The organism is Rosenbergiella nectarea, from assembly GCF_900111105.1.
Lineage (GTDB): Bacteria > Pseudomonadota > Gammaproteobacteria > Enterobacterales > Enterobacteriaceae > Rosenbergiella > Rosenbergiella nectarea.
Genome location: NZ_FOGC01000001.1, coordinates 358,220 through 415,890, shown reverse-complemented (window position 1 = coordinate 415,890; position 57,671 = coordinate 358,220). Strand labels below are relative to the sequence as shown.

54 protein-coding genes, 1 other RNA gene and 1 pseudogene (2 of these 56 running past the window's edge) are annotated in these 57,671 nt (G+C 48.8%); 25 read left to right on the top strand and 31 right to left on the bottom strand.

Annotated features, from left to right (window positions below; all coding sequences use genetic code 11):
• Positions 1 to 662: the 3' portion of an MDR efflux pump AcrAB transcriptional activator RobA gene (gene robA, locus BMX14_RS01995; RefSeq protein WP_092671966.1), read on the top strand. Its footprint begins 205 nt before the window's first position; the window shows 662 of its 867 coding nt (coding positions 206-867); the start codon falls outside the window, past its left edge; the stop codon is at positions 660 to 662.
• 66 nt (positions 663 to 728) lie between these two features.
• On the opposite strand, the gene BMX14_RS01990 is transcribed toward robA, so the two are convergent.
• Positions 729 to 1,919, bottom strand: coding sequence for an RNA-guided endonuclease TnpB family protein (locus tag BMX14_RS01990; protein WP_092671963.1), 1,191 nt, complete (start codon positions 1,917 to 1,919; stop codon positions 729 to 731).
• Positions 1,920 to 1,976: 57 nt separating this feature from the next.
• Between BMX14_RS01990 and tnpA the strand changes: the two genes are divergently transcribed.
• Positions 1,977 to 2,387 (top strand): IS200/IS605 family transposase, encoded by a 411-nt coding sequence (gene tnpA, locus BMX14_RS01985; RefSeq protein WP_092671960.1) that lies wholly within the window; start codon positions 1,977 to 1,979, stop codon positions 2,385 to 2,387.
• 48 nt (positions 2,388 to 2,435) lie between these two features.
• Here the strand turns inward: tnpA and gpmB are convergent, their stop codons facing one another.
• Positions 2,436 to 3,080 (bottom strand): 2,3-diphosphoglycerate-dependent phosphoglycerate mutase GpmB, encoded by a 645-nt coding sequence (gene gpmB, locus BMX14_RS01980; RefSeq protein WP_092671957.1) that lies wholly within the window; start codon positions 3,078 to 3,080, stop codon positions 2,436 to 2,438.
• A 53-nt stretch (positions 3,081 to 3,133) separates the two neighbouring features.
• On the opposite strand from gpmB, the gene yjjX reads away from it, so the two are divergent.
• Positions 3,134 to 3,661, top strand: a complete 528-nt coding sequence (gene yjjX / locus BMX14_RS01975; RefSeq protein ID WP_092671954.1) for an inosine/xanthosine triphosphatase — start codon at positions 3,134 to 3,136, stop codon at positions 3,659 to 3,661.
• On the opposite strand, the gene trpR is transcribed toward yjjX, so the two are convergent.
• Together trpR and sltY are read right to left on the bottom strand one after the other, a co-directional pair.
• On the bottom strand, positions 3,606 to 3,950 hold the full coding sequence (trpR, locus tag BMX14_RS01970) for a trp operon repressor (RefSeq protein ID WP_230527240.1): 345 nt from the start codon (positions 3,948 to 3,950) through the stop codon (positions 3,606 to 3,608). The two genes, yjjX and trpR, sit on opposite strands and share 56 nt — an antisense overlap.
• Positions 3,951 to 3,990: 40 nt before the next feature.
• Positions 3,991 to 5,910, bottom strand: a complete 1,920-nt coding sequence (gene sltY / locus BMX14_RS01965) for a murein transglycosylase (protein ID WP_092671949.1) — start codon at positions 5,908 to 5,910, stop codon at positions 3,991 to 3,993.
• A 189-nt stretch (positions 5,911 to 6,099) separates the two neighbouring features.
• On the opposite strand from sltY, the gene ettA reads away from it, so the two are divergent.
• Positions 6,100 to 7,767 (top strand): energy-dependent translational throttle protein EttA, encoded by a 1,668-nt coding sequence (gene ettA / locus BMX14_RS01960; RefSeq protein ID WP_092671946.1) that lies wholly within the window; start codon positions 6,100 to 6,102, stop codon positions 7,765 to 7,767.
• 41 nt (positions 7,768 to 7,808) lie between these two features.
• Here the strand turns inward: ettA and BMX14_RS01955 are convergent, their stop codons facing one another.
• From BMX14_RS01955 to serB, 4 genes are all read right to left on the bottom strand, one after another.
• Positions 7,809 to 8,093 (bottom strand): hypothetical protein, encoded by a 285-nt coding sequence (locus BMX14_RS01955; RefSeq protein ID WP_092671943.1) that lies wholly within the window; start codon positions 8,091 to 8,093, stop codon positions 7,809 to 7,811.
• Between the two features lie 87 nt (positions 8,094 to 8,180).
• The gene (gene nadR, locus BMX14_RS01950) at positions 8,181 to 9,446 is read right to left on the bottom strand and encodes a multifunctional transcriptional regulator/nicotinamide-nucleotide adenylyltransferase/ribosylnicotinamide kinase NadR (protein ID WP_092671940.1); all 1,266 of its coding nucleotides are present in this window, start codon (positions 9,444 to 9,446) and stop codon (positions 8,181 to 8,183) included.
• A gap of 43 nt (positions 9,447 to 9,489) precedes the next feature.
• Positions 9,490 to 10,875, bottom strand: coding sequence for a DNA repair protein RadA (radA, locus tag BMX14_RS01945; RefSeq protein ID WP_092671938.1), 1,386 nt, complete (start codon positions 10,873 to 10,875; stop codon positions 9,490 to 9,492).
• Between the two features lie 13 nt (positions 10,876 to 10,888).
• Positions 10,889 to 11,866 carry a phosphoserine phosphatase gene (gene serB / locus BMX14_RS01940; protein ID WP_092671935.1) on the bottom strand — a complete coding sequence of 326 codons (978 nt, stop codon included), beginning with the start codon at positions 11,864 to 11,866 and terminating at the stop codon, positions 10,889 to 10,891.
• Between the two features lie 118 nt (positions 11,867 to 11,984).
• On the opposite strand from serB, the gene BMX14_RS01935 reads away from it, so the two are divergent.
• Positions 11,985 to 12,632: a YtjB family periplasmic protein gene (locus BMX14_RS01935; protein WP_092671932.1), complete on the top strand. Its 648-nt coding sequence runs from the start codon at positions 11,985 to 11,987 to the stop codon at positions 12,630 to 12,632.
• Between the two features lie 8 nt (positions 12,633 to 12,640).
• On the opposite strand, the gene yjjG is transcribed toward BMX14_RS01935, so the two are convergent.
• From yjjG to BMX14_RS01920, 3 genes are read right to left on the bottom strand one after another with little or no spacing between them, the layout of a single operon-like run.
• Positions 12,641 to 13,321: a pyrimidine 5'-nucleotidase gene (yjjG, locus tag BMX14_RS01930; RefSeq protein WP_092671929.1), complete on the bottom strand. Its 681-nt coding sequence runs from the start codon at positions 13,319 to 13,321 to the stop codon at positions 12,641 to 12,643.
• An 18-nt stretch (positions 13,322 to 13,339) separates the two neighbouring features.
• The gene (gene rimI / locus BMX14_RS01925; RefSeq protein ID WP_092671926.1) at positions 13,340 to 13,780 is read right to left on the bottom strand and encodes a ribosomal protein S18-alanine N-acetyltransferase; all 441 of its coding nucleotides are present in this window, start codon (positions 13,778 to 13,780) and stop codon (positions 13,340 to 13,342) included.
• Positions 13,764 to 14,162, bottom strand: a complete 399-nt coding sequence (locus BMX14_RS01920) for a DNA polymerase III subunit psi (RefSeq protein WP_092671923.1) — start codon at positions 14,160 to 14,162, stop codon at positions 13,764 to 13,766. Before BMX14_RS01920 ends, rimI begins: the two co-directional genes overlap by 17 nt.
• 102 nt (positions 14,163 to 14,264) lie before the next feature.
• Here BMX14_RS01920 and rsmC point away from each other — a divergent pair, with 102 nt between their 5' ends.
• Both rsmC and BMX14_RS01910 read left to right on the top strand, forming a co-directional pair.
• Positions 14,265 to 15,293, top strand: coding sequence for a 16S rRNA (guanine(1207)-N(2))-methyltransferase RsmC (gene rsmC / locus BMX14_RS01915; RefSeq protein WP_092671921.1), 1,029 nt, complete (start codon positions 14,265 to 14,267; stop codon positions 15,291 to 15,293).
• A 193-nt stretch (positions 15,294 to 15,486) separates the two neighbouring features.
• Entirely contained in the window at positions 15,487 to 15,945 is a 459-nt protein-coding gene (locus BMX14_RS01910; protein WP_092671918.1) for a YbaK/EbsC family protein, read from the top strand.
• Between the two features lie 2 nt (positions 15,946 to 15,947).
• Here BMX14_RS01910 and BMX14_RS01905 read toward each other — a convergent pair whose 3' ends face one another.
• The 4 genes and pseudogenes from BMX14_RS01905 to gabT form a co-directional block, all read right to left on the bottom strand.
• Positions 15,948 to 17,168, bottom strand: a complete 1,221-nt coding sequence (locus BMX14_RS01905) for an MFS transporter (protein ID WP_092671915.1) — start codon at positions 17,166 to 17,168, stop codon at positions 15,948 to 15,950.
• 368 nt (positions 17,169 to 17,536) lie between these two features.
• A pseudogene (locus tag BMX14_RS16755) lies at positions 17,537 to 17,758 on the bottom strand (RcnB family protein); the annotation flags it as partial.
• Positions 17,759 to 18,203: 445 nt separating this feature from the next.
• Positions 18,204 to 19,604, bottom strand: a complete 1,401-nt coding sequence (gene gabP, locus BMX14_RS01895; protein WP_092671909.1) for a GABA permease — start codon at positions 19,602 to 19,604, stop codon at positions 18,204 to 18,206.
• A gap of 86 nt (positions 19,605 to 19,690) precedes the next feature.
• The gene (gabT, locus tag BMX14_RS01890; protein ID WP_092671906.1) at positions 19,691 to 20,947 is read right to left on the bottom strand and encodes a 4-aminobutyrate--2-oxoglutarate transaminase; all 1,257 of its coding nucleotides are present in this window, start codon (positions 20,945 to 20,947) and stop codon (positions 19,691 to 19,693) included.
• 98 nt (positions 20,948 to 21,045) lie between these two features.
• Here gabT and pdxR point away from each other — a divergent pair, with 98 nt between their 5' ends.
• Positions 21,046 to 22,533: a MocR-like pyridoxine biosynthesis transcription factor PdxR gene (pdxR, locus tag BMX14_RS01885; RefSeq protein ID WP_092671903.1), complete on the top strand. Its 1,488-nt coding sequence runs from the start codon at positions 21,046 to 21,048 to the stop codon at positions 22,531 to 22,533.
• A 44-nt stretch (positions 22,534 to 22,577) separates the two neighbouring features.
• Here pdxR and BMX14_RS01880 read toward each other — a convergent pair whose 3' ends face one another.
• The 3 genes from BMX14_RS01880 to BMX14_RS01870 all read right to left on the bottom strand — a co-directional run bounded on the left by BMX14_RS01880 (position 22,578) and on the right by BMX14_RS01870 (position 27,499).
• A complete protein-coding gene (locus BMX14_RS01880) occupies positions 22,578 to 23,951 on the bottom strand; it encodes an aldehyde dehydrogenase family protein (RefSeq protein WP_092671900.1) in 1,374 nt (457 codons plus the stop codon).
• 119 nt (positions 23,952 to 24,070) lie between these two features.
• Positions 24,071 to 25,381, bottom strand: a complete 1,311-nt coding sequence (locus BMX14_RS01875; protein ID WP_092671897.1) for an MFS transporter — start codon at positions 25,379 to 25,381, stop codon at positions 24,071 to 24,073.
• Between the two features lie 87 nt (positions 25,382 to 25,468).
• Positions 25,469 to 27,499 (bottom strand): choline transporter, encoded by a 2,031-nt coding sequence (locus BMX14_RS01870; protein ID WP_092671894.1) that lies wholly within the window; start codon positions 27,497 to 27,499, stop codon positions 25,469 to 25,471.
• Positions 27,500 to 27,699: 200 nt separating this feature from the next.
• Between BMX14_RS01870 and betI the strand changes: the two genes are divergently transcribed.
• From betI to ddlA, 6 genes are all read left to right on the top strand, one after another.
• Positions 27,700 to 28,293, top strand: coding sequence for a transcriptional regulator BetI (gene betI / locus BMX14_RS01865; RefSeq protein WP_092671891.1), 594 nt, complete (start codon positions 27,700 to 27,702; stop codon positions 28,291 to 28,293).
• Between the two features lie 14 nt (positions 28,294 to 28,307).
• Positions 28,308 to 29,780 (top strand): betaine-aldehyde dehydrogenase, encoded by a 1,473-nt coding sequence (betB, locus tag BMX14_RS01860; protein ID WP_092671888.1) that lies wholly within the window; start codon positions 28,308 to 28,310, stop codon positions 29,778 to 29,780.
• A 23-nt stretch (positions 29,781 to 29,803) separates the two neighbouring features.
• Positions 29,804 to 31,489, top strand: coding sequence for a choline dehydrogenase (gene betA / locus BMX14_RS01855; protein WP_092671885.1), 1,686 nt, complete (start codon positions 29,804 to 29,806; stop codon positions 31,487 to 31,489).
• Between the two features lie 233 nt (positions 31,490 to 31,722).
• The gene (locus tag BMX14_RS01850) at positions 31,723 to 34,047 is read left to right on the top strand and encodes a catecholate siderophore receptor Fiu (protein ID WP_092671882.1); all 2,325 of its coding nucleotides are present in this window, start codon (positions 31,723 to 31,725) and stop codon (positions 34,045 to 34,047) included.
• A 57-nt stretch (positions 34,048 to 34,104) separates the two neighbouring features.
• Positions 34,105 to 34,779 carry a Fe2+-dependent dioxygenase gene (locus BMX14_RS01845; protein ID WP_092671879.1) on the top strand — a complete coding sequence of 225 codons (675 nt, stop codon included), beginning with the start codon at positions 34,105 to 34,107 and terminating at the stop codon, positions 34,777 to 34,779.
• A gap of 102 nt (positions 34,780 to 34,881) precedes the next feature.
• The gene (ddlA, locus tag BMX14_RS01840; protein WP_092671876.1) at positions 34,882 to 35,973 is read left to right on the top strand and encodes a D-alanine--D-alanine ligase; all 1,092 of its coding nucleotides are present in this window, start codon (positions 34,882 to 34,884) and stop codon (positions 35,971 to 35,973) included.
• Here ddlA and BMX14_RS01835 read toward each other — a convergent pair.
• The 4 genes from BMX14_RS01835 to BMX14_RS01820 form a co-directional block, all read right to left on the bottom strand.
• The gene (locus BMX14_RS01835) at positions 35,951 to 37,438 is read right to left on the bottom strand and encodes a GGDEF domain-containing protein (RefSeq protein WP_092671873.1); all 1,488 of its coding nucleotides are present in this window, start codon (positions 37,436 to 37,438) and stop codon (positions 35,951 to 35,953) included. The two genes, ddlA and BMX14_RS01835, sit on opposite strands and share 23 nt — an antisense overlap.
• Positions 37,439 to 37,515: 77 nt before the next feature.
• Entirely contained in the window at positions 37,516 to 38,325 is an 810-nt protein-coding gene (locus tag BMX14_RS01830; protein ID WP_092671870.1) for a 5'-nucleotidase, lipoprotein e(P4) family, read from the bottom strand.
• A 28-nt stretch (positions 38,326 to 38,353) separates the two neighbouring features.
• On the bottom strand, positions 38,354 to 39,469 hold the full coding sequence (rlmG, locus tag BMX14_RS01825) for a 23S rRNA (guanine(1835)-N(2))-methyltransferase RlmG (RefSeq protein ID WP_092671867.1): 1,116 nt from the start codon (positions 39,467 to 39,469) through the stop codon (positions 38,354 to 38,356).
• A 90-nt stretch (positions 39,470 to 39,559) separates the two neighbouring features.
• A complete protein-coding gene (locus BMX14_RS01820; protein ID WP_230527227.1) occupies positions 39,560 to 41,248 on the bottom strand; it encodes a chloride channel protein in 1,689 nt (562 codons plus the stop codon).
• Between the two features lie 331 nt (positions 41,249 to 41,579).
• On the opposite strand from BMX14_RS01820, the gene BMX14_RS01815 reads away from it, so the two are divergent.
• The 7 genes from BMX14_RS01815 (at position 41,580) to BMX14_RS01785 (ending at position 46,443) form a co-directional block, all read left to right on the top strand.
• Positions 41,580 to 42,533, top strand: a complete 954-nt coding sequence (locus tag BMX14_RS01815; protein WP_092671864.1) for a TerC family protein — start codon at positions 41,580 to 41,582, stop codon at positions 42,531 to 42,533.
• 240 nt (positions 42,534 to 42,773) lie between these two features.
• Positions 42,774 to 44,003 carry a serine/threonine transporter SstT gene (sstT, locus tag BMX14_RS01810; protein ID WP_092671861.1) on the top strand — a complete coding sequence of 410 codons (1,230 nt, stop codon included), beginning with the start codon at positions 42,774 to 42,776 and terminating at the stop codon, positions 44,001 to 44,003.
• Between the two features lie 319 nt (positions 44,004 to 44,322).
• A complete protein-coding gene (locus BMX14_RS01805) occupies positions 44,323 to 44,991 on the top strand; it encodes a DedA family protein (RefSeq protein WP_092671858.1) in 669 nt (222 codons plus the stop codon).
• The gene (mzrA, locus tag BMX14_RS01800; RefSeq protein WP_092671855.1) at positions 44,991 to 45,314 is read left to right on the top strand and encodes an EnvZ/OmpR regulon moderator MzrA; all 324 of its coding nucleotides are present in this window, start codon (positions 44,991 to 44,993) and stop codon (positions 45,312 to 45,314) included. Before BMX14_RS01805 ends, mzrA begins: the two co-directional genes overlap by 1 nt.
• A gap of 145 nt (positions 45,315 to 45,459) precedes the next feature.
• A complete protein-coding gene (locus tag BMX14_RS01795) occupies positions 45,460 to 45,765 on the top strand; it encodes a DUF883 family protein (RefSeq protein WP_048912756.1) in 306 nt (101 codons plus the stop codon).
• A gap of 1 nt (position 45,766) precedes the next feature.
• Positions 45,767 to 46,165, top strand: coding sequence for a phage holin family protein (locus BMX14_RS01790; RefSeq protein ID WP_092671852.1), 399 nt, complete (start codon positions 45,767 to 45,769; stop codon positions 46,163 to 46,165).
• Positions 46,162 to 46,443 carry a YqjK-like family protein gene (locus BMX14_RS01785; RefSeq protein ID WP_092671849.1) on the top strand — a complete coding sequence of 94 codons (282 nt, stop codon included), beginning with the start codon at positions 46,162 to 46,164 and terminating at the stop codon, positions 46,441 to 46,443. The genes BMX14_RS01790 and BMX14_RS01785 overlap by 4 nt, the downstream gene beginning before the upstream one ends.
• A 20-nt stretch (positions 46,444 to 46,463) precedes the next feature.
• Here BMX14_RS01785 and BMX14_RS01780 read toward each other — a convergent pair whose 3' ends face one another.
• The 5 genes from BMX14_RS01780 to BMX14_RS01760 are packed head-to-tail and all read right to left on the bottom strand — an operon-like array spanning position 46,464 to position 50,951.
• Positions 46,464 to 47,372: a LysR family transcriptional regulator gene (locus tag BMX14_RS01780; protein ID WP_092671846.1), complete on the bottom strand. Its 909-nt coding sequence runs from the start codon at positions 47,370 to 47,372 to the stop codon at positions 46,464 to 46,466.
• A gap of 9 nt (positions 47,373 to 47,381) precedes the next feature.
• Positions 47,382 to 47,951, bottom strand: a complete 570-nt coding sequence (gene dolP / locus BMX14_RS01775; protein WP_092671843.1) for a division/outer membrane stress-associated lipid-binding lipoprotein — start codon at positions 47,949 to 47,951, stop codon at positions 47,382 to 47,384.
• A gap of 11 nt (positions 47,952 to 47,962) precedes the next feature.
• Positions 47,963 to 48,553, bottom strand: coding sequence for a DnaA initiator-associating protein DiaA (diaA, locus tag BMX14_RS01770; protein ID WP_092671840.1), 591 nt, complete (start codon positions 48,551 to 48,553; stop codon positions 47,963 to 47,965).
• Between the two features lie 23 nt (positions 48,554 to 48,576).
• The gene (locus BMX14_RS01765; RefSeq protein WP_092671838.1) at positions 48,577 to 48,963 is read right to left on the bottom strand and encodes a YraN family protein; all 387 of its coding nucleotides are present in this window, start codon (positions 48,961 to 48,963) and stop codon (positions 48,577 to 48,579) included.
• Complete coding sequence (locus BMX14_RS01760) at positions 48,921 to 50,951, bottom strand: penicillin-binding protein activator (RefSeq protein WP_092671835.1); 2,031 nt, start codon at positions 50,949 to 50,951, stop codon at positions 48,921 to 48,923. The genes BMX14_RS01765 and BMX14_RS01760 overlap by 43 nt, the downstream gene beginning before the upstream one ends.
• A gap of 61 nt (positions 50,952 to 51,012) precedes the next feature.
• Between BMX14_RS01760 and rsmI the strand changes: the two genes are divergently transcribed.
• Both rsmI and rnpB read left to right on the top strand, forming a co-directional pair.
• Positions 51,013 to 51,879, top strand: a complete 867-nt coding sequence (gene rsmI / locus BMX14_RS01755; protein WP_092671832.1) for a 16S rRNA (cytidine(1402)-2'-O)-methyltransferase — start codon at positions 51,013 to 51,015, stop codon at positions 51,877 to 51,879.
• A 50-nt stretch (positions 51,880 to 51,929) separates the two neighbouring features.
• Positions 51,930 to 52,302, top strand: an RNA gene (gene rnpB, locus BMX14_RS01750) — RNase P RNA component class A.
• Between the two features lie 40 nt (positions 52,303 to 52,342).
• Here the strand turns inward: rnpB and BMX14_RS01745 are convergent.
• Complete coding sequence (locus tag BMX14_RS01745; protein ID WP_092671829.1) at positions 52,343 to 53,521, bottom strand: MFS transporter; 1,179 nt, start codon at positions 53,519 to 53,521, stop codon at positions 52,343 to 52,345.
• A 97-nt stretch (positions 53,522 to 53,618) separates the two neighbouring features.
• Here BMX14_RS01745 and BMX14_RS01740 point away from each other — a divergent pair, with 97 nt between their 5' ends.
• The gene (locus tag BMX14_RS01740) at positions 53,619 to 54,404 is read left to right on the top strand and encodes an AraC family transcriptional regulator (protein WP_092671826.1); all 786 of its coding nucleotides are present in this window, start codon (positions 53,619 to 53,621) and stop codon (positions 54,402 to 54,404) included.
• 13 nt (positions 54,405 to 54,417) lie between these two features.
• Here the strand turns inward: BMX14_RS01740 and BMX14_RS01735 are convergent, their stop codons facing one another.
• On the bottom strand, positions 54,418 to 54,810 hold the full coding sequence (locus BMX14_RS01735) for a cytochrome b562 (RefSeq protein WP_092671823.1): 393 nt from the start codon (positions 54,808 to 54,810) through the stop codon (positions 54,418 to 54,420).
• Positions 54,811 to 54,822: 12 nt separating this feature from the next.
• Positions 54,823 to 56,163 (bottom strand): metalloprotease PmbA, encoded by a 1,341-nt coding sequence (pmbA, locus tag BMX14_RS01730; RefSeq protein ID WP_092671820.1) that lies wholly within the window; start codon positions 56,161 to 56,163, stop codon positions 54,823 to 54,825.
• Between the two features lie 114 nt (positions 56,164 to 56,277).
• Between pmbA and yjgA the strand changes: the two genes are divergently transcribed.
• Positions 56,278 to 56,820: a ribosome biogenesis factor YjgA gene (gene yjgA, locus BMX14_RS01725; RefSeq protein WP_092671817.1), complete on the top strand. Its 543-nt coding sequence runs from the start codon at positions 56,278 to 56,280 to the stop codon at positions 56,818 to 56,820.
• 44 nt (positions 56,821 to 56,864) lie between these two features.
• On the opposite strand, the gene mpl is transcribed toward yjgA, so the two are convergent.
• On the bottom strand, positions 56,865 to 57,671 hold the 3' portion of the coding sequence (gene mpl / locus BMX14_RS01720; protein ID WP_092671814.1) for a UDP-N-acetylmuramate:L-alanyl-gamma-D-glutamyl-meso-diaminopimelate ligase. Its footprint extends 561 nt past the window's final position; the window shows 807 of its 1,368 coding nt (coding positions 562-1,368); its start codon lies beyond the right edge, outside the window; it ends in the stop codon at positions 56,865 to 56,867.

The following is a 57,671-nucleotide window of genomic DNA, read 5'->3' as shown; positions in this document are numbered from 1 at the left end:
CGGGTAGACCCATATTGGATATTGCCCTGCAGTATCGTTTTGATTCCCAACAGACTTTTACGCGCGCGTTTAAAAAGCAATTTAACCAGACACCTGCAAGCTATCGCAGAGCATTAGATTGGTCCTCATTCGGACTGCGTCCTCCCATTCGTATGGGCGCGTTTTCTATGCCGCAACCTACGATGGTCACTGTACCGGAAACGACCCTGTACGGTCATACGCAAAGTTATACCTGCACGCTCGAGCAGATCTCAAGTTTTCGGGCAGAAATGCGTAAACATTTCTGGCAACAGTTTTTACGTAACACCAAAGACACTCTTCCTGAAAGGGTCTACGGGCTACATCAAGTGCGTAGCAGTACAGAAAAAGAAGATGAACAAGAAATTCTCTACACCACTGCTATTGCCGATGGACATTTCGCAAAAACTCTCGATGCAGTCGAGGAGATTACATTTGAAGGCGGGGACTACGTACAGTTTAGCTACGAAGGGCTAAAAGAAGGACTGCAGGATTTCATCCTAATACTCTATAGCACTTGTATGCCAACCTTAAATTTAACTCGTCGTTCTGGGCAGGATATTGAACGCTTTTACACCTCACAGGGCTTAACCACTCCTGATATTCGCTGTGATTACCTGATCCCGATTAGAAAAAGCGCCTAATGGATGTTCTCCCGGCCATCACCGGGAGAAGCTCTAAGCTTTAAGTTCATGTGACTGCTCACCGTCCTAAAGGGCGATGCTTCCCACTTCAACGGCTGCAACGGGCGCAGAGCCAGATTCACGCAAGCCTCCGTGGGCTTTGACGACAAGTCCTGCCGCCATTAAATCGGTTATGCCCTTCTGTCTGATATTGATCGCAGCGTTTATATCGCGGTCGTGGTTTGCATGACAGATAGGGCATTGCCACTCGCGTAACTTCAATGGCATTTCTGCCACCTTGTGACCGCAGCAATGGCATGTCTTTGAACTGGCGTACCACTGATCTATCTTTATCAGATGAACGCCAGCCTGTTCTGCTTTGTAAGTCAGTTTTGAGACAAATCCGCTCCATGCCGCATCTCCGATATGGCGGGCAAGGTGGCGATTCTTCATCATGTTTGCAGACTTTAACGTTTCCACGATTACCGCTTGGTTTTCGTCAATAATACGTCTGGAAAGTTTGTGTTGAAAATCTGCACGAGCATTAGCAACGCGCTCATGTTGCGCGGCGAGTTTGATCCTTGCTTTCTTACGGTTACTACTTCCGAGTTTTTTGCGAGAAAGATTTTTACTATCACGGCGTAGGCGGCGATAAGCATTGACCAGAAATCGAGGGTTCGGCGTTTTATTACCGTCATTGCTGATAAGATACTCTTTTAAGCCAATATCATAGCCTGAGACTGACGTTATAAACGTTGGCTTTGTTGCTGCCTCAAGACCATCATCGGAAAGAATCGACGCATAATATTTACCAGTCTGGGTTCGAGTGACCGTTATGCTTGAAACCTTTCCGATAATTTCTCGATGTATAGTGGCACGAATGGGTGAAATTTTAGGGAGTTGGATAGCGTTAGTTAACACTTTTCCATTCGGGTGATAGCTAGACTGTTTACCCTGCTTACTTTTAAAAACAGGAAATCCGGCATTGAGTTTCTTGTTAAAGAAATTTGCAAAAGCCTTATCCAGATTTATTACCGCTTGCTGCATTGCCAGTGAGTCATATTCTTTGAGCCAGTGATAACGCCGTGATTTTTTCGCTACCGCCAGTAATGGTTTTATATCGCGAGTTGGCTTTAAAGAAATCCCATGACGCTGATACATATGGCGACTGATATGCAGAGCTTTATTGTATGCAAATCGGACAGCACCGAACTGAGCATTTAAAAATGCCGCTTGATCGCTATCGGGATAAATGCGTACTTTTGTTGCTCTTTTCATTCTCACCGCTCATTGCTATCATCCTTTTAATGTATGGCATTAAAAGGTGTATATCAAGTGAGTGTACATGAAGATTTACTCAGTGGTTACTTACGCCGCCGTCATAGCGTGAGCAAACTTGTTGTTCATTTAATCTTCACCACACAATACAGGCGAAAGGTTTTTGACGGAGAAATGCTCTCACAGATAAGAGAAGCGCTTTTATCTGCGGCTGAGAAGCTAGAGATTGATATTTTAGAAATGGACGGAGAGGAAGACCACGTTCATATTTTGGTGGCTTATCCGCCGAAACTCTCCGTAAGCGTACTGGTTAATAACCTGAAATCTATCAGTAGTCGTAGAGTTCGCATACTGAATACAAACCTACAAAAGGCCAGTAATAGCGGCGTATTGTGGTCACGTTCTTACTTTGCCTGTAGTGCCGGTGGTGCAACAATCGAAACATTGAAATCGTATGTAAGATCGTAAGAAACCCCTAGTTAGCTCACTTATATCCTCGCCCGATTGGGCGAGGGTTTACGGGCTAATCGCTAATGCTGGGGCGCTAAGATGTGCAATGTCTCCCGTACTCTCGACAATCCACCCTTCGGCAAGCCAAGAGCTTGATTGATAGTCAACCCGAGACACCGAACAGTTACGCAATCGTAGACGTCTTTCGGCCCATGCCGGTAACCCCAACAGTGTACCGAGCAAGCACCCTAACGCAATACCATGGCTAATTAAGAGCGGCTTACTGCCTGCTGGCAGCGAACGTGTCGCTTCAAGTGCGTCACGCATACGTTGCGCAAGCTCTTCCATACTCTCGCCCTGCGGAATCCGCCCGGCAGGATCGCCATTAAGTAACGAGTGACGCCACTGTTCTTCGCCCTGATTTAAGCTAGTCAGCACTCTTCCCTCTAGCGTCCCCATATTGATTTCGCGTAACCGCGAATCAGTCAATACTGGACAACCGCAATACTCAGCGATGATGGTGGCAGTGTGTTGTGTACGCCCTAAATCGCTCGCGATGATATGGGTTATGCCTGCATGTTGTAGCCGTAATCCCGTTTGTCTCGCTTGTTGTATCCCCTGCTCAGTGAGCGCGCTGTCACTTTGTCCTTGGATGCGTTGTTCCGTATTCCACAACGTTTCTCCATGACGAACTAGCAAAACTTGTTGCATAACCCTTTCCATTATATGATCAAAAACAATTCTATTACCTTTGAGCTACCATTATGTATCATGTTGTTGTGGCAACCCGCAACCCAGCTAAGATTTTAGCCGTTACTGAGGCGTGTAAAGCCGTCTTCCACGATAAACATATTGAAGTTGAAGGCGTCGACGTAGAGAGCGGTGTTTCCGCGCAACCTCTTACCGATTCAGAGACTTGGCAAGGGGCTGACAATCGTTTATCCGCAGCTAAGACAGCACATCCTAACGCAATGTTATGGGTAGCCATTGAAGCGGGTATCGATAAAAATCAGGCTTTTGCTTGGATCATTGCTGAAAGCAACACGCAACGCAGCGAATCTCGTTCCGCAAGCTTTATGTTACCCAACTCCCTTGTTACTGCGTTACAGGAAGGCGCCGAACTTGGCCCACTCATGTCGACGCTGACCGGTATCGATAATATCAAACATAAAGGAGGAGCGATTGGGGCAATCACTTCAGGTCTGTTAACGCGCTCGTCAGTCTATCAACAAGCGATTATTTTGGCACTGAGTCCTCTGATCCATCCTTTTTATTCAGAAGCTGCTCAGTAAGCCAGTGACGCAGTTCGGGGGAAGCTGACTTTAATCCGTTCGACCCTCGGGTGATGGTCGCAATCCCTACGCCTAACTGCTCTTTAAGCTGTCGTTGGCTCAACTCACTTCGAAGTAGCTCTTCAATAATACAGAGACGCGTTGCATAAGCTTGACGCTCATCTGAGGTGAGCATCAGAATCAGTAACGCTTCGCCCTGCCCTGACGTGAAGGCTTTTGCCAATAACTCGATAAATCGAGTCCAGTCTAGCTCTGCAAGCGGGGTCTCTTGGTGAATAGTCATCAGCATGGCTTCCGTACTCATTAACGAGTACGGAAGCATAGCACACTCAGTAACGTCGATTCCACTCACTGTCTGCGAAGATTTTATCGGGCGATCCCATTAAATAACGATAATATGCGTCATAAGAGAGGACGTTTTTAACGTAATTTCTGGTTTCAGAGAAAGGGATTGTTTCAATAAAGGCGACGGGATCCAATCGCCCCTGACTGGCGGATAACCAACGATTAATCCTTCCTGGGCCAGCATTATAGGCACCGGCTGCCAAGATCCGGTTATTATCAAATTGGCGGAAAACATAATCCAAATATTGCATACCAATCTGAATATTCATCTCGGGATCAAGCAGCTGACTGCTGTGACTATAGTCCGAGATCTCATACATCTTAACGGTATGGGTAGCCGTGCCCGGCATAATCTGCATTAAGCCTGTGGCCCCCACTGGCGACTGAATTTTAGGATTCCACGCACTCTCTTGCCGGGAAATGGCCATCGCGAAGGTGATTGGTATCGCTTTACCTGAAGCATACCGCTTGAAATACGTTTGCCAAGCAATCGGGAAGCGCTCTTTCAGACTGTTCCACATTTTCGCGGTGATAGTCGCCTGTACGCTGAGATCCCACCAATCTTGAGAATTAGCATAACTTGCCAGCATCTGCTGTTGGCCCACACTTTTGCTACGAATTAAACTCGCCCACTCGCTACGCGCTAAATTATCGAGATTCCAATACATCAGCTCGCGGATCCTTGCTATTTCAGGCCCCTTAGTCACCGAGCTATCTGCCTCAGGGGATTTATCCACTTGCAATGAATAGTCTTCCCCTAGGCGCTGTGCCGCGACCATGGCATAAAAACCGCGTTGGCGCATAAGCTGATGTAATATCTCATCCGCTTCCGACTTCCGACCTCTTTCAAGTAGTAAGTCTGCCTGCCAATATTGCCATTCATCTTTCTGTTTCGCTTCAACCGGTAAGCGGGCAATCCACGTATTCAAGCCATTACGGTCGCTTTGGCTCAGGGCGAGGCGAATACGTCTTTCAAGTAACGTTTCCGATTCACTGCCCATCACCACTTCATCACGCCAGCTTTGCTGCGTTGACGTCGTATCGGTCGACATTAATTGCCAAGCGACTGCCTCTTTTAACGCCTGGATGTCTGATTCGTCCATCTTTTGTGCCGATACCAACTGCGGGATCATCGACTGGGCTTGGTCAGTGTTATCACGGGCTAAACGGTTGAAGGCAAGGATAGTAATTTTGCGGCTAAACTCAGTCGGCGATACACTTTGAGCAAAGGTGAGTACTCCCTGCGAAGAACTCTGTAACGCTTTCAACGCGGTACTCAGCGTATCGTAGTCAGAAGGTAATTGAGCAATAAGCTGGTTCGTGAGGCGATCATTGCCTGCTTTAAAGGATAGCAACAGACGAGTAAGAATCTGGTCGGCACTAAAATCGCCGCTACTCTGCCATGCGGTGAAGAGTCGATCACATCCCGCGGGCAATGAGCGGCCCGTCATCCAGATGGATTTAGCCCCTTGCCAAGCAAGACGCTGATGGCCCGTGGCATAATTTGCATAGTACCAATTACATTTGGCTTGTGCGGTCGGCGGCTCTTGCGGACTAAAACTGAGTAAACCTTGCCAATCATCACGCCGAGCAAGCTCACTGACAAATTGATTTTTCAGACTTTTAGCCGCCGGTAGCGTAGGATAACGGTTCACAAAATTATTAATGCCCAGCGCCGTATCTTGGCTGAGATCTTGGGAAAGTTGGCGATATTCAAGATAGGGGTATAATGGATAATCTTGTAGCGTTGGCATCAATTGTGCCACCACATCCATTTGCTTAGCATCCCAAGCTTGACGTATTTGGTTGTAGCGCTGGCGCTGCTCTTGTAGTGAGTCGGCAAACGCCGCGCAACTCACGGTGGTAAGACATACTCCTGCTACCCAATGCTTCCAATCTGCCACGTGTTACCCCTTATCGACGCGAGTGTGAAGAGTTCATTACGCTAACATGTTTCCGATACTTCGTTTAGCTTTCCTGTTAGCCCTTCCGATTATAGACCTTTCCTCTGAGCTGTTACTGTGAATATGGCGTGAAAACAGATACACTTCTCAGCAAATAATAGGTTTAACGATCACTAAGAGGCTTATCTCGTGGCGCAATTCGTATACAGTATGCACCGTGTGGGGAAAGTTGTTCCTCCCAAACGACATATTTTAAAAAATATTTCTCTTAGCTTCTTCCCAGGGGCAAAAATTGGCGTTCTCGGTCTTAACGGCGCAGGTAAATCTACGCTATTACGCATTATGGCCGGTATCGATAAAGATATTGAAGGTGAAGCAAGACCACAACCGGGCATTAAAATCGGTTATCTACCGCAAGAACCTCAACTGAATCCTGAGCATACCGTACGCGAGTCAATCGAAGAAGCACTCTCTGAAGTTGTCGGTGCGCTAAAACGTCTGGATGAAGTGTATGCCCTTTACGCCGAGCCTGAAGCCGATTTCGATAAGCTGGCTGCAGAGCAAGGCCGCTTGGAAGAGATTATTCACGCGCATGATGGCCACAACCTCAATACGCAACTCGAACGTGCAGCCGATGCATTACGTTTACCAGAATGGGACGCTAAAGTTGCCAATCTTTCTGGGGGGGAACGTCGTCGGGTCGCACTGTGTCGCCTGCTACTTGAAAAGCCTGATATGTTGCTGCTCGACGAGCCAACGAACCACCTTGATGCAGAATCCGTTGCTTGGCTAGAACGCTTCCTGCACGACTTTGAAGGTACCGTAGTGGCAATTACCCACGACCGTTACTTCCTCGATAATGTCGCAGGCTGGATCTTAGAACTAGACCGTGGCGAAGGTATCCCATGGGAAGGTAACTACTCCTCTTGGTTAGAGCAGAAAGATCAACGCTTAGCGCAGGAAGCTTCTGCTGAAGCGGCACGCCGTAAATCGATCGAAAAAGAGCTGGAATGGGTACGCCAAGGGACTAAAGGCCGTCAATCAAAAGGCAAAGCACGTCTTGCCCGTTTTGATGAGCTGAATAGCGTCGAGTATCAAAAACGTAATGAAACCAGCGAACTCTTCATTCCACCTGGAGCACGTTTAGGCGATAAAGTGGTGGAGGTGAACAACCTCACCAAGTCTTATGGCGATCGCGTGCTAATCGATAATCTCTCTTTCTCGATTCCGAAAGGGGCCATTGTCGGGATTATCGGTGCCAACGGTGCAGGTAAATCAACGCTATTCCGTATGCTCTCAGGCCAAGAACAACCCGATTCAGGTGAAATTACGTTAGGTGAAACGGTAAAATTGGCTTCGGTCGATCAGTTCCGTGACGCGATGGATAATAGTAAAACCGTGTGGGAAGAAGTGTCTGGCGGTCAAGATATTATGCGTATTGGTAATTTCGAGATGCCAAGCCGTGCTTATGTCGGACGTTTTAACTTTAAAGGGACCGATCAAGGCAAACGTGTGGGAGAGCTTTCTGGAGGCGAGCGTGGTCGTTTACATTTAGCGAAATTATTGCAAGTTGGCGGTAACTTATTGCTCCTCGACGAACCGACCAATGACTTGGATATTGAGACGCTGCGCGCCTTAGAAAATGCACTATTAGAGTTTCCTGGCTGTGCCATGGTGATCTCGCACGACCGTTGGTTCTTAGATAGAATTGCGACTCATATTCTTGATTATCAAGATGAAGGGAATGTGACGTTCTTCGAAGGAAACTTTAGCGAATACGAAGACTATCGTAAACGGACATTAGGTCATGAAGCGCTTGAGCCAAAGCGTATGAAATATAAGAAAATGAGCAAATAATTTTCATGTAAAGAGAGCCGCTAGCCGGCTCTCTTTACATTTCAATGCTGGCATTTTATCAACATTGAACGCTTTACCCCCCCGACATAGGGAACAACTTTATTTTTATCCAAACCCGTCATCAATGACGTTTCATCCTTAGCACTGAGCACATCATACCCCATTGGACACTGTTTTTTTGCTAGTGCCACACAGTCCTTCATTTCACCTAACATTTGCTCGCACTTAACTAAGTAAGTATCTTCCGACAGCGGTGTGATCTTAGCCGAGCACCCGCTGAGTAAGACTGTCGTGAGTATCACCAAAATAATTCGTTGATAATCCATCAGATTCCCTCCATGAAATCAAAATTCGACTTTAGCCCCAAGGGGTTAAATTCTATCTAAACGTAGGATGAACGAGCTTTACCTCTGTTATATCAGCTTGAACCTGTCGTCATTAGATGGCGACGCGGATTTAAGTAATACCTGCTCGACTAGCTCGATACAGCGCAAAAAGCGACTGTCATAATCGTCTTCTTTCACCTGTACAAAGGGGATACCATTTTGCTCTAACAGCTCGATAAGCAATAACTGAAACTCTTTACGATCAACAGAACTGCCTAGGCTACGTAGCCCATCAGCAACCCACGGCACATTATTTTCTAACAGGATCACGAGATCGAAACGATACTCTGCAATAAGTGCCTGCACAAAGGGATGAGCTTTACCTTCATACTTTAAGCAAAAAGCTTGGGTTGTCACGAAATCGGTATCGATAAACGCAACCTTGTTGGCATATTTTACCGCAAAATCAATATATTGTGCCTGCCCGAGGGCAATCTTATCGTAATCGGAATATTGTAACGCCATCTCATCTCCACCTAATTGTGAGAAGACATAATCACGTCCATATTCCCAGGCACTGGTGGTATTAAAAATATTGGCGAGCTTGTTGACCAGAGTCGACTTACCGCTCGACTCTCCACCGAGTAGTGCGACCTTACGCACGAAGAACGGCTTAACTTCGGTCGGAATATAGTCCCAGTAACGGAACGGATCTTGTCGGATCTGATGGCCACTAATATTCATAAACGACCGCTGGGCATCGACCACAATAGTTTCAATATTGAGATACCGTTCAAACATCTCGGCATCGTCTTGCTCACTGGTGTAGACCCGCTGGGCATTGATCTGCTTTTCCGCCATAAAGGCGCTAATCTCTTGGCTCCAGATATCCCACCCATGGGGATAGGGCTCGACACCTTCTTCATTAAAAGAATGAATCCGAATATTTTTCTGATACTTGAAGGTTTGTAGTAACCATCGTAGTCGATCAGCCGTAGTCGGTTGTTCCGACATCGCGCTCTCTTCGAACAGCTGCCGATCACGCGGCTCGTCATGGCCCATGATGATATGCAGTTCATCGACCTGGCTACATGCTCGTTGAATGAGGTAGATATGGCCTGTGTGTAAGGGGTAGAACTTACCGAAAATCACCCCAACCACTTTTTGCCGATAGGGGTAGTCTAGCGCCAGAAAATGATGCAGCGCCTCCAGTTTCGAGGCACTCGGATTTTTTATTTTCTGATTCAATAATTGACTGAGGTAGCCCTTAGTCATCTCACAAGCTTCAGCAATCTGCTGCAGCGTGACGCCTTGTTGCTGTATCGCGAGTTTTAAATAATCATAATTTTGCATCACGCCAGTTCCTAAGAGCTTGCTACCCTGACTTCGTTAAACGTTAGGTTAATTCATCAAATACCGCTAACGCATCCGCTAATTTTTTGACTGGATAAACCTTCATACCGCTGGGTGGATTCTTCGGTGCATTCGCCGCAGGCACGATAGCCCGCGTAAAGCCATGTTTGCTCGCCTCGGAGATACGCTCTTGGCCACTGGGCACAGGACGTATCTCTCCCGCCAGTCCCACTTCGCCAAAGATCACTAAGTCTTGCGGTAACGCCCGATCGCGTAAGCTAGACACCATGGCTAACAGTAATGCTAAATCGGCACTGGTCTCCGTGACTTTGACTCCGCCCACCACGTTCACAAATACGTCTTGATCCGCCATCTGCAAGCCACCATGGCGATGGAGTACTGCTAGCAGGATCGCTAGCCGGTTCTGCTCGAGGCCTACCGCCACACGACGAGGATTGCCCATTAAGGAATGGTCGACTAAGGCTTGAATTTCCACCAGCAGAGGACGTGTACCTTCCCATACCACCATGACAGAGCTGCCAGGTGTCACCTCATCTCCCCGTGACAGGAAAATAGCCGAGGGATTACTCACTTCGCGCATTCCTTGCTCGGTCATCGCGAACACGCCCAGTTCATTCACCGCACCAAAGCGGTTTTTATGGCTGCGCAAGGTTCGAAAACGAGAGTCCGTATCACCATCCAGTAAGACAGAGCAGTCGATACAGTGTTCCAATACTTTTGGACCTGCCAAGGAACCGTCTTTGGTTACGTGGCCGACCATCACTATCGCAACATTACGGGTTTTCGCAAAACGCGTTAAGTAGGCCGCCGTTTCGCGAACTTGGGCAACACTTCCCGGCGAAGATTGGACATCCGCCATATGCATGACTTGGATGGAGTCGATCACCATTAATTGCGGCGTTTCTATCTCGGCAATTTGGCAGATCTCTTCGATACTGGTTTCTGACAGCATATTCAGATGGGTTGTCGGTAGACCTAGGCGGTGCGCCCGCATCGCAACCTGTTGTAATGACTCTTCACCTGTCACATAGAGCGTTTTCATCTGCTCGGACACTTTACACAGCGTCTGGAGTAATAGTGTCGATTTACCGGCGCCTGGGCTCCCGCCAATCAGAATGGCGCTACCGGGTACGACGCCACCGCCCAGTACACGGTCAAACTCTTTAAAGCCAGTAGAGAAACGGGGTAACGCTTCGAGGCTTATCTCAGATAGCTTTTGGACCTTACTGCCGCCCGTACTGCCCGCATAACCCGATAGGCGCTCGTTTCTCGCGACGGTGGGTGACGCGGCTAACCGCACTTCGGTAATCGTGTTCCACGCATGGCAGGCACTACACTGCCCCTGCCAACGAGGATAATCTGCGCCACACTCGTTACAGACAAAGGCACGTTTTGCTGCTTTAGCCAAAATGACTCCTTAATTAACGCGACTCATGGTTCAGGCTGCCGGTGAGAATACACAATACTCCCGTCAGATCAGCAAAACGAATCGCCACTTCACTTTTTTCGTTCACTTTCGGCTTAGCATGGTAGGCGATGCCTAATCCCGCCGCTTGGATCATCACCAAGTCGTTGGCCCCATCGCCAATCGCGACCGTTTGCGACCGGGGTAGCTCATAGCGAGCGGCTAACTTTTCGAGGAAGGTCGCTTTGTATTTCGCATCAACAATATCGCCCACGACCTGACCGGTAAGTTTGCCGTTAACAATCTCAAGCTGATTTGCCGCGACGGCACTCAGTTTTAATTTTTGTTTTAAGTAATCGGCAAAGAAAGTAAAGCCACCGGAAGCAATAGCAACCTGCCATCCACGCGACTGTAAAGTATCTACCATTAATTCTAGGCCGGGCATCAGGGGTAAACGGTCCAAAACCTGTTGTAGAATCGCTTCTTCCGCGCCAGCTAACTGTGCCACGCGCTCCCGTAAGCTTTGTTGGAAATCAAGCTCACCGCGCATCGCTTTTTCCGTAACCTGTGCGACTTGCTCACCACAACCGGCCAACACCGCAATTTCATCGATACACTCAATCTCAATTGCCGTAGAATCCATATCCATCACCAGCAAACCAGGCTGTTGTAATTCTGGAAGCTGGCCTAAGGCCGCCACATCAAGCTCAAACTGATAGGCTAGCTTGCCGGCTTCGGGGGTGAGTGAACCCGCCAGCCTTAATACCGTGTACTCGCCAACGCGCCAAGCACTGACTAATACCAAAGCGCCGTCTAACTGTTGCTGGAAATCGGTCAAATACTGTTTATCCAGAGAGCGACCAAAGAGCAACCAGCCACTACGGCCTGCACGGTAATCGAGGGGCATAACTTCATCCCCATTTAACGAAAGCGGCAATCCTGGCCATGCTGTAACATCCGTAGGTAAATCAGACCAACTTAATCGGTTTGGCATTGGTGCTCCTGAACAAACATTAAAACCCGGCAAAAGGCTACCCCGATCGGCCCAGCCATGGCAACATAAACCCTCATCTGAACCGATGATTTATCAAAAAAAATGAGACGCTATTCACATGCAGAGGCCAAAAATCAAAATTCAACTTCACAGAACGGTGATTGTTTTAGCCTGTTTGGCCTTAATGGTGCTATTAATGCAGGGTGCATCATGGTTCAGTTCAAGTCGTCAGAAAGTCGAAACATCACAAGCCGCGGAGCTCTCTCAGGGCTTAGCGAATCAGGTAGCATACAGTTTACTGCCGTATTTCACTCAAAGTGAGATTGACCTGCCGGTCATCACAGGAATACTCGACCATTTAGCGCAACAACCGCGGGTGATCGATGTGTCACTTTATGACGTTGATGGGTCTCGGCTCGCGCATAGCGGTCAATCGATGAGTGTTCGTGATCGGTTAGGCTTAACCGGCGATCGCTCAGGCAGCTATTCCACTCGCCAAATTGTGGTACCGCTGCAAACTCGCAACGGGCCGCAAGGCTACTTAAGGCTGACGTTAGATACTCATACTTTAGCCAGCGAAGCTCGCCATGTGGATAACACCACCAACTTGCTTCGCTTGATGCTATTGCTGTCACTCGCCATTGGGATTATTTTGGCAAGAACGCTGCTACGAGACCAACGGACGCACTGGCAACAGTCACCCTATTTGCTGACCGCACATCGCCCTATCACTCCAAAACGTGATGAAGAGAAAAACAGCCAGTAGCCGATGCACTAGACTAATAATGCTTGTAACGCGCTAAGGGTGGGGACTTGCCAGTCGGGCTTGATGGTTTCGGGGAGAGTTTTATCCCCATGATCTAACCAGCAGGTTTTCATCCCCGCATTGATCCCCCCCGCGATATCCGACTCCGGCGTGTCACCGACCATGAGCGTGCGCACAGCCTGGCACCCTTCCAGCTGTTCCAAGGTATGCTGGAAAATTTCCGGTGCGGGTTTAGCGAGACCGAACTGCTCTGAGATAGTTAGAACCTGAAAATAGTCTCCCAAGCCTGTGCTGGCTAAACGTGCATGCAGTAAGTCTTTGAAACCATTAGTAATAATACCAATACGAACATGCGGGGCAATCGCCTCTAACAGCGCCTTAGCGCCGGGAAGCGGCTGACAAATTTCAGCCATTGAGGCTAAAAATTGTTGATTAAGCGTACTCGCAGGAATGTTTAGCTCCTTCGCCCAAGAATCGAAGCGGCGAGTCTTAAGTTGTTCCGCATCAATTTCGTGTTGTTGGTAGGCGGTCCATAACGGCTTATTCAGTGCCTGATAGTGTTGGTAGTCTTCAGGGCTGAACGTGACACCGTGCTGCGCAAACATCTTGTTTAGCCCTTTGTAGGCATCAAATTCAAACAGTGTCTCATCAGCATCGAAAAGGATGCAGTCGAATTGTTTTATCAGCATAGTGCCTCAGAAATTGGATTACAGGGTTAACGCCATGATCAGCGCGTCCTCACGCCCGGTTGCGCTCGGATAATAATTAGGACGTCGTGACACTTCATTAAAGTCGAGTGACTCATAGAGTCGAATAGCCGGGTGGTTTGAGGCGCGAACTTCAAGCCATAGCATCATGACCTCGCGCTCCACCAACCGCTCGCTTAATGCGGTGATCAGCTGGCGCGCGATACCGCGACGTTGGAAGTCGGGAGAAACAGCAATATTGAATAATGAGGCCTCGTCGAGTACGACTTGGCAAATGGCGAAACCGGCCAATTCGCCCTCATCATTAGCGCGTAAATTTAGAAACCGTTCACCTTGGTTTGCTTGGAAGGTCGCCGCACTCCAAGGATGTGAGTGGCATTGGGTTTCAATTGCGAAAGCAGCCTGCCAATCCTCGGGAAGAAGCTCAGAGATTATCGTCATAGTCACAAAATTGCTGCCATAGAGTACGTTTGGCCTCAGCCGTATTGACTAAGGTAGTAAAAGACGGAGAGTGGAGTTGCTGCGCGGCATAACGATGTTGCGGCTCGTGGCCCACAAACCAAAGTAAACACGATAACGACTGAGGGAGTAAAGGAAGTTGCTCCACCGCGAGATAGAGCACATAAGCCGTTTCAATCGCGACACTACGCAGCACATCATTAATAAAAGGATGGTGGATCTCATCACGCTGTAAACCGACAATGACCAATTTGGTCGTCGATTTGATAGCAAGCGCGACTTCGCCGTGTAAGACTTCGGGCCGCCGTAAACGGTACTGGTCGATCCCCATTTGCGCTAATAACCCGTCTCGTCTCTCTGTCATTTTTATCCACTCAACAAATGCTTACGCTGCTATGCTAGCAAAACCATCGAACCCACGCCAATAAACCTCTATAATCGACCCACTTATGAAAGAGGAGTTACCATGTCTGCTTATATGCCGGCCAGCGAAGTACTGTTGCGCCACGAGGAAGAGTTCGAACATCGCCATATTATTTTTGCGGGTGACCTGCAGGATATGTTGCCAGCACAATTAACCACGGCCTCTACCCGTGTTTTTACACAGCAATTCCACCACTGGCAAGCGTTAAGCCAGCAATTAGGTGAACGCGCGCAATTTGGACTTTATGCGACCGCTGAACACTTAGCAGGCTGCGATACCCTCGTTTATTACTGGCCTAAAAATAAGCCAGAAGCAGCCTTCCAGCTTGCCAACCTGCTCGCCCTGTTACCCGTTGGCAGTGATCTTTTTGTGGTAGGTGAAAACCGCAGCGGTGTTCGTAGCGCGGAAAATGTTATCGAGCAGTTTAGTTCTCTTGAGAAAATTGATAGCGCTCGACGTTGTGGCTTATACCATGGACGCCTTGACCAGCAAGCCACCTTCAATATCGAGAGCTACTATGATGCGTACCAGCTCGAAAAGCTCACGATTAAAACCCTTCCAGGGGTCTTTAGCCGTGATGGATTGGATAACGGTAGTGCATTGTTACTCTCAACATTAACACCTCATACTAAAGGTAAAGTGCTGGATCTAGGCTGTGGTGCAGGTGTGCTGGCAGCAAGTTTGAAGCAGCACTCACCTAAAGTGCGTTTATGGTTAACCGACGTTAATGCTGCAGCCGTTGCGGCTAGCCAAGCGACATTGGCTATCAATGATATTGAAGGTGAAGTATTCGCCAGTAATGTCTTTTCTGAGGTTCAAGGTCGGTTCGATATGATCCTCTCTAACCCACCGTTCCATGAGGGGCTGCAAACCAGTCTAGACGCGGCCCAGGCGCTAATTCGTGGCGCGGCAAACCATTTGAATAGTGGTGGCGAGCTACGCATTGTCGCCAATGCCTTTTTACCTTACCCGCAAGTCTTGGAAGAGACTTTTGGGCATTACGAAATTCTGGCGCAAACAGGTAAATTCCGCGTATACCGCAGTGTTTGGGGAAGAACTAAGCGCTCGTAACCTTGCCATTCTCTTCGCGAAAGCGAAGAGAATATCCTTCTTGTTAGGTAGGATTATCCCTCCGCCCTGCTCCACTTTCCGACGTTATGACTCCACTAAGTCATTTTATTTCTGCGATACATTTAGCGAAATTCGTTTATACTTTGCCACCTAATAGTGAAGTTAGGCATCTGCAAGATAAGGGAGATAACCGATGAGCCTGCAATCCGTTCGAGAATTTTTTGCGGAGCATGCCCCTGATATTGAAGTGATCGAGATGAATCAAAGCACCGCGACTGTCGATACGGCCGCACGTGCGCATGGCGTTGCACCCGGGCAAATCGCTAAAACCTTATCACTTAAAATAAAAAACAATATCGTGTTAATCGTGATGCGCGGTGATACACGATTAGATAACAAAAAGTTAAAAGAAACGTTCGGCGCTAAAGCCCGAATGTTGACCGTTGACGAAGTTATCATGGCGACCGGCCACCCGGTTGGTGGCGTCTGCCCCTTTGGCCTCGAAAATCCGTTACAGATTTATTGCGACCGCAGTCTAGAAGCGTTCGATGAAGTCTTACCGGCTGCTGGGGCTATTCATAGTGCCGTCCGTCTTTCTCCCCAACGCATGGCTGAGTTAACAGACGCCAAATGGATTGACGTCTGTCAATAAACTTACTGGCGCTCACCCCCTTCTGCGCCAGAAATTTTCATTCCTCGGGTTTCACGTCCAAACGCTGCCAAAATAAGAATCAGCACTGCAACCGTTCCGGCAACAATAGCCATTCCTATGCCATAATTGCCGCCATTTACCGCAGCAATCTTCGACTGTAGCGTGGCATTGACCGACGCAATTAAGTTACCTAACTGGTAAACGAATCCTGGAAGTACCGCGCGCGCATTAGCGGGAACCAATTCGGTTAGCCAGCTTGGGATTACGCCCCACGCACCTTGCACCATAAATTGCATCAGGAAGGCCCCAACACCAATCATGACCGAACCACTGGCGAACGCCCAGAGCGGCAGAACCGGTAAGGCGAGAAACGCGGCAATCATGATCGCTTTCTTACGACCAATTTTTTCTGATAACACACCAAAGAATACGCCGCCCAGCATCGCGGCAATATTGTAGCAAATCGCGATAATACTCACAGTGTGAGCATCAAACTGGTGCTGAACCTTCAAGAAGGTCGGATAGAGATCTTGTGTTCCATGGCTGAAGAAGTTGAAGCAAGCCATCAACACTACGAGATAGCCACATAACCGAAGATGACTTTTGATGATCGGCAGTAAGGCATGACTCTCTTTACGCGCTTTCGAGGCGAGCCAAACGGGGGACTCCGGGACTTTGAAATAGATAAAGGGTAATAATAGAACCGGCAGAGCACCAATCAAGAACATGCCACGCCAACCGACATGCTCATAAAACAGGCCGAAGATGATTGAGGCTAACAAGTAGCCGCAAGGATATCCCGCTTGAAAGATCCCCGACATCAGTCCGCGTGAGCGATCTGGAATGGTTTCCATCGCCAATGATGAGGCAACTCCCCAGATCCCACCCATCGCCACGCCGTACACAACACGTAGCGCTAAGAAAATAGTAAAGGTGGGAGACCACGCGGACAATAACTCAAACACCGAAAAAAGTGCGACGTTAAACATCAAGATAGGACGTCGACCATATTTCTCAGCGAGGCGGCCAAAAATCAGTGCGCCGACAGGACGAACGGCCAGCGTTAACATGATAGCAACTGAAATATCAGTGACTGATGTGTTGAAATAGCCTGCGAGATCACTTAGCACGAAAACTAAAATAAAAAAATCGAATGCATCGAGCATCCAACTTAAAAAACTTGCCGTCGCAACGTTACGCTGCGTTGATGTCCAACCAAACATAGTTCTATCCTAGCCAGTAAAAGAAAAAAATACCCCACCGCGACACGCGATACGGAGGGAAAACCTTATAATTTTGTTTACCCTTTATAGCATCTTTTACACCCAGAAAAAGCGCCTGCCACATCACAAAAAACTAAATGTAACAATAAACTAGCTGCTTTCAGCACATCAGAACTTGTCACTGTCGACATCAAAATCATTAGCATAATTATATTATTAGCGAAGCCTATGTCAGCGACATCATTGGATGTTTAACGAAGAAAGTCTTATATTCCCGTCGCTGAAAACCGAGAAGAGGAGGAAATAAGGGTGGAGTAAGGGGAGAGTATGTTTGATAAGGGGCATCATCATGGACACCCCTCGTAACCTTAACGGTAAATAATTTCGCCTGAGAACATACGCAGAATTTTACCTTCCGCATCGGTGATCAGCACGTAACTGCCGCCGAAGTAAGTCCAGTGGCTGCCAGCACTCGGTGCCGGGAGTTTACGCAACTGCCATTTACTGATGGTGTACTGCGCGGTGCGATACATAGCAGGAACCGTGTCGCCTGCTTGATATTGTTTGAAATCACCCGTAAAGCTGGCTAATTCTAGAGGGTCGTTAAATTTTTTCGCTTCAGGCTCGCTGGGTACTGCTGGGGCAGGTTGCTCGACCGCAGGTTGTTGTACGTCAGGTACGGTAGCGGGCTGATTAACGGTAGTTTCGCTGTCATCCGTATCATGATGATCAGCACAACTTACGGTTAAGAATGAAACGGTTAGCCCCACCACTAACGCCTTAGCAGTGGAAGATAATGAATTAAACATACTGACTCCTGATGACCTGAAAACCGTGCAACAACGGACGTGATAGCTAAGAGCACTATCATAGCATTAGTTAAGGATTTGACGATCAGTTATTGCTGAAAGTTCGTGCTCTACAGGAGGGGAAATAAGGTCGCTTTTAATAGAACGCTTCATGATAATCACTACTGATAATACCCATAAAAAAAGAGCGCAACCTACGCGCTCTTTTCCGTTAACCACGTTTAACCTAATTATTACGCGCAAGTACCGACGATGACATCTTACGTGTTTGGCGACGGTGAACGATACAGCCCGCAGCGACCACTAACAGCGTCAAGATACCGGTTGAGATAACCTCTGACTGGTGTCCCGGAATAAATAGCATGCTACCAAGAATACCGATAATCACTGCGATAATGGCATACGTCAGACCGGGGAAAAGCCACATCTTGTAATCCAATACGTTACCTTTTTGCTCACACCGCTTACGCATTACTAATTGTGAGAAGGCAATGACTAAGTAGACCAGTAGCGCTATTGCCCCGGAGCTGGCCAATAAGAAATCAAACACCGCCGCGGGGGCAAGATAGTTAGCGATAACCGCTAAGAAAGCCACTGCCGTTGAAAAGATCACCGCCATATAAGGGGTACCTTTAGTATTGGTTTTTGCAATGGCTACTGGCGCATCTTTACGCTTGGCTAGGGAGAATAACATCCGCGACGAGGTGTATAGCGCAGAGTTAAGACAACTACACACTGCCGTCAAGACGATCACATCAACAATTAAGCGAGCGTGCGGTATTCCCATCATCTCAAGAACGGTTTGATACGATCCGTTTGCGGCCAAACCTGGAGAGTTCCACGGTACTAACGCGACGATGAAGAAAATCGACAATAAATAGAATAATGCAATACGCCAAATGACCGAGTTGGTTGCGCGTGAGATTTCCTTACCGGGATTACGTGATTCTGCCGCCGCAATAGTGACAATTTCCGTACCCATGAAGGAGAACATGGTGGTCAATATGGCAGAGAGCACTGCGCCAATGCCATGAGGCATAAACCCACCACTATCGTAAAGGTGGCTTACGCCACTGACTTGGCTACTCGGTAACAGACCAAAGATTGCCGCCGCGCCTAAGACGAGGAAGGCAACAATCGCACAGACTTTGATTAGGGCTAACCAGAATTCGAATTCGCCGTAATTTTTAACACTGAATAAGTTGGTGACGGTCAAAATCAGGGTAATAAATAAGGTAAATTGCCAGATTGCGACGCTTGGGACCCACGCATTGAGAATGGTGGCCGCAGCATTGGCTTCTAATGGGATGACCAACACCCAGAACCACCAATAAAGCCAACCGATGGTGAAACCTGCCCAACGCCCTAACGCTTGTGAAGCATAGGTAGAAAACGAGCCAGAGTCCGGCGTATTTACCGCCATTTCTGCCAACATACGCATAATAAAGACGACCAGTGCGCCAGCCACTATATAGGCAAACAACACCGCAGGGCCTGCCGCCGCGATGGCATGTCCCGATCCGACAAATAATCCGGCGCCGATGACACCGCCGATGGATAACATACGAATATGACGGGACTTAAGTCCTTGAGAGAGCGTGTCGCGACTAGCTGGTAATTCATTCATACTTATTCCCCGAAACGGGATAGCACTAGGCTACCCCGTTACATACTGACTAATGTTCAAGGCTACCCTGTCGAGTGCCCGGTGAATTAAGTGGCATGCTGCGTTAGCGCTCCGCTTAAGATATCAATGCCTTTGCGGAATTGGTCAGATGGGATAGTTAACGGATAGAGAAAACGTATCACATTGCCTTTCTGACCACAGGTTAACAACAGTAAGCCTTGTGACATCGCGGTGTCCTGAATAGCCTTGGCTGTGTGTGCATCCTTAAGTTCTACCGCAATCATTGAGCCTAACCCTCTGACTTCCTCAATCGCCGAACACTGTTGGGATAATTGGGTCAGAGTCTCGACCAGTTCATTGCCCAAATTGTTCGCTTTTGCACAGAGATCTTCTTCTTCGATGATCTCAAGTACCGTGTTTGCCGCGGCGATTGCTAAGGGGTTCCCTGCATAGGTTCCGCCTAATCCACCTGGATTGGGTGCATCCATGATGTCCGCGCGACCACTCACCGCTGAGAGGGGGTAACCCCCTGCTAAACTCTTCGCCATGGTGATGAGATCAGCCTTGGCAGTGAAGTGTTCCATTGCAAAAAGCTTGCCAGTTCGTGCAAACCCGCTTTGAACCTCGTCCGCTATCAATAAAATACCGTGTTGGTCAGCGATATCACGCAGGGCTTGCATAAACTCTTGCGGCACCACGCGAAAGCCGCCCTCACCCTGAATTGGCTCGATGACCAGCGCCGCAACATTATGTGGCGCGATATCGCAGCTAAAAATATCGTGCAAACTTTCCAATGCTTGTTCAGTGCTCACCTTTTTCCCGTCAGGAAAGCGAGCATGGAACACAGACGGCACCATAGGACCAAAGTCCTGCTTATAAGGTGCAACCTTACCGGTCATTGCCATGGTCATCATGGTCCGGCCATGGAAAGAACCGGTAAAAGTGATCACCCCATGACGCCCGGTTGCACTGCGTGCAATTTTTACTGCGTTTTCTAGGGCTTCTGCACCCGTTGAGAAGAACGCGGTTTTTGCTGGCCCCTGCACAGGAACACGTTGGTTGATACGTTCGGCTAAAGTGATATAACTTTCGTAAGGAACGATCTGAAACGCAGTATGCGTAAATTTCTGAAGTTGTTCCGTGACGGCCTGCGTAATTTTAGGATGTCGATGACCGGTATTTAATACGGCGATCCCACCGGCGAAGTCGATGAACTCGCGACCGTCCGTGCTCCAAATTGTGGCATTCTCTGCACGATCGACGTACCACTCACACATTACTGCACTACCACGGGGCAAAGCCTGCGCTTTACGTTGATTGAGACTTTCATTAGTTGCGCTCATCTGTTCCTTCCACTCGCCATTAAAATAGTAGACTTGATTATTTATCCTTGATACAGATCGATAGCGAGAGCCATTTACTATTAAAAAGAAGGTACCAATTGCGATCCCTGTACGCCGATCACTTACTGGCAAGGTTACAGAAGACACCAAATGGAAGATTGCACCGACGCTTGTTACAGGTGTTGCAACAAGCGATTACGGAAGGAATTTTTCCGCCGGAAACACGCTTACCTGCTAGCCGGGACCTCGCCAAAGAGCTAAATGTCTCGAGAAATACCGTGCTCAATGCTTACGAATCGCTGTTGGCTGAAGGCTATGTAACCGCCCGGACCGGTAGTGGTACCTGGGTGGCGAAAATGCTGCCGGAATTCTCTCCTGAACCGGTGCAACCCCACTCACCGGAAAGTCAGCGGGCGCTACCCGCCCACAGTCTGTCTACTCGCGGTTCAGAACTACTCGGCTATGCGAACGCTTCGCCTTACCAATGGGGAGCTTTTGTACCCGGTGCCCCCGATGTCACCGCCTTTCCTCATCAGCTCTTGCGTAAGATCGAGAATCGGCTACAAAAAGCGCCGCAGATCGACCAGCTTATATACAGTAACGGTGGAGGCTGCCCGCATCTTCGCCAAGCATTAAGTGAATATCTACGGGTAACTCGCTCAGTAAAAGCCGAAGCGGAGCAGATCATCATTACTGAGGGCATTCATCAAACGGTCGATCTGATTTCTAGGGTTTTAGCGGATGTTAACGACCCGGTTTGGGTGGAAGATCCTGGGTACTGGGGCACCCGAAATATTCTTAGATGTAACGGTCTACAGCTGCATGCTCTCCCCGTCGACGCGGACGGAATGATCCCTGACACCCGTAATGCGCCCATTCCGAAAATGGTCTTTGTGACGCCTTCCCATCAATATCCACTCGGCGGACTGATGTCGTTGGCTCGACGCCAGCAACTACTCGATATGGCACGCCGTCAACGTTTTTGGATTATTGAGGATGATTACGATAGCGAGTTTCGTTTCTCCAATCCGCCACATCCTGCGCTGCAAGGGCTTGAGGACAATGCGCCTGTTCTCTATATGGGCACCTTTAGCAAAACGCTCTATCCTGCGTTACGAATGGGGTATCTGGTGGTGCCAAAAAGCTTAAGCCACCCTTTGCGGACAGCCGCTGCAGAGCTGTATCGTGGTGGTCACCTGATTAAGCAACGAGCAATCGCCGAATTTATTCGTGAGGGACATTTAGCCGCCCACATTCGTCGAATGCGGCTGCTCTATCATCAACGCCGGCAGTTCCTATTGGGATTGATCTCGCGCTACTTGGGTAAGGATTTTTTGCCGCGATATAGCCATGATGCGGGCCTGCACCTAGTTTTATCGTTACCTGATGGCTGTGACGACGTGGCTATCGCCAGTCGCGCCTTGCATAAGGGAGTGGTAGTTAGAGCATTGTCGCAATATTACTTTACGCCACAGCAGGAGAGAGGGCTTTTACTGGGCTATGCCTGTGTGGATGAGCCGACACTCTTTGCGGCCTTCACTGCGCTGCGCCAGTGTTTATGTCAGGAAGGAATGATTGAGCAGTAGCACACTAAGCCGGACAGTTTTAAACTCACTGTCCGGCGTCTTGATTAGCGGCGATCCACCCATACGGTCTGGATATTACAGAACTCGTGCAAACCAAAGTGGTTTAGTTCGCGTCCATAACCACTCTTTTTCACCCCGCCGATAGTAACTCTAGGGTCCGAGGCACCATAACCATTGACAAAGATCGCACCGGTTTCCAGATGGCGGGTCAGCATACCGGTAACCTCTGTGTCAGCTGACCACACCGTTGCCGCTAAGCCAAATTCACTGTTATTGGCCAACTCTAGCGCATGGTTTGCATCACGAGCCACCGTTAAGGTCGCAACCGGGCCGAAGACCTCTTCACGGAAAGCGGTCATAGTCTCCTTAACGTCGGTTAAAATGGTTGGCGCGTAGTAGTTCCCGTCACCCGCCACTTTTTCACCGCCACAGACTAGGCGTGCACCTTCTGCTAACGTTTTTTCAACCTGGTGGTGTAGCTCGTCTCGAAGATCGTAGCGTGCCATAGGTCCCAAATAGGTCGCGTCGAGCGTGGGATCACCCATCGATAAATCAGTAACTGCTTGGGTAAACTTTTGCTCAAATTGTTGAGCAATACTCTCTTCGATAATAAAGCGCTTCGCTGCCATACAGACTTGCCCTGTATTTTGGTAACGACCGATCACCGCAGCTTTCACCGCTTCATCAAGATCTGCGTCAGCTAAAACGATGAATGGATCTGAGCCACCCAATTCCAGTACCGTTTTCTTGAGCGCCGCCCCAGCTTGTGCTGCAATGGCTGACCCTGCACGGACGCTACCGGTTACCGCGACAGCAGCAATTCTTGAATCGGCAATCAGTGCAGAAACACCGTCGTTATCAATATTCACGACATCGAAAATGCCTGCCGGTGCATCGAGCTTATCGAAAATATCCTTCATTAAATAAGCGCAGCCCATCACATTCGGGGCGTGCTTCAGCAAATAGGTATTCCCTGCTAAGAGCATGCCTGCTGCACCACGCAGAATTTGCCAGTAAGGGAAGTTCCACGGCATTACTGCAAGGATTGTTCCGAGAGGTCTGAATTCCTGCCAAGCTTTTTTACCTTCAACTTGCGTAGGCTGCGGTGCTAACGCCGCGGGGCCGTGCTCGGCATACCATTCACAGACTTGCGCACATTTGTTCACCTCGGCACGGGATTGGGTGATAGGTTTCCCCATCTCACGCGTGGCCATCGCGGCCAGCTCTTCGTTACGTTCGCGCAGCGCTGCCGCCAGTTGTAAGAGTACGTTACGACGTTCCTCAAGCGAAACATTACGCCACGTTTTTTGGGCCTCCGCAGTGCGGCGAACAATCGCCTCACACTCGCTTTGGCTAATGAAAGGATATTCTTTGATCAGTTGACCATTGGCCGGATTACGAGAATGTGGATGTGACATGGCGACCTCATAACGAATTAATAAATGATGACGACAACATTACGTGGTTTCGACAACCAATAAAAATGAATAATTAAAACGAAGTTATTCTCTAAATAAGAATAACTCGTTATGGCGCATCACGACGGTGGTGTCGGGTTATCGTTCGACTCGATATTTTCGTCTTCGCCGGTATTAACCATCGTATTGACAATATCCGCTTCATCAATCACCGGGTTTAACGCCGCGGTTAATGGAGAACTCACCAAACCATCGGTAAGCGGAACGTGTGCAACGGCCTCTTCTTGTAGACGCTTAGGTACGGGTAAGGTTTTCCAGCTCAGTGCGAAAATCGTCCCACCGCAGAGTACAAAAAAGAGATAAAGCATATTCCCCCCAAAAGACTCCATCAGTACCCCGGTAAATAGGGGGCCAATACTGGCACCAATCCCGTAGGACATCAGTAGACAAGCTGTTAACGATACACGCCGCTCTGGGGTGATTCGGTCATTGGCAATGGCCACTGCCAAAGGATAGAGCGCGAACTGCACCATGCTGGCTAAAAAAGCGATCGCCATCAGTACCGTAAAAGAAATGTGCACGAGAAAAACCAGCGGTAACGAGGTCAAGACGTACAGCGATGAGGTCGCTAACAAGAGACGTTGTCGTTCATAACGGTCAGAAAGCCAACTTAGCGGAAACTGAGTGACCAATCCGGCAAAAATGGTTAAGGCCATAAATATGCCAACCTGCGAAGTATTCAACGACAAGGTACTGGCATACACGGGGGCCATCCCATAGAAGGCACCAATAATCATCCCCGTGACTAGGGTGATGCCCAATATACGCGGAATATTTTTAAAGAAGTAACCAAGCTCTAAAGGGGCCGGCGACATCGGCTGAACCTTGAGCCGCGTCGTCAAGGCGATCGGAACCAAACAGAGAGAGAAACAGAGTCCAACAATCAATAAGGGGAAAAGTTGATGACTGAAATGCAGCGTTAAAATTACTTGCCCTGCTGAGAGGCCTAAATAGGTGGCGACCATATAGAGACCAAAAATCACTCCTCGTTGTTGCGGTTCAGCCTGATCGTTTAACCAACTCTCCAGCACCATATACTGACACATCATGGCTAAACCGATAATAAAACGTAAAGCGATCCATACCGGAACCCAATCCGTCATACCATGGCCGATTACCGACGCGGTAATGATGCCAGCACAGGCAACGTAAGCACGAATATGACCGACACGGGCAATAAGGTTATGGCCGACTTTGCCACCAATCACCAACCCAATGTAGTTGGCCGCCGTGATGGCACCGATCATCGTCCCTGAGACGTGTTGCAGACTTAGGCGTAAAGACACCCAGGTTGTCAGTAACCCTGAACCGAGTAGCAGCAGAAGCGTTGCGAAATAGAGAGGCAGAAAGGTATTAACAATTTTGTGCATAGCCGTATTCCAAAGAGTGATTACGATGGTGCTGACACGGTTAAAAAATAATTAAGGGCTGGAGAGGCTCCAGCCCTAGTTGTGGCTTTACATATTAGGGAAGTTAATATGATTCCCAGGTGCTTCGCGATGAAGGTGAATAAAGTTCAGGTGTCTTTCATACTGGTCCAGCATGTCGATAATCACCTGCTCCTTACTGTAGCCAATTAAATCATTACCTTGGCTACCTTCGACCAAGAAGGTTTCTAAACGATAGTAGGTCGATTTACCGCTTCGTGCACGGTAGGTAAAGCCCGGTATCGCATATTTCTGTGGCCAAATTTCGTATAAGAAGTTCTGTTCCTCTCCGAGATTTACCATCAGAGAAAGATGGCCTAAGCCCCCTTCTTCTTCAGGTGGCAGGCGCTGCAATTCGACGTTCGCCCCTCTCACCTCCAGCTCTTTCGCAACATCTTGCATAGCCGGGTAGCATATCGTGTCCATCATCTGTTCCGTATAACGACTGCCTGGATAGGTCATTAATCGTGTCAGACGTTTCTTCCATGAAAGACGGTCGTTGGCATTCGCTAAATAAGGCGCAGTATCTCTGCTCGCGCTGGCGCGGCGGAAGTCTTCAACGCGTAATGATTTGAATAACCCTGCCATCACAAAGAATATGACGAAACTAAACGGCAGTCCCATGATCACCGTGGTATTTTGCAGGGCAGAAATACCGTTGGTCATCAACATCCCTAAGGTTAATACGCCGATAGTCACTGACCAGAAAATACGGACCCAGTTAGGTGAATCGGAGTTGATATCCTTTAAACGGGTGGTGAAGTTGCCTAACACTAACGAGCCAGAATCCGCAGAGGTCACGTAAAACAGTAAACCGGTAATCGTGGCGACTGAGGCACTAAAGGTAAAGCCAGGGTAGTGCGCTAACAGACTATAGAAACCGCGTTCTGGGTGCGCAAGGACCTCTTGAGCAAAGGCATGATCACCGTGGATAATTTCATAAAGAGAGGCATTACCAAATACCGATAACCACAATAATGTGAAGGTAAAGGGAATAATTAACGTACCCAATACGAATTCACGAATTGTCCGTCCACGGCTAATACGCGCCAAGAACAGTCCCACAAACGGTGACCAAGCCACCCACCATGCCCAGAAAAAGAGCGTCCAGTTGTTCATCCATTGCGTCGGACGGTCAAAGGCAAAGGTATCAAGCGCCATGCCCATAAAACGGTTAACGTAGTCACCGATGTTCAGCACAATAGCGTTGAGCAGGAAGCTGGTATCGCCGACGCATAAGACAAAAATGATCAGTCCCAGCGCGAGCAAGACATTAAGCTCAGAGAGCAGTCGAATCCCTTTATCCACCCCTGAGGTGACAGAGATGGTGGCAATCACCACGGATAGCACGATCAGCGCCGCTTTAGCGGCTAAGCTATCAGGGACGTGAAAGAGAACGTTTAAGCCATAGTTTAGCTGCACAACCCCAATCCCGAGGGTGGTGGCAATACCAAAAATTGTCCCGATAACCGCAGCAATATCGACGGTGTGACCAATCGCGCCGTTCACTCGTTTACCAAAAATCGGGTATAGCGCAGAACGGATAGTGAGCGGTAAATTGTAGCGATAGCTAAAATATCCCAACGCTATCCCCATCAAGGCATACATCGACCAGCCAGTAATACCGTAGTGGAACAGCGTCCAGACCATTGATTGACGCGCGGCTTCAATGGTTTCGCCCGCGCCTTGAGGTGGCTGCATATATTGTGTCACGGGCTCAGCCACGGAGAAGAACATTAAGTCGATGCCGATCCCTGCAGCAAAGAGCATCGCAGCCCAACTCGAGAGACTAAACTCAGGTTTCGATTGTTCAGGCCCCAGTTTAATTGAGCCATAACGGGAAGCGGCGATATACACGACAAAAACCATGTAAATCACTGCCGCCAGCATGTAGTACCAACCGAAAGTTGCTGATACCCAGTTCACTGTTTTCAATATCCAGGCCGCGGAGAGGTCACTATAGAGAATAGTGGTCAACGCAAATAATAAAATCAGTCCGGCTGATGTATAAAAAACAACCGGATTAATTTTATTATTTCCGGTAGCAGGTGGTGTTGTCATTCTTTACCTCAATCCTCTTTCCAAGGGTAAGTAAAATCATTAGGCCGATGCTTAACCGATTAAGTATTGCATCGATTAGCATTTTTGAAAGGCCCACTCCTTTTTTATCTCCCCCAGCATAACAATTTATTTTTTTATATTGAACAATCAATCAAAAAAAGTTTTAATAAAGGGGATTTGTTAATTCAGGAGTAACGGTGATGCCTAAAGTAGGTATGCAACCCATTCGGCAGCGACAATTGATTGATGCCACCCTTGCAACCATTAATGAAGTGGGGCTGCATTACGCCACGATTTCTCAGATTGCAAAACGGGCGGGCGTCTCAACCGGCATCATCAGTCACTATTTTGGTGATAAAAATGGGCTACTTGAAGCCACGATGCGCGATATTACGTCTAAACTACAACTAGCCATCTTGGGTAGGTTAAAAACATTATCCGATGCCTCGGCCGAAGAGCGACTCAGCGCCATCGTTGATGCGAACTTCGATGAAACGCAGGTCCATCCTGCCGTGGCTAAAGCTTGGTTAGATTTTTGGGCTAGTAGCCTGCACCAACCTGGATTGCACCGATTACAAAAGATTAGTAGCCGTCGGTTATTTTCAACGCTTACGGCTGAGTTTCATAAAGTTTTGGAAAAAGTGCCCGCGCGTGTTGCGGGCTATGGGTTAGCGGCACTGATTGACGGACTCTGGTTACGTGCGGCGCTCAGCGGAGACCCTTTTGATCCGCAAATGATTAAAACAATTACTCGACAATTTATTCGCCAACAATTGGCGAGTACTCACTCTTAAGACGGAGAACAACGATGTCCCGATTCGCTGAACAGTTACTGTATATCGATGGTGCCTACGTCCCAGCACAGAGCGGTTCCACGTTTGAGACGGTTAACCCTGCAAACGGTAATGTGTTAGCCAAGGTCCACGCTGCAGGCAAAGCCGATGTGGATAGAGCGGTGACCGCCGCGCGTAAAGGCCAAAAAATCTGGGCCGCTAAAACCGCAATGGAACGCTCTCGTATTCTACGTAAGGCTGTCGATATTCTACGTGAACGTAACGACGAACTGGCCGCGCTGGAGACCCTTGATACGGGTAAACCTTTTAGTGAGACCTCCGCGGTGGATATCGTCACCGGTGCCGATGTGTTGGAATACTACGCTGGGCTAATCCCTGCCATTGAGGGTCAACAAATTCCGCTGCGTGATACCTCATTTGTCTACACACGCCGCGAACCGCTAGGCGTGGTCGCCGGGATTGGTGCATGGAACTACCCTATACAGATCGCGTTATGGAAATCCGCCCCCGCGCTCGCCGCAGGGAATGCAATGATCTTCAAACCCAGTGAAGTCACGCCACTCACCGCTCTCAAACTGGCAGAAATCTACACCGAAGCCGGTGTACCAAACGGCGTGTTTAACGTCTTACCAGGCCTCGGTGCTGAAACCGGACAAGCCCTGACTGAACACCCGGGTATCGATAAAGTTTCCTTTACCGGTGGTGTGGTCAGCGGTCGTAAAGTGATGGCGAATGCAGCAGGATCAACGCTGAAAGATGTCACTATGGAACTGGGCGGTAAATCGCCGCTGATTATCTGTGACGATGCCGATCTCGACCTCGCCGCCGATATAGCCATGATGGCCAACTTCTATAGCTCAGGCCAAGTGTGTACCAACGGTACCCGTGTGTTTATTCCGGCGCAGCATAAAGCTGAGTTTGAACAAAAAATCTTAGCCCGTGTGAAAAATATCCGCGCAGGCGATCTTAACGACGCAGACACTAACTTCGGTCCTCTCGTAAGCTTTGCTCACCGCGATAACGTCATGCGCTTTATTGAATCAGGTATCAAAGGCGGGGCAACCCTTCTTGCCGGCGGTAAGCGTATGACAGGTGAAGCGTTCGATAACGGTGCTTGGGTCGAACCGACAGTCTTTACCGATTGCCGTGATGATATGGAGATCGTGCAAGAAGAGATCTTCGGACCGGTAATGTCCATTCTGAGCTACAACGACGAAGCAGAAGTCGTTCGTCGCGCAAATGATACGAATTTCGGCCTCGCAGCAGGGGTTGTTACCCAAGAACTGAATCGTGCACACCGCATTATTCACCAACTGGAAGCCGGAATTTGCTGGATTAATACTTGGGGTGAGTCGGCGGCAGAAATGCCTGTTGGCGGTTATAAGCACTCCGGCGTTGGCCGTGAGAATGGTTTAGTGACCTTAGAGCACTATACCCAAATCAAATCGGTACAAGTTGAACTGGAACGCTTCCAGTCAGTATTTTAATCCACAGAATTGAGGAATAAATAATGGAATACGATTATATCATTATTGGTGCAGGTTCTGCCGGTAACGTACTGGCGACGCGCCTAACTGAAGATAAAGACACGACGGTTCTCCTGCTCGAAGCAGGGGGTCCCGATTACCGCTTAGATTTCCGTACCCAAATGCCTGCGGCATTAGCCTTCCCTCTGCAAGGCCGCCGCTACAACTGGGCCTACGAAACTGAGCCAGAGCCTTACATGAATAACCGCCGCATGGAATGTGGTCGTGGTAAAGGCTTAGGGGGATCATCCCTGATCAACGGTATGTGTTACATCCGTGGTAATGCGATGGACCTCGATGGCTGGGCGAAACGTCCGGGCTTAGAGAACTGGAGCTATTTAGACTGCCTGCCTTACTATCGTAAAGCAGAGACTCGCGATATTGGTCCTAACGACTACCACGGTGGCGAAGGCCCAGTGAGTGTTGCTACGCCAAAAACAGGTAATAACCCGCTGTTTGCTGCCATGATTGAAGCAGGTGTCCAAGCGGGTTACCCGCGCACTGATGATCTTAACGGTTATCAGCAAGAAGGGTTCGGCCCAATGGATCGTACTGTTACCCCTAATGGGCGCCGAGCAAGTACGGGCAGAGGCTATCTTGACCAAGCGAAGAGTCGCAGTAACTTAACGATTGTTACCCATGCAACGACCGATAAAATTGTCTTTAACGGCAAGCGTGCGAGCGGTGTCGATTACCTCACTGGCGGCAGCAAAACGCCACAACATGCCGATGCGCGTCGTGAAGTATTACTCTGTGCTGGTGCGATTGCTTCGCCACAGATCCTACAACGCTCTGGAGTTGGGGCTGCTGAATTACTGAATAAATTTAATATCCCTGTGGTACACGACCTACCAGGTGTCGGCGAGAACCTAATGGACCACTTAGAGCTGTATTTACAGTATGAGTGTAAAGAGCCGGTGTCCCTGTACCCGGCACTGCAAATGCACAATCAGCCTAAGATCGGTGCCCAGTGGCTATTCCAAGGCAAAGGGATTGGTGCGAGTAACCAGTTCGAAGCGGGTGGGTTTATCCGTAGCCGCGAAGAGTTCGAGTGGCCAAATATTCAGTACCACTTCTTACCGGTTGCGATTAACTACAACGGGACGAATGCCGTCGACGAGCATGGCTTCCAATGCCATGTAGGGTCAATGCGCTCGCCAAGTCGTGGTCATGTTCGTATCAAGTCTAACGACCCTTACGAGCACCCAGCAATCCTGTTTAACTACATGTCTCATGATCAAGACTGGCAGGAATTCCGTGACTGTATTCGACTCACGCGTGAAATTATGAATCAACCCGCATTAGATAAGTACCGTGGCCGCGAAATCAGTCCGGGTCTGGACTGCCAAACCGATGAGCAGCTGGATGAGTTCGTTCGTAACCATGGTGAGACCGCTTATCACCCATGCGGGACCTGTAAAATGGGTACCGACCCAATGGCTGTGGTCGATAACGAAGGTCGTGTACACGGTATGCAAGGACTCCGCGTGGTGGATGCCTCGATTATGCCAGAGATCATCACCGGTAACTTGAACGCCACTACCATCATGATTGGTGAAAAAATCGCGGATATGATCCGTGGCAAAGCCGCCCTCCCACGCAGTAGCGCAAGTTACTATGTGGCAGGTGATGCGCCCGCTCGTAAAGAGCCAATGAGAAAATTAGTCTAATCTTCTCACTCGGTTTAAGGGCGATACTTACGGTATCGCCCTTTTTTTTATCTCAGATCCCCCCGCTGCGTCACGCTGAGACCCTCAGAAAAATTCATAATTAGAAATATTTCTTTATTAAAATCCAAAAATAGTCTGAAGAAATGCTTACAACTCTTTACCTTTTAGCAAAATATATGAATAATGAGAACGCTCCTGATAACCATTCTCATTGGTATTTACAAGGTAACCTCATGAAAAAAAATAAAAATATCGCGCCTTCTTTTATAGAATTAACCAAATTGGGCGTCTTTGCAGGATTATGTGTCGGCTTAAGTGCGCCGACCTTGGCTGACACAGTAAGCAACACCTCTAAACAAATTAATAAGTCTAGTGATAGTCAAAACAGTGATGACTCCCTGATCATTAAGGCGACGCTTCCTTCACTGTATGTCCCGAAATCGTTATCGGACCCTAAATTTACGCGCCCTCTTGCTGATACCACTCGTACTGTGACAGTGGTACCTGAAAAAGTTATTCAAGAACAACATGCAACGACCCTTACCGACGCAATGAAAAATATTGCCGGCGCAGGCGCGTTTTTCGCTGGGGAAAATGGTAGTTCAACAACCGGCGATGCAATTTATATGCGTGGCGTCGATACCTCGAATAGCATCTACGTGGATGGTATTCGCGATATTGCTGCGGTAAGCCGTGATACGTTTAATATCAGCAGCGTAGAAGTCCTCAAAGGGCCTTCCGGTTCAGACTACGGTCGTAGCGCCCCATCAGGCTCGATCAATATGGTGACGAAGAAGCCCGAGTTATCGACCAACGTCGATGGCTCATTAAGTTACGGCAGTGCCTCCAATCGCCGCGCAACCGTCGATTACAATCAAATGATCAACGATAATGCCGCTTTTAGAATCAATATGATGGGCGATAATGGTCACGATAAAACCCGTGATAAAGTCAGTCACGAAAAGTATGGTTTCGCGCCTTCTATCGCCTTCGGTTTAGAGACTGACACTCGCCTATATCTCGATTATGTCCATGTCCACCAGAACAATACGCCGGATGGCGGTATTCCGACAATAGGGCTACCGGGCTACAGCGCGCCAAAAGGCTATTCAGCGCTCAACAGCGCCGGAAAAGTCAATCGCCATAACTTCTACGGCACCGACTCGGACTACGATAAATCCAGTACAGATAGCGCGACAATGCGTTTCGAGCATGATTTCTCTGATGTGACGACCATAAGGAATACCACTCGCTGGGCAAAAACCAGCCAAAAATACCTGATGACAGCCGTGATGGGTGGTGCGTCAAATATCCAAACTCACAATTCCAGTAATATCGATGATTGGACCTGGAGTCGTTTGGCGAATACCCGTGACTCAGTGAATAAAATCCTGACCAACCAGACAAACTTAACCACCAAGTTCAGTACAGGAAGTGTTAAGCACGACGTGAGTACCGGGGTTGAATTGACTCATGAGAGCCAAACCATCCGCGGGCTGAATGCTATCTCGCCACCGGCCGTCAATATCTATCATCCCGATAGTTCGATCTCGGTGGGTGGCCTGTCTCGCAATGGCGCCGATGCCCATGGCACCACTGACACTTTCGGGATTTACGCGTTCGATACACTACAACTGACTGATAAATTCGAAATTAACGGCGGCGCTCGTCTAGACAGCTATCAGACTGATTATAAGTCAGCAACCGCTTGCGGTGGCTCAGGCCGTGGTGCCGTCGCTTGTAGTGCCGGCGTGGCAAAAGGTACACCGGTGAGAACCGTGGATACGAGTAAAAGCGGAAACCTGTTTAACTGGAAAGCGGGAGCCTTGTATCACCTGACCGAGCAAGGTAACGTTTATGCCAACTACGGTGTGTCGCAACAACCGCCAGGAGGAAATAACTTCCAGCTAACGGCTAGCTCCACCACCTCCAAAAATGCCAACAGCACAGACTTCCAACCACAAAAAGCCGCTACTGCTGAAGTCGGTACTAAGTGGAACTTAATGGACAGTCGTTTACTTCTGACTGCAGCCCTATTCCGCACGGATATCAAAAACGAAGTTGAGCAAGATGCGAGCACTAAAGACTATTCGCAAGTGGGACGTAAACGTGTCGAAGGCTACGAGCTGACGATCAGTGGGGATATTACGGACAACTGGCATGCCTTAGCAGGTTATACCTTACAGAACGCGAAAGTTTCTGAAGGTAAAGCGGTCAATAACGATGGGTCTAAATACCTCAGTTATACGCCTCGCCATGCCTTCACTGCTTGGACGACCTATCAAATTACGCCTGATTGGGTAGCGGGGGCAGGTGCCCGTTATGTGGGCAGTATGCATCGCGGTACAGACGGCGCGGTTGGGACGCCAAATACCATCGATAACTACTGGGTTGCCGATGCGATGACGGGGTATCAAGTTAATCGCAACCTCGACCTGCAGTTAAATGTGTATAATTTGTTTGATAAGCACTATGTGCAATCTATCAACAAAAGTGGCTATCGTTATCACCCCGGCGCAGAACGCAGCTGGATGCTAACGGCGAACGTGCACTTTTAATTCTCACCCTATGCTGTGGCAAATTGCCACAGCATCTTGTTATTGAGTCCGCAGTCTATGATGCATCATATTAAAGGCGTACTAAATGCCGAGCAGCTATCTATCCTCACCGAACACCTCGCGCAAGCGGAATGGGTTGATGGACGAGTGACGACCGGCCAACAAGGCGCGACAGTCAAAAGCAATGAGCAAGTGAACACCCACTCAGCGCTGTATGCTGAACTCCAGCAGTTCGTGTTACAGGCGATTAATCAACATCCGCAATTTTTTAGCACCACACTCCCCGTCAATATCTCCTCTCCTCTCTTTAACCGCTACCAAGGCGGCGGAGCCTATGGTTTTCATGTTGACGGTGCAGTGCGGCGTGAAGAAAACCTCTGGCTACGTACCGATATCTCTGCCACGCTTTTCCTTAATGATCCCGAAAGCTATCAAGGCGGCGAGCTGGTTATTCAAGATACCTTTGGACAACATAAGGTTAAGCTTCCGGCTGGCGACATGGTGATCTATCCATCCAGCAGCTTGCACTGCGTGACGCCGGTCATTGCCGGACAGCGTGTTGCTTCTTTTATGTGGATACAATCGATGGTGCGTGACGAGAAAAAGCGCGCGATGCTGGGGCAGCTCGACAGTGATATCCAACAGCTGGCAGGGCTTGAGGGTGGCAGTGAAACGCGAATGAATTTATTAAACCTGTACCACAACCTGTTACGCGAATGGAGCGAAATTTAGGCGGTAGACATTACCCCCTCTTATCGCTAATACCGAGCATTGTCACTCTCACCTCGACCTGTTATGTTGTCATCATACAGTTAAGTTACGGATAAAGAGTTTATGAAACAGCGGGTCGGTATCATTTTTGGCGGGAAATCAGCAGAACATCAGGTTTCGTTACAATCAGCACGGAATATTTTAGAAGCGATTGATAAAACAAAATTTGATGTTGTTCTGTTGGGGATAACGAAGCAAGGACAATGGTGCAGCTATCATGTTGATCATTTCCTTGAGAATCCGACCGATCCTAAACATATTGGACTTGCTCAGGCCGAAGGGACACTGCAACTGCAACCCGGCCAACGGCAAGCGATTAGCTCTTCCTCTGCGATCGACCTTTCTCAGATCGATATCATTTTCCCTATCGTTCACGGCACGTTGGGCGAAGATGGTACGCTACAAGGCCTATTACGTATCCTGAATTTGCCATTTGTCGGGTCTGACGTACTAGGCTCAGCGATTAGTATGGATAAAGATGTCACTAAGCGTCTGTTACGCGATGCCGGATTAACTATCGCACCTTTCATTACCCTAACGCCTAGCAATGTTGAGAAGACCCATCTTGATGAGGTCGTGTCACAACTAGGCTTACCGTTATTCGTTAAACCTGCTAACCAAGGCTCGTCAGTGGGTGTCAGCAAAGTCGAAACACTCGCTCAGTTAGGCCCAGCTATCCAAGAGGCGTTTCGTTTCGATCGCAAAGTCTTGGTGGAAACGGCAATTAAGGGTCGCGAAGTCGAATGTGCGGTGTTGGGTAATGAGCAGCCGAAAGCGAGTCGCTGTGGAGAGATCGTTCTTTCCGATCAATTCTATTCTTACGAGACCAAATATATCAACGAGCAAGGCGCTCAAGTGAAGGTCCCTGCTGATATCGATGAAGCGACTGAGAATAAAATTAGAGACATTGCACTCAAGGCTTACCAAGCCGTCGAATGCTTCGGCCTCGCACGGGTTGACGTATTCCTCACCCCAAGCAATGAGGTGATTATCAATGAGATCAATACATTACCTGGGTTCACCAATATCAGCATGTATCCGAAATTGTGGCAGGCGAGTGGCTTAAGCTACCAAGATTTGATCACTACATTGCTTGAACTGGCGGTCGAACGCCATCAGCAACAAAACAAAATCATGTCGGCGTTCGATCACTAAACGCCGGACTACCCTCGGACCAATCGGGGGTAGTCAGATTTCGTCCTTCGGCTTTAGAGAGATAGAGTCGTGAGTCGGCTTTACTCACTAACCGCGTAATTAACTGCGTCCACTCTTCATTGTTATTTGCACTTCCTACTTCCAGCCCCAAGCTTATCGTGATTGAAAGTGAGCGATCAGTTAAAGAGAAATCATGTCGTGCAACCCGCAAGCGTAGCGCTTCTGCTTGTTGATAGAGCTGCTCAGCGGAGATATCTCGTGCAATCAGCGCAAACTCTTCTCCGCCAAAGCGAGAAATATAAAACTGCTCTTTATAATCACGTCGCAGAATGTAGCCTAATTCGCTCAGTACAGAATCTCCCGCCTGATGCCCAAAATTATCGTTGATCGCTTTAAAGAAATCGATATCGAATAAAATCAAACCTACCGTCTGCCCCGCGGATAGCGGGATCTCACCTAACTTTTCAAATAGTCCTGCACGAGACAACAGTTGAGTTAGAAAGTCGGTATTTGCTCGGATCTCCAAGCGCCTATTCAACGTTTTCACAGCATCGATAGTCACTGACACCATAAAGGGCGTCAGTACCATGGCAGCAACACCCAGTCGGATTGAGACAAGGGTCATAATTTCGAGCGGGCTGTCGACCAAATGCTCCCCGATTAAATTCTCATAAACCATCATAATCTCTAAAATACCGACCAAGAAAGTCACCAGTGCCGAGACAAACACAGGCAGCACTAACGCACACCAAATCAGTACCGGTAGAGGAAAGACGATACTGCCAGGCCCACTGATCAAAGCGGCGCCAAGGGAGAGGATAGGCACTGATAACACCGCTAATACAGAAGTTCGCTGCCAGATAAACTTTTGGGAACGTTTAAAACTCAAAATAAGTGGGAGGATCATTAATCCAGTCGAGAATTGCTCACTTACCCACAAGGCAATATTCAATAAATTATCAGTGAGGCTTCCACCTCCGGCACTGACGATCCCTCCCCATGTCCCCGCGAGTAAGGATGCCGTGAGACAGACTGGAAATAAAATGAGGACTTGTTTAGGCGTAAGCTGATCAGTATGGCTTCTCCACAAGCTTCTTAACCCTAATGCCACGACAGCGATAAAGATGATGTTCGCCAAATTTATTAAAATTACGGAGGATAACCCTCCTGAAAAAAGATAATCATTGAGAAACATTGCTAACGCACAAGCCAAATAGTTAATGGGCCTGTGGGTTGAGGGATAGCGCACAAAGATGCCCGCTACAACGGCATTGACTATCCAGAACATCGAGAGCACAAGGGGTAAACGGAGATGACTACTGACATAGCAAAGAAAGAAGGTAAGAAAAAACAAGGCAATGGTGCCAGCAATACAACGAAATTTTTTGAGAAAGGCCATCTTTTCCATATGAGTCAATGCGCAGCGCATGTCCTTTTTAAGCGGATAAGGTCGGGCTATCAACATCCCTATAGCCCGAATGGCTGCTATTTAACCATAAATTTTATGAATGGATAACAAAAACTGTGCCGAATAAAAAGGCGTTATGGCATTTTTCTCCAAACCCGCAATGCTTGTTCCCTGACTTGAAGCTTGGCTGAAGGACTCATTTTAGTGTAATTCTGGCTTAACCCCGACTCCCAGTCGCCATAGCTTGGATTGGGTAATAGGAAAAACTCGGTACCAAATTTCTCGCGATGTTGTGCCACAAATTCACGGCGCTGAACATTATCTTTATGCCAGGTTGCTTGGCCGAAGTCATTTAGGTTATCCCCAACATAAACCACAACTTGATAGCCTCTCGCACCGATACTATCGAATCGCGCTTGTTTATTACTGCTAGAAGTATTCAGTAATAGGGTTTCCGCCGAGACGCTGGGGAAACCGAGCGTGCGAAGGTTATCTGCTGTTACCTGACGATCTTGTTCAGCGCGGTTTGAGACATAGAAAATCGTCCCGCCGTGGCTATCGATATAGCGTGCAAAATCTACTGCGCCAGGAATAGCAAGCGCTTGCTTGGCATGCGTCCACTGTGACCACGTGGCATCCGTAAAAGGCACTTGCTGTTGTGCCGCCCAGGCTTGGTAGGCACTATTGTCAATCATCGTTTCATCAAGATCGACAATCACCGCCGGAGAATGCACGCCCTTCGAGGCGGCTTGTTGAAAGGCCGACGTTGCGAATTTAAAGGTTTGTAGCGCGATCGCTTGGTATTCGCCTGATTGCTGCATCCAGTTAACTGCCATGGTGGATTGATCCGCCAAACGTTGATCGGCTTGTTTGTCCTGTGAGGTACAAGCACTGACTGCACTGATCAAGGTGACGCAGAACATAAACTTCATCGCATTCGTCATGGCAATTACCTAATTATCGTAAGGAAGATTAGAGTTTTACTGAACGTAAAACAACAAAGCGCGCATCGGAAGCGATTAATTGGCAATTACCGAATAATTTTTTTAATTTTCGATGGTAATCGAGATGGCGATTTCCTATTACGCGCAGTTCACCGCCATAGCCGAGACATCTTTTTGCATCTCTAAACATCTGCCATGCAATGTGATCGGTAATCGCGCTCTGCTGATGGAACGGAGGATTACAGAGGACTGCTTGTAAGCTGCCACCGGTAAAGCCGCTTAAACTATTATTTACCGTATACTCACAACGAGAGCGTTCATCAGGTAAATTTTTCTCAACATTGAGCTGACTTGACGCAACCGCCATCCACGATTCATCTACAAAATGCACCTTCGCTTCCGGGTTTTGTTCCAGTGCTAATAGCCCAACCACCCCATTGCCACAGCCCAGATCGACAATAGTACCTTCGAGTTGCGAAGGTAAATGTTGTAAAAAGAGTCGAGCACCAATATCGAGGGATTGCCGCGCAAAAACATTGGCGTGGTTATGTAAAGTATAAGGCGTGCCATCTAACGGCCAACTTAATATCCCACTGTTGGCAGCCGGTTGCTCAGCGGTCAGTTTGGCAAAAACGAGACGTGATTTTTTCCAAGCGAGCGAAGTCTGTGTCTCACCCAGCCATTTTTCAAAAAGCTCAAGGGTAGAACGGTGAATATCTTTCGCTTTAGCGGCAGCAATGATAATAGTCTCCGCTGTAACGGCCTGGCGTAGCGCTTGCAGTTGATGCTCAAGCAACGCTAAGGTTTTCGGAATTTTAATCACTACCGCCGCCATCCCTTCAGGTAACGCGGCGAGGCTATCTAAAAATCTCACGTTACTTACGGACAGTTCGTTGGTCGTAAGATTGTGCAACGTGGCTTGCTGACTGATAAACGAATCACTAACTTGCCACACTTCGCGAGGTTGAAGTCCACAGGTTAACGCCCCGAAATTATCATTCAATACGAGGACAGGGCCGTCTGGTAATGGCTGCTGGAGTAAATATTCGTCTGCAGAATCCCACGCTTGTAGATTGGGATCAGCCGCGTTGGTTGGGAATCGGTTAAGGGTAAGCGATTGCCCACTTACTTGCAGTTCATTCATCAAGGCCTTCTCTGTCTATTCGGATAATCATTAACGTGGCGAAGTATACGCAGTTTCTGTGTTAAACCCAACAATGCTCAGTGCTTAGTCCTACAAGAAACTTTCCGCCTGCTGGATCAAACTTGTTTTCGTTAGGGCCCCGACGAATTGCCGCTGCTGAGGATTATTTAACACTGGCAGTCTTTCGAGGGTGACTTGGCTAAAGGCCTCCCACCCCTGCTTTAAGGTTTGATCTTGAAAAACGTGGGGGAAATCGGTTTCCATCACCTGTTCGACAGGAGAATTTAAGGTGATGTCCTCGGCTAATACCTTTTCAACGATTTTGTGGATAGAAACTACTCCTAAAAAACGTTGTTTATCATCAATGATATACACATAGCGCTCGCGTTTATGCCCACTGGCATTGAGCGCTTGGTGCACCGAATCTTTAGGCGAAAGACAGGCACCAGGGATAATCACTTCGCTGATCCGGGTTTGGTCGAAAGTAAATTTCGCATTCGCTCGTGACAAGTGCGTGCCAATTAAAGGATAAGTGGTCGGAGAGTGGCATTGATACGTCACCATCGTCGCCACGACACAGGCAATCATTAAGGGAAATAACAAGCTACTATTAAGTGTCATTTCCATCACCATGAGAATCGCCATCAAGGGTGCTTGTGAAATTGCTGACAGCACGGCCGCCATACCGATTGCCGCGAATAGCCAAGGGCTGGCGTGGGTAATGCCCAGTTGCTGGCTGATAATGCCGCACATTCCACCTAATGTTGCACCAATCATCAACGCGGGGGTAAACATGCCGCCAACCGCGCCGGAGCCTACGGAACAGCTTGTGGCGATAACTTTGAGACCCAGCAAGGTGAGCAGCATCGGCAGTAGATAATGGCCAGCAAAGAGGTTAACAATCACCTCGTTGCCATTACCTAATATTGCTGGGGTAATAATCGCTAGACTGCCCACTGCGGCCCCGCCGCAGGCTAAGCGGACAGGGAGTGAAGGGATACGGTTAAATAATTGACGGCTTTTCTGCGTGAGGCTAATAAAACCAAAGCCGATCAACCCACTGAATACCGCCAGAATAACGGTAATGATCAACGGGCCGGTCTGTATCGAGAAATGCACGTCCATCAATGGATATAATGGTGAACGAAAACCTATTACCCACATGGTGAGAACCGCTGTTACAGCAGACAACATTATGGGAATAGTCCGTTGTAATGCAGAAATCCCAAAGGCGATCTCCGCCACAAAAATCGTCGACGCTAACGGAGCATGATAGACCGAGGCTAATCCCGCGGCAGCGGCCATAGCCACCATATCGGTATTTGCTAAGGCAAACTTCTTAGGCACAAAACGGGCTAACCAGCTACCGCAGAGTGCTGCCAGCTGTACCATGGGACCTTCTTTACCGATCGACGCCCCACTGCTGATACTGATCATCGAGGAGCAAGCCCGGAGTACGGAGGAACCCGTGGGGACCGCATTGAGCCGTGCATTGATCACATCAAGGTAATCGGATTTGATCGCGGTTTGTTTTTCGAACTTAACGGCAAAATGCAGTAATCCCCCCGCAATCGCCCCGCCGATCCCGACAATCAACGGCCAGCAATACCATGGCCATACTTGCATCGCTTGAGTGATGTCATCGCTACGCCCAAAAACGGCGAGGTTAAATAGCGCAATCAGCATACGAAAAAGGAGTGTGACGCCGGCGCCAACAATTCCCACTGGAATGGCTAGAAATAACCCATGCCAACTTAGCGAACTATTCTGTATTTTCACCTACCCCTCCCCGCGTCTATTGGCAGTGTAAAGGCTGTTGCTCTGTACAACAATCGTTATTGAGTCAGCACATCATCTCATCAGATAAAGTAAAGTATTTAAAAATATTACAAACAATGATTGTTTAAGCCCCCCAAATTTCCTATGCTGGTGTGAGCAAAGGGGAGTAACTTCAACGCTGGCAGATCGTCATTACGTGTGAAAACACCGGTCGTCAGGCAGTACGATAAGTATTGTAAGTGAGACCTTGCCACTCGGTGAGGTTTGCAATAATTCCGCTTTGACTGCCGACACCACCCTTTTTATTTTTCCGTTAATAAGGAATTATCTTATGCAGACTGTCGGCACTCCACTCATGTGGGGCATCTTCTCCGTTATCGTCATCATCATGCTTATCATCGATTTACGGCTACAAAGCTCAGGACGTTCAGGCAGTATGAGTGTGAAACACGCTGCGCTATGGTCACTGGTTTGGGTAGGCATATCGCTGGGCTTTGCCGCTGGCCTTTGGTTTTACTTACAACATCTCTCGGGTAATGCGGTTGCATCAGAACAGACCCTAAACTTCCTGACCGGCTATGTGTTAGAGAAAGCCTTAGCGGTCGATAATGTCTTTGTGTGGTTGATGTTATTCAGCGCTTTCGCCGTTCCTCCCGTGCTTCAGCAACGTGTTCTGGTTTATGGTGTATTAGGGGCCATCGTTCTGAGAACAGTGATGATTTTTGCGGGCAGCTGGCTGGTCAACGAGTTTAGCTGGATCCTTTATATCTTCGGCGCGTTTTTGGTCATCACCGGTATCAAGATGTTTTTCTCGAAATCGGACGAAGAGAATCAGGAAGAGAGTCGCATACTTCGGTGGTTGAAAAAACGTATGCGTGTGACCGACCAACTGGAAGGCGAGAAGTTCTTCGTGATCCGCCAAGGTGTACGCTATGCCACGCCATTGTTGCTGGTGTTAATCATGGTTGAGTTAAGCGATGTAATTTTTGCGGTAGACAGTATTCCCGCTATTTTCGCCGTGACCACTGACCCCTTCATCGTATTAACGTCAAATTTATTCGCAATTTTAGGCCTGCGAGCGATGTACTTCCTGTTATCAGGTGTGGCTGAAAAATTCAGCTTATTGCAGTACGGACTCGCCGTAATCTTGACCTTTATCGGGGTGAAAATGTTACTGATCGATATATGGCACATTCCCACTGCTGTCTCACTCAGCGTTATCGCCACTATCTTGATTGTGACCTTAGGGCTAAATCACTGGCTGAATATTAGAAAAAAATCATAACATGACAAAATACTGCAAAGGGCATCGGACCCTTTGCAGTGACACCAAGAAAATATTAACTAAACGAATATTATCTCTAAAAATCCCCCCATTACGATACTTTACCCCTAGAACAAATCATTCTCCCGATAAGATTCGCTTTAACTTAACTCTCGTTTTCTTATACTGCCGCAGCAAACACGCTTCAATAACGCGTTCTCGCGCGAAGCCCTTTTCAAAAACAATGACTAAGAAAGAATGATGACTTCAAAATCCACAGGGTTAGTAAACTGGATACGTTCGGGAAATTTAATCACTCAAATTATTTTTGCGCTTATTGCAGGGATAATACTGGCACTGGTCTCCAAACCTGCTGCGCAAAGTGTTTCTTTGCTTGGCGAGTTATTTGTTCACGCCCTTAAAGCCGTTGCGCCAATATTGGTTCTTCTGCTTGTCACGGCCTCGATTGCTAACCATCAGCAAGGCCAGAAAGTGAATATTCGCCCGATTGTCACGCTCTATCTACTGAGTACTTTCTTTGCTGCCGTTGTCGCGGTGGTGGCCAGCTATCACTTTCCACAAACACTGATTCTGACCGATGCCCACTCTGGGAGTGAAGCGCCTAAAGGTATCTTAGCGATTGCACAAGGTATTTTACTTAGTATGGTCGTCAACCCGGTCGATGCATTAATTAATGCTAACTATATTGGTATCTTAGTCTGGGCAATCGCTCTGGGTTTGGCCTTTAGGCATAGCTCGGCTGCCACGCGGAATCTATTAAATGACCTATCTTCGGCCATTACGTGGCTGGTCGCCAAAGTTATCCGCTGTGCCCCTATTGGTATTTTTGGATTAGTCGCCTCTGTTTTAGGGACAAATGGCTTCAGTGCACTGTCTAGCTACATTACTCTACTGCTACTGCTTATCGGCTGCATGCTAATCATGGCGTTGGTGGTCAATCCGCTATTGGTCTTTTGGAAAATCAGACGCAATCCCTACCCGTTAGTGTTTCTCTGTTTAAAAGAGAGCGGTGTCACCGCCTTTTTCACCCGCAGCTCTGCCGCCAATATTCCTGTTAATATGGCAATAGCAGAACGCTTGGGACTTGATGAAGACACTTACTCGGTCTCGATTCCGTTAGGGGCGAATATCAGTATGGCCGGGGCCTCAATCACTATCACAGTGTTAACCCTAGCTGCCGTCAATACCTTACATATCAGCATCGATCTACCCACCGCAATTATGCTCAGCCTGGTAGCTTCACTCTGTGCCTGTGGTGCGTCGGGAGTGGCTGGCGGTTCCTTACTGCTCATCCCAGTAGCCTGTAATATGTTTGGCATCCCCAACGAGGTGGCAATGCAGGTGGTCGCCATTGGTTTCTTGATAAGCGTCCTTCAAGACTCAGCAGAGACCGCCTTAAACTCATCGACCGATTTATTATTTACCGCTGCGGTCTGCCAAGCAGCCAATGCGAGTGAACAACAGTTATAAAGTCAATTCAGAGCCTCAGCATCCGCGAGGCTCTTATCCTTCTTGTTCCCTGCCCACAGTCAACAAAAAACGAAAAGTGTCAGCCTGTGTAAAAAGGGTTGGGATTCTTGGCCAACCTGCGTAAAACTCCCGCTCTAAGGACAATTAAAATGTTTATCACCCTAAATTTTTGTTACACTTGACGTCAATGTGCGAGCAAGGAAGTTGATAAGCGTTTACTTTTCAGATCGTTTTCACAGCGCATAATAACAGTACTATTGGCGTAAATGTGTCAGACCTTGGCACTGGTGCCAGATCCCTTATTCATTAGGAATGTTAAATGGATACTTTGCAGGCCCTGCTCACCGCCCTTTGGCATCAGGATTTTAACACGCTCGCCAACCCATCTTTGGTGTGGATGCTTTACGGTATCTTGTTTATTATTATCAGTCTTGAAAATGGACTTTTGCCTGCGGCATTTCTTCCCGGTGATAGCTTATTAATTCTCGTCGGTGTACTGATTGCGAAGGGAACCATGAGTTTCCCCTTAACCCTATTTATTCTTACTACGGCAGCCAGCTTGGGCTGTTGGTTTAGTTATATTCAAGGCCGATGGTTAGGGAATACGCCATTGGTGAAGAAGTGGCTATCGCATATTCCTCAAAAATATCATGAGCGTACCCATACATTGTTTGAACGCCATGGCCTTGCTGCACTGCTCATTGCGCGCTTTATCGCATTTGTCCGGACCTTATTACCGACCTTAGCCGGCGTTTCGGGCTTACGCAGTGCACGTTTTCAAGTCTTTAACTGGCTCAGCGGTTTTCTATGGGTATTGATTTTAACTTGCGCCGGCTATGCGTTAGGTAAAACGGCCTTGTTTCAAAAGTACGAAGATAAACTGATGTTTTGCTTAATGTTGCTGCCCGCAGTGTTATTGGTAGGCGGTTTAATCGGTTCGTTAATTTTACTGTGGCGTAAGCGTAAAGCATCAAGGCCTCAATATTAATGCGTTCTTTACTCATCAAGTCTCCGCGACAACTCTTTATTGCCGCGATACTCTTTCTTATTGTACTTGCCGTGGCGGTGTTCGCTTACCAGTATACTTGGCAATCGCCCGAAGCCATTGTAAAGATCAATGTAACGAATCACGGTGTTTCGCTGCCCGATGGTTTTTTCCTTTACCAGCACTTGAGTGCAGAGGGAATTACTATCAAATCTATTACCTCTGATAGCGATTCACTGATTATCAGTTTCAATTCAATTGAAGATAGCCATGCCGCTGAAAAGGTGCTTAAGAGAATTCTTGATAACAGTTATCGCATTGAATAGTGTTAAAAAATTATTACCTCCCTCTCTTTGAACTTTCAAAAAGCCCATCTATACTTAATTTAGTATTTATTAAATGATCCCCTACCTTAGGTAGGCGTTCATGACCCATTTAAACTGGACTTAATCCCCCCAAAAGGAGTCTCTGATGTCGAAGAATAATGCATCTAACGATTTACGCGCAGAATTAGCTTCATTAGCAGACACACTCGAAGAAGTGTTAAATCAAGGTAGTAGCAAATCTCGTACCGAACTTTCACGCTTACATCAGAAAGCACAGGATGCTTTACAAAATTCTCGTGATCGCTTGGGTGATTCCGGTGAGCGTATCGCACAGTCTACCCGCGACGCCGCCCAAAAAGCAGACTCTTACGTACATGATAAACCTTGGCACGGTGTTGGCCTTGGCGCAGCGATTGGCCTAGTGGTCGGCATTCTTATCTCACGGCGCTAAGATGAGTAGCTCAAGACCTGGTTCAGCACCAGGAGAAGGCATTCTAGGAGTGGGTCAGCGCATATTGACCAGCCTAGTCAGCATTGCTGAAACACGGATCCGTTTAGTGATTGTCGAGCTAGAGGAAGAGAAAGCTAACCTTCTGCAGATGCTGCTGATGGTTGGTCTGACGATGATCTTTACTGCATTTGGTTTAATGAGCTTAATGATCCTCGTTATTCTTGCGGTACCACCCAGTGCGAGGCTCTATGCCATCGTCATCACGACAGCCGTTCTGTTCGGCCTAGCGATTATTTTTGGCGTCTGGGCACTGGTGAAATCTCGCCGCTCTACTCTGCTGAAACATACTCGCAAGGAGTTGGATACTGACCGTAAACAACTCGAGGAGAAACAGGCATGAGTCGTAGAGAACGTGAAGCACGCAAGCAAGAATTATTAACGACTATTCAGACTCAACGTATGGATCTTGTCTCTTGTCAGCAACAATGGCTCGTCGCCACTTCACGTTACGACCAGTTATGGTCTGCCGCCTATACTGCACGCCGCTACTTCGCGATCGGCGGGAGTGTCTTAGCGTTATGGGTAGCCAGAAAACCCAAGACACTAAGCCGCCTCGTCAAGAGAGGTTTTGGATTGTGGAGCAGTTGGCGAATGATTAAAAAGATGATCCCACGCTAATCGCTCTTTAGAAATTCCCGCTAACTCTGCGGGAATTTTTTTGCAAAGAGCTTAGGGATCTCGCGCAATGCCCACGATTTAGCTTCACCCATGCTATCTCGCCTCCAGGCCATAATCACGTCAATATCCCGCTGATAGGTATCCGAAATCACTTTCAAACGCCCTTGGCGCAAGTCTTCTGCGATCATCGGATACGGCAAGGTGCCTACGCCCAAGCCTGCGACAATAGCGCGATATTTATTCTCGAGATTACTGACTGTTAACCGGCTCTGCCGATCAAGTACCTGCACGGTAATCGTCGGGCGTATGCGTGCTGAATCAGCTACCGCGATACCACGATATTTGAGACGCGCTGACTCTGCATCAGGGTCGGGTTCGTTAAGAATGGGATGGTCAGCACTCGCCACATAGAGGCTTTTCATGCTGTAAAGTTTACGGCTATTAATTTCAGTTGAGGTCCTAAAATGGAGCGTTGGGGCAATCACAATATCCGCTCGTCCCTCTTCTAGGCTTTCCCATGCCCCTGCTAAGACTTCGGTCAGTAAATTGAGCTGCGTGTGGCTCTTTTCTTCAAGCTTATTCACGAGAGGATAGAGGTATTCGCAGCTCACCAAGGCTTCACAGACTATCGTAAGCTGCGGCTCCCAGCCCCTAGCCAATGCTTCAGCATCTCCCGCCAGCTTATCCGCCGCATCGAGTAGAAAGCGCCCTCTTTCCAGTAAAAGGCGGCCTACATTAGTAAATTTTGTTCGGTGGCCAGAACGGTCAAAAAGCACAACATCAAGCTCGTCTTCCAGTTTTTGCATGGTGTAGCTGAGTGCCGACGGAACTTTACCTAACTCCTCGGCCGCCGCGGCAAAACTCCCGCGGCGCTCTATTGCATCCATCACGCGTAAAGCGTCTAAGGTTAATGCGCGCTCTTTAGGCATAAGGTCACTTTATAAAAACGTATAAACGGTGGTGACATGTTTCACGCCATTCACCCGACTGGCCAGATCCGCCGCAGCTTGGCCTTCTGCCGCGGTGACTAAGCCCATTAAGAAGACTTCACCATTCTCAGTCGTCACTTTGATGCTGGAGGACTTTACTTGATCGCTTGCCAGCAGTTGTGAGCGGATTTTGGTGGTGATCCAGGTATCGGAGGAAGAGGTTCCTAAGCTGACATTACTGCCGATACGGATTTCATTATAGACTTCAACCGTACCATCCGTTTTCGCCGCAATTTCACGTGCGGTATCGGCTAAGGCTTGACTCGGGGCTTGTCCGGTCAACAGGACTTTCCCTTGATAAGCCGTGTCATTGATATGGGCGGTAGTTTTAATTTCTTTATTTGTTGCCAAGGCATTGGCGACACGAAGCTCTAAGGTGCCATCGTCGACCTGAGTCCCCACGGTACGGGCATCAGTGGCTGATTTGGTGGCAACACCTGCTGAACCAATCAGTACCGCGGCACAGCCCTGCAGGGCGAATGTGCTGCAAAGTAAGACAGCCAAAAAGGGGAATCTCATTCTATTTCTCCTTAACCTTCCTGATGAGGAAAAAGTGAGTTATCAATTAACTCGCTTAAACAATTAACAGTTAGCATATGCATTTCTTGGATACGCGCATTGCGGTGCGACGGTATCCTAATTTCAACATCTTGGGGTCCGAGCAACCCCGCTAATACCCCACCATCAAAGCCGGTTAATGCCACGATGGTCATATCACGGGTCACGGCAGCTTCTACGGCCTTCACAATATCTGGGCTGTTTCCGCGTGTCGAGATGGCCAACAGGATATCCCCTGCCTGACCCAACGCCCGCACTTGCTTAGCATAAATTTCATCGTGCTGGCGTTCATTACCAATCGCCGTGAGCATAATATTATCTGCGCTCAAACAGAATGCAGGGAGGCTTGGCCGTTCATTCTCAAATTGGTTGATCATTGTGGCGGTAAAATGCTGTGCATTGGCGGCGGAAGCGCCGTTACCACAACTCAATACTTTATTACCATTGAGTAGACACTGGACAATCACCATGGTGGCTCGAGAGATAGCGTCGGGTAGCGCCTCAGCCGCGGCGATTTGTGTTTGTATACTTTCAGTAAAACACGCTTTAATTCTATCCTGCACTGCATCACCTAACTTTGTTGATCTTAGTAAAAAGCGTTTTTGATCCAGTTTACGCGAGATCCCGTCACCGCAACTACATCAAACCGGCAATTTGCGGTCGATAAACACTTATCTTGGTTAGCTAACCAATAAGCCGCCGCGGTCTTAATTTTCTGTTGTTTACGCCAAGTGATGCTTGCTGCCGCGTCACCGTAGGCGCAATTTTTACGATAGCGAACCTCGACAAAAACGTAAGTTTGCTCGTCTAGCATAATCAGATCAAGCTCGCCATGTCGATAGGAGACATTACTGGCGATCCAGCGCAAGCCGGCCTGACACAAATAGTGGCAAGCGAGCTTTTCCATTTGCTCGCCTTGCTGCCGTCGAGTTAATTGACGGGAACAATCTCCCCGTGAGTATATTGGTTCCATGATAACGTCCTGTTGATCACGCAATTTTGTGTCGCTTTCAGCAGGCCAGTATTCCCTTGAAGTTGGTAACCCGGTTGCTGGCGAAGCGGAGTGAAATGGTTAGCTAACGTCCAAGCATCGACGCCCATCGCGTAGAGTCGTGTCAGGGTATAGTCTTGGTTGAACTGACCGGTGACCTGCTGTTTTAAGCTAGGGTTGGCACCCGATAGCAGCGGGATATCACTAAACTGTAGCCCTTCCATTTCGAAGCGGAAATCCGGTCCTGCGCCCGCTTGAGAACTGAGTGAATTCGCATAAAACGCCACACGGCTTTGTGAACCAATTTTCATGGTGATTAGCGGCTTGATTAAATCTAATGAAGCTTGGTTCGCCACGATATAGACAGAATCCACGTCTCCGCTTGCGGCCACAGGCTGAGCGCTCGGCGCATCAAAAGTCATGCCCGCGACAGTGACGGCACCGTTGTCTGAACTTGGCGCGGCCGTCACCGGTGTCCCGCCTAAGGCGATTCCTGCGTTACTGTTAATCTTACTTCGTAATTCACTTTCTGAACCGATGGATTGACGTAATACCGTTGCCCCGCCTAAAGATTGCCACTGACGGGTAAAGGCTGCAGCGACCCTATCTCCCAATGAATTACTTGGCAGTAATAGCACTGGGGAGCGTTTTCCTTGCGCCCACATATGCTCGGCAGCATCACGTGCTTCATTCTCCGGAGATAACGCAAAGTAACAAACGTTAGGATAGTTTTGTAAATCAGGCGGTTCATTCAATGCCAGAATATTCAACGAGGTTTGGGTTGTCACGGCTTTCGCGACATCATCTTTCAATAAAGGTCCAACGACTATGGTCGCCCCCTCTTGCTGGGCTTGCTGGAGTAGCTGGTCAATCGGATGACCGTTCGTATCGTAAACTTTAATTTGTGCGGCCGTATTGGCGGAAGCCGTTCCTGGAATAGTTGCCGCTTGATTCGACGCCTCTGGTGTCGCGGTAGAGGTATCCGCTGCTGCGGGAGTCGCCACTGCCGAAGGGCTAACCGCTGCATCACCGGTCGCCGAAGCCGTCGTTTGCGGCGCGCGGATCACGGTATTTGCATCGGTCGTTGCGGGTGCGCTCGCCGCTAAGTGACCATTACGCGCATCTTCGAAGCCTTGTTCAATCGCTTTCGAGAAGACGGCACCCGGTCCCGATAACGGTAAAAGAAGCGCTATCGTATTAGTGGACGCGACAGAGAGATTCATCACCTGTGCCAAGCCAGCGGGCAGCGTTTTCGAGGCTGGGTTATCGGGATAACGCGTCTGCCAGTCTTGCACCGCATGCTTCAGGTTATCTTGATCACCACGGTTTTGATAATAGACGCCCAATAGATCTAACCAACCCTGCAAGATATTTTCATTTGCATTGATAGTGATATTACCCACTTGATCCTGCGGGATAGTCACCAAGGTCTGCCACGTTGCATCGAGGTTTTTCTGTTGTGCCCTGCCTGCTGAATGAGGTTGTAAAGCGATATAGGCACGTAAGACGTCTACTGGGGCTTCGCCCTGCGCACTGTCGATCATCAGGTGATAGTAACGCTGACGCTGCGTAGCGTTTAAGCCTTGTACCGATAAGGCACTAAGCTGCTGAGCCGCTTCACGGAATTGTTTCTGACTTATCGCATACTGCGTTCTGAGAAAATGGCTCTCGACCTGTTGTTCGGCGGTCAATTGGCTCGGCAATTGTTGCAGTTGCTGTCCAGCTTGTGTCAGCTTACCCTCGTCAAGTAATGCGCGTATTGCGAGTAATTGCCAATGACTCCTGCTATCATCGTGGCTTTGCTGCATCTGTTGCAGATAATAAGCAGAGCCTTGATTCGCAGTGGGTTGGAGAGTAGCCGATGGCGTCTGATTTTCTTGATTGACACCACAGGCGGCCAAAATAAATCCGGCCAACACAACAGGAACAAAACGCCCTGCGTTACGACGATTCACAAATGAAGAAAGCATAGAGCACCCATTATGTTTTTCTCAGAACGCCCTATAGTAAAGCGGCAATTCGGATGAAACAATGAAACAACACGATCAGTCAGAGATTTCTGTAGGAACATTATATATTGTTCCTACCCCTATTGGTAACTTAGCCGACATTACCCAACGCGCGCTGACCGTCTTAACAAAGGTCGATTTGGTTGCAGCTGAAGATACACGCCATACCGGCCTACTCCTACAACATTTCGCGATCAATGCGCGCTTATTCTCATTGCATGATCACAATGAGCAGCAAAAAGCCGATGTACTGATAAGTAAGTTACAGCAAGGGGAAAGTATAGCCTTGGTTTCCGATGCAGGAACCCCCTTGATCAACGATCCGGGCTATCACCTCGTGACCCGTTGCCGCCAAGCTGGGCTTAAAGTCGTCCCACTCCCGGGGGCCTGCGCCGCAATAACTGCGTTAAGTGCCTCCGGACTGCCTTCTGATCGTTTTTGTTACGAAGGGTTTCTTCCTGCCAAAAGTAAAGGTCGTCGTGATGCCTTACGGGCAGTGGTGGAAGAACCTCGCACCTTAATCTTCTATGAATCGACTCACCGTTTACTGGATTGCCTGGCAGATATGGTCAGCGAGCTCGGCGAACATCGCCATGTTGTGCTCGCCCGGGAAATTACCAAGACGTGGGAGTCTATCCACGGAGCTCCGGTCGGTGAGCTGTTGGCGTGGGTTCAGGCTGATGAGAATCGCCGCAAAGGCGAAATGGTACTGATCGTGGCGGGCTATCAAGCACAAGAGGAAGAACTTCCCGTAGAAGCCTTACGTACCCTAGCCTTATTGCAGGCCGAACTGCCCTTGAAGAAAGCGGCAGCATTGGCGGCTGAGATCCATGGCGTGAAGAAAAATGCGTTATATAAGCATGGATTAGCGCAGCAGCAGGCTAATTAAACAATAGAAAGACGTGACAATGGCGGTAATTTCCCCTATCATCCGCCGCCGAAGCTGACCAGACAGTCGCCGCTTCGTCGTCGTCCCGAAAGGGAGACGGGCGGAGGGGAGGAAAGTCCGGGCTCCATAGGGCAGGGTGCCAGGTAACGCCTGGGGGGCGCAAGCCCACGACCAGTGCAACAGAGAGCAAACCGCCGATGGCCCGCAAGGGATCAGGTAAGGGTGAAAGGGTGCGGTAAGAGCGCACCGCGCGGCTGGCAACAGTCCGTGGCACGGTAAACTCCACCCGGAGCAAGGCCAAATAGGGGTTCACATGGTACGGCCCGTACTGAACCCGGGTAGGCTGCTTGAGCCAGTGAGCGATTGCTGGCCTAGAGGAATGACTGTCCACGACAGAACCCGGCTTATCGGTCAGCTTCACCTTTTTTGAGAAGAGGTTACTGCATGCAGTAACCTCTTTTTTTTACTCGTCCATCAGTCGATTTTTCCCAGCAAGCAAGCCCATCGCCATCATTGCAATCGCTAAGAGTAGACAAAAAAGTAAGGGCAAGTGCCAGCTTCCGCTCTGTTCATGTAACTTCCCCATCGCGGCGGGGCCAGCTGCCGCTAATAAGTAGCCCACCGCCTGTGCCATCCCTGAAAGCGCTACCGCTTGGTGAGCCGAACGACTGCGTAGTCCAATCAACGATAGGCCCAGAATCATCGCGGCACCCGACCCGATTCCTCCAAGCCCGACCCACAGTATTGCCCAGCCTGGCATCCCCCATAATCCTACAAGACTCACCACCCATAGGCTTGCCATCGCCATGGCGAGCCAACGCTGATCGCGATAACGTGCAATCACCGCACCAATAATGAGGCCAGGCAGTGCAGTCGCTAATTGCAGTAATCCATGTAAGCTACCGGCTTTGGTCGCCGAGAAACCGCTGTCCACGAGCAGTACAGGCAACCAACTGACCAATACGTAATAAATCAGCGAGTTCAATCCCAGAAAGAGCGTTATTTGCCAAGCCAAGGATGAACGCCAAATCTGTGCATTGCTGCTCATCGCCGGCCGCGATAAACCGGTAACCGCCCTCCCTTTAAGCTGTTGCGCCCAGACTATCAAAGCAATCAACGGGAAAATGAGTAAGCTTAATGAGGCTTGCGCCCATCCCAAATGCGTCGCAAGCGGCACCACCAATACGGAGGCTAATGCTGCGCTTATCCCCATCGTTAATGAATAAGCGCCCGTCATTTTAGGGAGGATACTCACGAAATCACGCTTCAATAAACTCGGTAGGATCACATTGCCAACGGCAATACCCGCACCGATGATCACGGTTCCGAGATAAAGAAAGGTGACCGTGCCCAACGCCCGCAGCATAACCCCCAGGCAAATCGCTACCAAGGCTACGGCGACACTACGTTCTAACCCGAGGTAACGGGTTAAATAAGGCACCATTGGCGAGAGTAAGGCAAAAGCCAGTAGCGGTAAGGTAGTGAGCAGCCCTACCTGCATAGTCCCTAACCCTAAATGGTGGCCGAGTGTTGCTAACAGCGGGGCTAACCCTGTAAAAGGCGCTCTTAAGGTTGTCGCAACCAGTAAAATGCCAATGATTAATGATTTTTTTGAGTGGTGTGTCATAGCAGGTGACGCCATAGGAGAATCTCTTTCAAGTAACGTGAGCGTAGCATAGCCTCTCTACACCCTGGTGAAATCAAGCTATAATGACAATTTATCGCTAAAAATGGACAACATGCACGCTCCCACTATGCCGCAAGGCTTCGATCCAGATCGCCATCTCGATAAGGTGGGGGCGTTTCGGGTTAACGCCGCGGACTCATTCCCTGAATTACCCTTTCATCAGCACCGTAAAGGGCAGTTAATTCTTCCCTTGCGAGGGACCCTTACCTGCCAAGTAGAAGATGGCATTTGGATGGCGCCGACCGGTCAAGCCATCTGGATCCCAAGTCAAGTCATCCATAGCAATCAAGTCTCCCAGCATGCAGAGTTTTGTTTCGTCTTTATTGAACCGCACAGCGCCGACATGCCCAAGGAGTGCTGTACGTTACGTATCTCCCCTCTCATCAGAGAGCTGATTTTTCGTTTAGCGTCTCTTCCCCTTGACCAGTATCAGACCCCTAAGACGCAGCGTTTAATCACAGTCCTGCTCGATCAACTGGTTGAGCAACCTATAGGTAAGTTGCAGCTACCGATGTCGAGTCATCCTAAAATTCGTTTGTTAGTAGAGGCCATCCAGCAACCCGGCCAAGCGAAGCATCCTGCCGCCTATTGGGCAAAAAAATTAGCGCTAAGTGAGAGAAGCTTAGCGAGGCTGATGATCAGTGAGACCGGATTGAGTTTTCGTCCATGGCGACAGCAGTTACCGCTGATTCTTGCTATCAATCGACTGGTAGAAGGGGAGCGCGTAGAGATTATCGCCCATGAACTAGGCAATGAATCGGTGACTGCGTTTATCACCATGTTTAAGAAAGCGCTAGGCATTACCCCTGGCCAATATCGGCAGGGTTTTCATGCCTAGCATGACTGACAAACTAGCGGTACTTACGATGATTTTCGTTGCGTAAGGCCGCAATCTGTTGCGCGATCTGCTTGGCCTCAGCCAGCTTACCGAGTTTGACCTGTTGCTCAGCTTGATTGACTTTAGCGATTAACTGATCGAACGCATCACGCCAGCCCTGCATGGCAGGGCTTTGCGGTGCACTCCCCGCTAACGAGGGGGGTGTCGCCGTTTTGGCGTCTTTTGCTGCATCTCGCATTTGCGTTAACGCCTGCTGCATTTCACTCGGCTGATGACTGCTCAATACTGTACTCAGACCCGAGGATAGGCTGAGCATATCCCCTTCTAAGTCCGCGGCTCGTGCGGTAAAAGTCAACGAGGAACAAATCAGCGCGGTACCCAGCACGACGAAACCTATTTGGCGCATAACATCTTCCCTTTATTGGCCGGCAATACTCATCTGTTCTAACAGAATCGATCCACATTGAATATTGCCACGCTCGTCAATATCATCGCCGACTGTCACCATCGTACGCCACATATCCTGCAGGTTACTGGCGATGGTGATTTCGCTGACGGGATATTGAATTTCACCATTCTCCACCCAAAATCCTGCAGCGCCACGTGAATAGTCGCCGGTCATTGCGCTAACACCCTGCCCCATTAGTTCAGTCACCACCAGTCCGGTGCCCATTCTTTTCAGTAACTGTTCAAAGCTTTGACCTTGACCGGCTAAACGCCAGTTGTGGATGCCCCCTGCGTGACCGGTGCTCTGCAAACCCAGTTTGCGAGCAGAGTAGCTGGTCATCAGCCAAGTTTGTAAAACCCCTTGGTCGATAATCGTACGTTGTTGAGTACGTACGCCTTCGCTATCGAAAGGCGAGGATGCCGTTCCTTTAAGCAGATGCGGTTGTTCAATAATCGATAGCCACTCTGGAAAGATTTGTTTCCCAAGGCTGTCGAGTAAAAAGGTCGATTTACGATAGACGCTGCTACCGCTAATGGCGCCAACGAGGTGACCGATCAATCCACTCGCCACTTCCGGTGCAAAAAGGACGGGTGCTTTACGGGTAGAGAGTTTTTGGGGGGACAGACGTGACAGCGTACGGCGTGCACACTCTTGTCCAACCCACTCTGCGCTTTTCAAGTCGGCAAAGTCACGCCCTGAGGTATAAGCGTAATCTCGTTCCATCTGACCATTCTGCTCGGCAATCACCGAACTAAACATGGAGTGACGGGTTGAACAGTAGCTTTTCAAAAATCCGTGGCTATTCCCAAAGACGCGTATCCCAGCATGGCTGCTGAAACTTCCCCCTTCGCTATTCACGATACGGGGGTCACATTCCAATGCCGCTTGCTCAGCCGCTGCCGCATACTCAATAGCGCGATCTGGGGTAATGGAGAGAGGATGATAAAGGTCTAAATCCGGGGCGTCCCATGCCAGTAAGGAGGCATCCGCCACATCCGAGAAAGGATCTGCTGACGTATAGCGGGCAATATCGATGGCCGCCTGCACCGCACGTTCAATCGCTGCAGGGCTTAAATCGGTGGATGAGGCACTCCCTTTACGCTGCCCCAGATAAACGGTGATGCCTAAAGCACCATCGCTATTAAATTCAACGTTTTCGACTTCACCATAGCGAGTGCTTACGCTCAGTCCAGTCGTTTTATTGACGGCGACTTCTGCGCCATCTGTGCGGCTTTTTGCGAAGGTTAAGGCATGTTCGACTGCGTGTTCAAGAACCTGTTGTTGTTCTAAAACTTGAAGAGATTCACTCATTGCTCTGCCATCTGCTGTTATCTGAAGGTAGAATGAGTTTAACAGAGTCAGAGAACAATTTCGCAGTCTGGCTGTAACCTGATAGCATAAGCCACTTTTTTTAGGAGCCCTACCATGATTAACCCGCCCGATGAGTGGCTCGACCACCAGCCTGATCCGCAAGATGAAGAAGACGAAGAGATTATTTGGGTCAGTAAAAGTGAAATCAAGCGTGATGCAGAAGAGCTTAAGCGTCTCGGCATGGAGATGATGGAGTTAAGCAAGAACGAACTCGATCGACTCCCGCTAGATGAAGAGTTACGTCAGGCCATTGAATTAGCCCAACGGATCAAAAAAGAAGGACGCCGTCGCCAAATTCAATTAATTGGTAAAATGCTGCGTTCGCGTGATGAACAGCCTATCCGCCTCGCGCTCGATAAGCTGAAAAACCGTCATAACCAGCAAGTCGCACTCTTTCACAAATTGGAAGTCCTGCGTGATCGTCTGATTGAGCAGGGAGATAGCGCGATGGATGAGGTGATTGAGCTGTACCCTGCGGCGGATCGCCAACAGCTTCGCAGCTTGATCCGTAATGCACAAAAAGAGAAAGCCACGAATAAGCCTCCAAAATCATCGCGCCAGATTTTCCAATACTTGCGTGAACTTGCCGAAGCCTAATCGTTAATTGCCGCCCAGCGTCAACACTGAGCGGCATGGTTTGATTACACTGCGTTTAAGGTCGACAGACTGTCCAGCAGTTTCTGATGGATCCCCTCGAAACCACCATTGCTCATCACTAAAATGACATCGCCTGGCTTCACGGACTTCATGATCATCGCGACCAAATGAGTGATGTCGGCGCTCCATTGTACCGGCTGGACACAGGCTTCTGCCACATCGGAAACCTGCCAAGGGATGTGCCCCGGCTGGAACAGAAACACCTCGTCGGCGCGTGCCAATGAAGGGGCGAGCTCATTCTTGCTGACACCCAACTTCATCGTATTCGAACGAGGCTCTAACACTGCTAGAATACGACGAGTACCGCCAATCTTACTGCGCAGAGCAGAAAGCGTCGCCAAGATAGCCGTAGGGTGGTGAGCGAAGTCATCATAAACCTCAATTCCGTTCACCGTCCCGCGTAATTCAAGACGGCGTCTCGCATTGACGAATTCATTTAACGCTTTCGCTGCGTCGTGTGGAGTGATGCCGATATGCCGGGCAGCGGCTATCGCCATCAAGCCATTATGCATATTATGTTCACCGACCAATCCCCACTCGACCTCTGCTACCACTTCATTGTTCAGCTTCACCGTCCAACGGGAGGCGTCGGGGCAGCTTTTCTGTGCAAGCCATTGACCCTGTGGGCCAGTTGTCTCTTGCTCGCTCCAGCAGCCCATACCGACAACATGACGCAGATTATGATCTTGTTCTGGCCAGATCACTTTTCCTTTACCCGGCACAATCCGCAATAAATGGTGGAACTGTTTTTTCACCGCATTTAGGTCATCAAAGATGTCTGCATGGTCAAA

Bases quoted from the DNA above. Each gene is read 5' to 3' on its own strand.
- rlmG (WP_092671867.1), bottom strand. From the start codon at position 39,469: ATGAATGAACTGCAAGTAAGTGGGCAATCGCTTACCCTTAACCGATTC.
- BMX14_RS01835 (WP_092671873.1), bottom strand. From the start codon at position 37,438: ATGTTGATAGCCCGACCTTATCCGCTTAAAAAGGACATGCGCTGCGCA.
- BMX14_RS01780 (WP_092671846.1), bottom strand. From the start codon at position 47,372: ATGCCTAAAGAGCGCGCATTAACCTTAGACGCTTTACGCGTGATGGAT.
- BMX14_RS01745 (WP_092671829.1), bottom strand. From the start codon at position 53,521: ATGGCGTCACCTGCTATGACACACCACTCAAAAAAATCATTAATCATT.
- BMX14_RS01815 (WP_092671864.1), top strand. From the start codon at position 41,580: ATGCAGACTGTCGGCACTCCACTCATGTGGGGCATCTTCTCCGTTATC.
- BMX14_RS01875 (WP_092671897.1), bottom strand. From the start codon at position 25,381: ATGCACAAAATTGTTAATACCTTTCTGCCTCTCTATTTCGCAACGCTT.
- ddlA (WP_092671876.1), top strand. From the start codon at position 34,882: ATGAAACAGCGGGTCGGTATCATTTTTGGCGGGAAATCAGCAGAACAT.
- BMX14_RS01760 (WP_092671835.1), bottom strand. From the start codon at position 50,951: ATGCTTTCTTCATTTGTGAATCGTCGTAACGCAGGGCGTTTTGTTCCT.
- mzrA (WP_092671855.1), top strand. From the start codon at position 44,991: ATGCGTTCTTTACTCATCAAGTCTCCGCGACAACTCTTTATTGCCGCG.
- BMX14_RS01935 (WP_092671932.1), top strand. From the start codon at position 11,985: ATGCAGAGGCCAAAAATCAAAATTCAACTTCACAGAACGGTGATTGTT.
- BMX14_RS01765 (WP_092671838.1), bottom strand. From the start codon at position 48,963: ATGGAACCAATATACTCACGGGGAGATTGTTCCCGTCAATTAACTCGA.
- yjjX (WP_092671954.1), top strand. From the start codon at position 3,134: ATGTATCATGTTGTTGTGGCAACCCGCAACCCAGCTAAGATTTTAGCC.
- dolP (WP_092671843.1), bottom strand. From the start codon at position 47,951: ATGAGATTCCCCTTTTTGGCTGTCTTACTTTGCAGCACATTCGCCCTG.
- BMX14_RS01955 (WP_092671943.1), bottom strand. From the start codon at position 8,093: ATGGATTATCAACGAATTATTTTGGTGATACTCACGACAGTCTTACTC.
- BMX14_RS01920 (WP_092671923.1), bottom strand. From the start codon at position 14,162: ATGACAGAGAGACGAGACGGGTTATTAGCGCAAATGGGGATCGACCAG.
- nadR (WP_092671940.1), bottom strand. From the start codon at position 9,446: ATGCAAAATTATGATTATTTAAAACTCGCGATACAGCAACAAGGCGTC.
- BMX14_RS01785 (WP_092671849.1), top strand. From the start codon at position 46,162: ATGAGTCGTAGAGAACGTGAAGCACGCAAGCAAGAATTATTAACGACT.
- BMX14_RS01830 (WP_092671870.1), bottom strand. From the start codon at position 38,325: ATGACGAATGCGATGAAGTTTATGTTCTGCGTCACCTTGATCAGTGCA.
- BMX14_RS01740 (WP_092671826.1), top strand. From the start codon at position 53,619: ATGCACGCTCCCACTATGCCGCAAGGCTTCGATCCAGATCGCCATCTC.
- betI (WP_092671891.1), top strand. From the start codon at position 27,700: ATGCCTAAAGTAGGTATGCAACCCATTCGGCAGCGACAATTGATTGAT.
- rsmI (WP_092671832.1), top strand. From the start codon at position 51,013: ATGAAACAACACGATCAGTCAGAGATTTCTGTAGGAACATTATATATT.
- trpR (WP_230527240.1), bottom strand. From the start codon at position 3,950: ATGCTGATGACTATTCACCAAGAGACCCCGCTTGCAGAGCTAGACTGG.
- serB (WP_092671935.1), bottom strand. From the start codon at position 11,866: ATGCCAAACCGATTAAGTTGGTCTGATTTACCTACGGATGTTACAGCA.
- gabP (WP_092671909.1), bottom strand. From the start codon at position 19,604: ATGAATGAATTACCAGCTAGTCGCGACACGCTCTCTCAAGGACTTAAG.
- betA (WP_092671885.1), top strand. From the start codon at position 29,804: ATGGAATACGATTATATCATTATTGGTGCAGGTTCTGCCGGTAACGTA.
- pmbA (WP_092671820.1), bottom strand. From the start codon at position 56,163: ATGAGTGAATCTCTTCAAGTTTTAGAACAACAACAGGTTCTTGAACAC.
- rimI (WP_092671926.1), bottom strand. From the start codon at position 13,780: ATGACGATAATCTCTGAGCTTCTTCCCGAGGATTGGCAGGCTGCTTTC.
- BMX14_RS01805 (WP_092671858.1), top strand. From the start codon at position 44,323: ATGGATACTTTGCAGGCCCTGCTCACCGCCCTTTGGCATCAGGATTTT.
- BMX14_RS01905 (WP_092671915.1), bottom strand. From the start codon at position 17,168: ATGTTTGGTTGGACATCAACGCAGCGTAACGTTGCGACGGCAAGTTTT.
- BMX14_RS01795 (WP_048912756.1), top strand. From the start codon at position 45,460: ATGTCGAAGAATAATGCATCTAACGATTTACGCGCAGAATTAGCTTCA.
- BMX14_RS01870 (WP_092671894.1), bottom strand. From the start codon at position 27,499: ATGACAACACCACCTGCTACCGGAAATAATAAAATTAATCCGGTTGTT.
- yjgA (WP_092671817.1), top strand. From the start codon at position 56,278: ATGATTAACCCGCCCGATGAGTGGCTCGACCACCAGCCTGATCCGCAA.
- BMX14_RS01790 (WP_092671852.1), top strand. From the start codon at position 45,767: ATGAGTAGCTCAAGACCTGGTTCAGCACCAGGAGAAGGCATTCTAGGA.
- sstT (WP_092671861.1), top strand. From the start codon at position 42,774: ATGACTTCAAAATCCACAGGGTTAGTAAACTGGATACGTTCGGGAAAT.
- BMX14_RS01880 (WP_092671900.1), bottom strand. From the start codon at position 23,951: ATGTCACATCCACATTCTCGTAATCCGGCCAATGGTCAACTGATCAAA.
- yjjG (WP_092671929.1), bottom strand. From the start codon at position 13,321: ATGCTGATAAAACAATTCGACTGCATCCTTTTCGATGCTGATGAGACA.
- BMX14_RS01990 (WP_092671963.1), bottom strand. From the start codon at position 1,919: ATGAAAAGAGCAACAAAAGTACGCATTTATCCCGATAGCGATCAAGCG.
- betB (WP_092671888.1), top strand. From the start codon at position 28,308: ATGTCCCGATTCGCTGAACAGTTACTGTATATCGATGGTGCCTACGTC.
- BMX14_RS01735 (WP_092671823.1), bottom strand. From the start codon at position 54,810: ATGCGCCAAATAGGTTTCGTCGTGCTGGGTACCGCGCTGATTTGTTCC.
- BMX14_RS01910 (WP_092671918.1), top strand. From the start codon at position 15,487: ATGAGCCTGCAATCCGTTCGAGAATTTTTTGCGGAGCATGCCCCTGAT.
- gpmB (WP_092671957.1), bottom strand. From the start codon at position 3,080: ATGCAACAAGTTTTGCTAGTTCGTCATGGAGAAACGTTGTGGAATACG.
- gabT (WP_092671906.1), bottom strand. From the start codon at position 20,947: ATGAGCGCAACTAATGAAAGTCTCAATCAACGTAAAGCGCAGGCTTTG.
- BMX14_RS01850 (WP_092671882.1), top strand. From the start codon at position 31,723: ATGAAAAAAAATAAAAATATCGCGCCTTCTTTTATAGAATTAACCAAA.
- BMX14_RS01845 (WP_092671879.1), top strand. From the start codon at position 34,105: ATGATGCATCATATTAAAGGCGTACTAAATGCCGAGCAGCTATCTATC.
- rsmC (WP_092671921.1), top strand. From the start codon at position 14,265: ATGTCTGCTTATATGCCGGCCAGCGAAGTACTGTTGCGCCACGAGGAA.